This is a genomic window from Stenotrophomonas sp. YJH_SMC_122 (genome assembly GCF_059369535.1).
This window is the reverse complement of record NZ_JCAFST010000001.1, coordinates 222584-279324: the sequence shown is the minus strand read 5'-3', so window position 1 is coordinate 279324 and position 56741 is coordinate 222584. Positions and strand designations below refer to the sequence as shown.

Annotated in this window: 54 protein-coding genes, 1 tRNA gene and 1 pseudogene (2 of these 56 running past the window's edge); 26 read left to right on the top strand and 30 right to left on the bottom strand. The window is 66.1% G+C overall.

The window, feature by feature from the left end:
• Positions 1–167, bottom strand: the start of a protein-coding gene (radA, locus tag AC5P66_RS01370) for a DNA repair protein RadA (protein WP_049417334.1). 1210 nt of this gene lie to the left of the window's left edge; only the first 167 of its 1377 coding nucleotides appear in the window; the start codon lies at positions 165–167; the stop codon falls past the left edge of the window.
• A gap of 150 nt (positions 168–317) precedes the next feature.
• Here radA and AC5P66_RS01365 point away from each other — a divergent pair, with 150 nt between their 5' ends.
• Complete coding sequence (locus tag AC5P66_RS01365) at positions 318–2375, top strand: putative bifunctional diguanylate cyclase/phosphodiesterase (protein ID WP_099494776.1); 2058 nt, start codon at positions 318–320, stop codon at positions 2373–2375.
• Positions 2376–2532: 157 nt separating this feature from the next.
• Here the strand turns inward: AC5P66_RS01365 and cyoD are convergent, their stop codons facing one another.
• From cyoD to cyoA, 4 genes are read right to left on the bottom strand one after another with little or no spacing between them, the layout of a single operon-like run.
• Positions 2533–2874: a cytochrome o ubiquinol oxidase subunit IV gene (gene cyoD, locus AC5P66_RS01360; protein ID WP_099494775.1), complete on the bottom strand. Its 342-nt coding sequence runs from the start codon at positions 2872–2874 to the stop codon at positions 2533–2535.
• Positions 2874–3512 carry a cytochrome o ubiquinol oxidase subunit III gene (cyoC, locus tag AC5P66_RS01355; RefSeq protein WP_005408583.1) on the bottom strand — a complete coding sequence of 213 codons (639 nt, stop codon included), beginning with the start codon at positions 3510–3512 and terminating at the stop codon, positions 2874–2876. The genes cyoD and cyoC overlap by 1 nt, the downstream gene beginning before the upstream one ends.
• On the bottom strand, positions 3509–5506 hold the full coding sequence (gene cyoB / locus AC5P66_RS01350) for a cytochrome o ubiquinol oxidase subunit I (protein WP_099487037.1): 1998 nt from the start codon (positions 5504–5506) through the stop codon (positions 3509–3511). Before cyoB ends, cyoC begins: the two co-directional genes overlap by 4 nt.
• A gap of 2 nt (positions 5507–5508) precedes the next feature.
• The gene (gene cyoA, locus AC5P66_RS01345; protein ID WP_005415723.1) at positions 5509–6549 is read right to left on the bottom strand and encodes a ubiquinol oxidase subunit II; all 1041 of its coding nucleotides are present in this window, start codon (positions 6547–6549) and stop codon (positions 5509–5511) included.
• A gap of 353 nt (positions 6550–6902) precedes the next feature.
• Between cyoA and AC5P66_RS01340 the strand changes: the two genes are divergently transcribed.
• Positions 6903–7538, top strand: coding sequence for a GyrI-like domain-containing protein (locus AC5P66_RS01340; RefSeq protein ID WP_111096418.1), 636 nt, complete (start codon positions 6903–6905; stop codon positions 7536–7538).
• Between the two features lie 13 nt (positions 7539–7551).
• The gene (locus tag AC5P66_RS01335; protein WP_099494773.1) at positions 7552–7884 is read left to right on the top strand and encodes a hypothetical protein; all 333 of its coding nucleotides are present in this window, start codon (positions 7552–7554) and stop codon (positions 7882–7884) included.
• 461 nt (positions 7885–8345) lie between these two features.
• On the opposite strand, the gene AC5P66_RS01330 is transcribed toward AC5P66_RS01335, so the two are convergent.
• The 7 genes from AC5P66_RS01330 to AC5P66_RS01300 all read right to left on the bottom strand — a co-directional run bounded on the left by AC5P66_RS01330 (position 8346) and on the right by AC5P66_RS01300 (position 16484).
• A complete protein-coding gene (locus AC5P66_RS01330; RefSeq protein ID WP_258390896.1) occupies positions 8346–9191 on the bottom strand; it encodes an RHS repeat-associated core domain-containing protein in 846 nt (281 codons plus the stop codon).
• Between the two features lie 356 nt (positions 9192–9547).
• A tRNA-Thr gene (locus AC5P66_RS01325) sits at positions 9548–9623 on the bottom strand.
• A gap of 296 nt (positions 9624–9919) precedes the next feature.
• The gene (locus tag AC5P66_RS01320; RefSeq protein ID WP_099494772.1) at positions 9920–10261 is read right to left on the bottom strand and encodes a hypothetical protein; all 342 of its coding nucleotides are present in this window, start codon (positions 10259–10261) and stop codon (positions 9920–9922) included.
• A gap of 733 nt (positions 10262–10994) precedes the next feature.
• Complete coding sequence (locus tag AC5P66_RS01315) at positions 10995–11531, bottom strand: hypothetical protein (RefSeq protein ID WP_143566367.1); 537 nt, start codon at positions 11529–11531, stop codon at positions 10995–10997.
• Positions 11532–12302, bottom strand: a complete 771-nt coding sequence (locus AC5P66_RS01310; protein ID WP_099487044.1) for a hypothetical protein — start codon at positions 12300–12302, stop codon at positions 11532–11534. It abuts the gene before it with no gap.
• A gap of 206 nt (positions 12303–12508) precedes the next feature.
• Positions 12509–13513 (bottom strand): 2-hydroxyacid dehydrogenase, encoded by a 1005-nt coding sequence (locus tag AC5P66_RS01305; protein WP_099494771.1) that lies wholly within the window; start codon positions 13511–13513, stop codon positions 12509–12511.
• Between the two features lie 97 nt (positions 13514–13610).
• Positions 13611–16484, bottom strand: a complete 2874-nt coding sequence (locus AC5P66_RS01300) for an autotransporter domain-containing protein (RefSeq protein ID WP_111096419.1) — start codon at positions 16482–16484, stop codon at positions 13611–13613.
• Positions 16485–16717: 233 nt separating this feature from the next.
• Between AC5P66_RS01300 and AC5P66_RS01295 the strand changes: the two genes are divergently transcribed.
• Genes AC5P66_RS01295 through AC5P66_RS01275 form a run of 5 tightly spaced genes read left to right on the top strand, consistent with a single transcriptional unit; the run spans position 16718 to position 22725 of the window.
• Positions 16718–17245 (top strand): RNA polymerase sigma factor, encoded by a 528-nt coding sequence (locus AC5P66_RS01295; protein ID WP_080352916.1) that lies wholly within the window; start codon positions 16718–16720, stop codon positions 17243–17245.
• Positions 17242–18210 (top strand): FecR family protein, encoded by a 969-nt coding sequence (locus tag AC5P66_RS01290; RefSeq protein WP_263467475.1) that lies wholly within the window; start codon positions 17242–17244, stop codon positions 18208–18210. Before AC5P66_RS01295 ends, AC5P66_RS01290 begins: the two co-directional genes overlap by 4 nt.
• A gap of 11 nt (positions 18211–18221) precedes the next feature.
• A complete protein-coding gene (locus tag AC5P66_RS01285) occupies positions 18222–21020 on the top strand; it encodes a TonB-dependent receptor plug domain-containing protein (RefSeq protein ID WP_111096421.1) in 2799 nt (932 codons plus the stop codon).
• Between the two features lie 44 nt (positions 21021–21064).
• The gene (locus tag AC5P66_RS01280; RefSeq protein ID WP_053498523.1) at positions 21065–22021 is read left to right on the top strand and encodes a hypothetical protein; all 957 of its coding nucleotides are present in this window, start codon (positions 21065–21067) and stop codon (positions 22019–22021) included.
• Positions 22018–22725 carry a hypothetical protein gene (locus AC5P66_RS01275; RefSeq protein WP_111096422.1) on the top strand — a complete coding sequence of 236 codons (708 nt, stop codon included), beginning with the start codon at positions 22018–22020 and terminating at the stop codon, positions 22723–22725. The genes AC5P66_RS01280 and AC5P66_RS01275 overlap by 4 nt, the downstream gene beginning before the upstream one ends.
• A 91-nt stretch (positions 22726–22816) precedes the next feature.
• Here the strand turns inward: AC5P66_RS01275 and AC5P66_RS01270 are convergent.
• The 7 genes and pseudogenes from AC5P66_RS01270 to murJ all read right to left on the bottom strand — a co-directional run.
• Positions 22817–23059 (bottom strand): annotated as a pseudogene (locus tag AC5P66_RS01270) (lysoplasmalogenase family protein); the annotation flags it as partial.
• Positions 23056–24939 carry a M61 family metallopeptidase gene (locus tag AC5P66_RS01265; protein WP_049413759.1) on the bottom strand — a complete coding sequence of 628 codons (1884 nt, stop codon included), beginning with the start codon at positions 24937–24939 and terminating at the stop codon, positions 23056–23058. The gene AC5P66_RS01265 and the pseudogene AC5P66_RS01270, both read right to left, overlap by 4 nt.
• Positions 24940–25083: 144 nt before the next feature.
• The gene (gene ispH / locus AC5P66_RS01260) at positions 25084–26034 is read right to left on the bottom strand and encodes a 4-hydroxy-3-methylbut-2-enyl diphosphate reductase (RefSeq protein ID WP_049439172.1); all 951 of its coding nucleotides are present in this window, start codon (positions 26032–26034) and stop codon (positions 25084–25086) included.
• 27 nt (positions 26035–26061) lie between these two features.
• Positions 26062–26586, bottom strand: coding sequence for a signal peptidase II (gene lspA, locus AC5P66_RS01255; RefSeq protein ID WP_049413756.1), 525 nt, complete (start codon positions 26584–26586; stop codon positions 26062–26064).
• Entirely contained in the window at positions 26586–29417 is a 2832-nt protein-coding gene (gene ileS, locus AC5P66_RS01250; protein ID WP_100477742.1) for an isoleucine--tRNA ligase, read from the bottom strand. The genes lspA and ileS overlap by 1 nt, the downstream gene beginning before the upstream one ends.
• Positions 29414–30361, bottom strand: a complete 948-nt coding sequence (locus AC5P66_RS01245; protein WP_100477741.1) for a bifunctional riboflavin kinase/FAD synthetase — start codon at positions 30359–30361, stop codon at positions 29414–29416. Before AC5P66_RS01245 ends, ileS begins: the two co-directional genes overlap by 4 nt.
• Before the next feature lie 75 nt (positions 30362–30436).
• Positions 30437–32041, bottom strand: coding sequence for a murein biosynthesis integral membrane protein MurJ (gene murJ, locus AC5P66_RS01240; RefSeq protein ID WP_100477740.1), 1605 nt, complete (start codon positions 32039–32041; stop codon positions 30437–30439).
• A 117-nt stretch (positions 32042–32158) separates the two neighbouring features.
• On the opposite strand from murJ, the gene rpsT reads away from it, so the two are divergent.
• Positions 32159–32428, top strand: coding sequence for a 30S ribosomal protein S20 (gene rpsT, locus AC5P66_RS01235; RefSeq protein ID WP_005408560.1), 270 nt, complete (start codon positions 32159–32161; stop codon positions 32426–32428).
• A 199-nt stretch (positions 32429–32627) separates the two neighbouring features.
• Here rpsT and cgtA read toward each other — a convergent pair whose 3' ends face one another.
• The 3 genes from cgtA to rplU all read right to left on the bottom strand — a co-directional run bounded on the left by cgtA (position 32628) and on the right by rplU (position 34448).
• On the bottom strand, positions 32628–33680 hold the full coding sequence (cgtA, locus tag AC5P66_RS01230; protein ID WP_049413749.1) for an Obg family GTPase CgtA: 1053 nt from the start codon (positions 33678–33680) through the stop codon (positions 32628–32630).
• 177 nt (positions 33681–33857) lie between these two features.
• Complete coding sequence (gene rpmA / locus AC5P66_RS01225) at positions 33858–34121, bottom strand: 50S ribosomal protein L27 (RefSeq protein WP_005415704.1); 264 nt, start codon at positions 34119–34121, stop codon at positions 33858–33860.
• An 18-nt stretch (positions 34122–34139) separates the two neighbouring features.
• The gene (gene rplU / locus AC5P66_RS01220; protein ID WP_005408557.1) at positions 34140–34448 is read right to left on the bottom strand and encodes a 50S ribosomal protein L21; all 309 of its coding nucleotides are present in this window, start codon (positions 34446–34448) and stop codon (positions 34140–34142) included.
• A 339-nt stretch (positions 34449–34787) separates the two neighbouring features.
• On the opposite strand from rplU, the gene uvrA reads away from it, so the two are divergent.
• From uvrA to AC5P66_RS01205, 3 genes are all read left to right on the top strand, one after another.
• Positions 34788–37781 carry an excinuclease ABC subunit UvrA gene (gene uvrA / locus AC5P66_RS01215; RefSeq protein WP_495216047.1) on the top strand — a complete coding sequence of 998 codons (2994 nt, stop codon included), beginning with the start codon at positions 34788–34790 and terminating at the stop codon, positions 37779–37781.
• Positions 37781–38188, top strand: coding sequence for an acyl-CoA thioesterase (locus tag AC5P66_RS01210; protein ID WP_012479452.1), 408 nt, complete (start codon positions 37781–37783; stop codon positions 38186–38188). The genes uvrA and AC5P66_RS01210 overlap by 1 nt, the downstream gene beginning before the upstream one ends.
• Positions 38189–38278: 90 nt before the next feature.
• Positions 38279–39004, top strand: coding sequence for an enolase (locus AC5P66_RS01205; protein WP_495216045.1), 726 nt, complete (start codon positions 38279–38281; stop codon positions 39002–39004).
• Between the two features lie 73 nt (positions 39005–39077).
• Here AC5P66_RS01205 and AC5P66_RS01200 read toward each other — a convergent pair whose 3' ends face one another.
• Entirely contained in the window at positions 39078–39530 is a 453-nt protein-coding gene (locus AC5P66_RS01200) for a copper chaperone PCu(A)C (protein WP_478489317.1), read from the bottom strand.
• A gap of 34 nt (positions 39531–39564) precedes the next feature.
• On the opposite strand from AC5P66_RS01200, the gene AC5P66_RS01195 reads away from it, so the two are divergent.
• From AC5P66_RS01195 to AC5P66_RS01180, 4 genes are all read left to right on the top strand, one after another.
• On the top strand, positions 39565–40341 hold the full coding sequence (locus tag AC5P66_RS01195) for an enoyl-CoA hydratase/isomerase family protein (RefSeq protein WP_049439166.1): 777 nt from the start codon (positions 39565–39567) through the stop codon (positions 40339–40341).
• Between the two features lie 129 nt (positions 40342–40470).
• Positions 40471–41391, top strand: coding sequence for an acyl-CoA thioesterase II (gene tesB, locus AC5P66_RS01190; RefSeq protein ID WP_005408551.1), 921 nt, complete (start codon positions 40471–40473; stop codon positions 41389–41391).
• 3 nt (positions 41392–41394) lie between these two features.
• Positions 41395–41889: a pathogenicity-like protein gene (locus AC5P66_RS01185; RefSeq protein ID WP_262256798.1), complete on the top strand. Its 495-nt coding sequence runs from the start codon at positions 41395–41397 to the stop codon at positions 41887–41889.
• Between the two features lie 207 nt (positions 41890–42096).
• Positions 42097–43314 (top strand): RNA polymerase sigma factor, encoded by a 1218-nt coding sequence (locus AC5P66_RS01180; protein ID WP_099495266.1) that lies wholly within the window; start codon positions 42097–42099, stop codon positions 43312–43314.
• A 51-nt stretch (positions 43315–43365) separates the two neighbouring features.
• Here the strand turns inward: AC5P66_RS01180 and AC5P66_RS01175 are convergent, their stop codons facing one another.
• Entirely contained in the window at positions 43366–43926 is a 561-nt protein-coding gene (locus tag AC5P66_RS01175; RefSeq protein WP_049411750.1) for an EF-hand domain-containing protein, read from the bottom strand.
• Between the two features lie 155 nt (positions 43927–44081).
• Here AC5P66_RS01175 and AC5P66_RS01170 point away from each other — a divergent pair, with 155 nt between their 5' ends.
• Positions 44082–44837 carry an arginyltransferase gene (locus AC5P66_RS01170; RefSeq protein ID WP_049439048.1) on the top strand — a complete coding sequence of 252 codons (756 nt, stop codon included), beginning with the start codon at positions 44082–44084 and terminating at the stop codon, positions 44835–44837.
• A gap of 37 nt (positions 44838–44874) precedes the next feature.
• A complete protein-coding gene (locus AC5P66_RS01165) occupies positions 44875–46083 on the top strand; it encodes an endonuclease/exonuclease/phosphatase family protein (RefSeq protein WP_263467473.1) in 1209 nt (402 codons plus the stop codon).
• 91 nt (positions 46084–46174) lie between these two features.
• On the opposite strand, the gene AC5P66_RS01160 is transcribed toward AC5P66_RS01165, so the two are convergent.
• Both AC5P66_RS01160 and purT read right to left on the bottom strand, forming a co-directional pair.
• Complete coding sequence (locus tag AC5P66_RS01160; RefSeq protein ID WP_158229696.1) at positions 46175–46585, bottom strand: immunity protein YezG family protein; 411 nt, start codon at positions 46583–46585, stop codon at positions 46175–46177.
• A gap of 379 nt (positions 46586–46964) precedes the next feature.
• Positions 46965–48152, bottom strand: a complete 1188-nt coding sequence (purT, locus tag AC5P66_RS01155; RefSeq protein WP_099495263.1) for a formate-dependent phosphoribosylglycinamide formyltransferase — start codon at positions 48150–48152, stop codon at positions 46965–46967.
• A gap of 137 nt (positions 48153–48289) precedes the next feature.
• Between purT and AC5P66_RS01150 the strand changes: the two genes are divergently transcribed.
• The 5 genes from AC5P66_RS01150 to AC5P66_RS01130 are packed head-to-tail and all read left to right on the top strand — an operon-like array spanning position 48290 to position 50988.
• Positions 48290–49171, top strand: a complete 882-nt coding sequence (locus tag AC5P66_RS01150) for an SPFH domain-containing protein (RefSeq protein ID WP_099495262.1) — start codon at positions 48290–48292, stop codon at positions 49169–49171.
• A 45-nt stretch (positions 49172–49216) separates the two neighbouring features.
• Entirely contained in the window at positions 49217–49396 is a 180-nt protein-coding gene (locus AC5P66_RS01145; protein WP_049414918.1) for a type II toxin-antitoxin system antitoxin, read from the top strand.
• Positions 49393–49572: a DUF4177 domain-containing protein gene (locus AC5P66_RS01140; RefSeq protein ID WP_049414924.1), complete on the top strand. Its 180-nt coding sequence runs from the start codon at positions 49393–49395 to the stop codon at positions 49570–49572. The genes AC5P66_RS01145 and AC5P66_RS01140 overlap by 4 nt, the downstream gene beginning before the upstream one ends.
• A gap of 3 nt (positions 49573–49575) precedes the next feature.
• On the top strand, positions 49576–50169 hold the full coding sequence (locus AC5P66_RS01135; RefSeq protein WP_111096427.1) for a PH domain-containing protein: 594 nt from the start codon (positions 49576–49578) through the stop codon (positions 50167–50169).
• 9 nt (positions 50170–50178) lie between these two features.
• Positions 50179–50988, top strand: coding sequence for a M15 family metallopeptidase (locus tag AC5P66_RS01130; protein ID WP_447906509.1), 810 nt, complete (start codon positions 50179–50181; stop codon positions 50986–50988).
• A 394-nt stretch (positions 50989–51382) separates the two neighbouring features.
• On the opposite strand, the gene AC5P66_RS01125 is transcribed toward AC5P66_RS01130, so the two are convergent.
• From AC5P66_RS01125 to AC5P66_RS01110, 4 genes are all read right to left on the bottom strand, one after another.
• On the bottom strand, positions 51383–51754 hold the full coding sequence (locus tag AC5P66_RS01125; protein ID WP_019659313.1) for a DUF423 domain-containing protein: 372 nt from the start codon (positions 51752–51754) through the stop codon (positions 51383–51385).
• A 105-nt stretch (positions 51755–51859) separates the two neighbouring features.
• Positions 51860–52933 (bottom strand): polyketide cyclase, encoded by a 1074-nt coding sequence (locus AC5P66_RS01120; protein ID WP_005415686.1) that lies wholly within the window; start codon positions 52931–52933, stop codon positions 51860–51862.
• Between the two features lie 235 nt (positions 52934–53168).
• Positions 53169–53810, bottom strand: coding sequence for a response regulator (locus AC5P66_RS01115; protein ID WP_006424175.1), 642 nt, complete (start codon positions 53808–53810; stop codon positions 53169–53171).
• Positions 53810–55006 (bottom strand): sensor histidine kinase, encoded by a 1197-nt coding sequence (locus AC5P66_RS01110; RefSeq protein ID WP_049413252.1) that lies wholly within the window; start codon positions 55004–55006, stop codon positions 53810–53812. The genes AC5P66_RS01115 and AC5P66_RS01110 overlap by 1 nt, the downstream gene beginning before the upstream one ends.
• A 151-nt stretch (positions 55007–55157) precedes the next feature.
• On the opposite strand from AC5P66_RS01110, the gene AC5P66_RS01105 reads away from it, so the two are divergent.
• The 3 genes in view from AC5P66_RS01105 to minD are tightly spaced (at most 35 nt apart) and all read left to right on the top strand, a layout consistent with a single transcriptional unit that may run on beyond the window.
• Positions 55158–55754, top strand: coding sequence for a GNAT family N-acetyltransferase (locus AC5P66_RS01105; protein ID WP_005415684.1), 597 nt, complete (start codon positions 55158–55160; stop codon positions 55752–55754).
• Positions 55700–56545: a septum site-determining protein MinC gene (gene minC / locus AC5P66_RS01100; RefSeq protein ID WP_049413254.1), complete on the top strand. Its 846-nt coding sequence runs from the start codon at positions 55700–55702 to the stop codon at positions 56543–56545. Before AC5P66_RS01105 ends, minC begins: the two co-directional genes overlap by 55 nt.
• Before the next feature lie 35 nt (positions 56546–56580).
• On the top strand, positions 56581–56741 hold the 5' portion of the coding sequence (minD, locus tag AC5P66_RS01095) for a septum site-determining protein MinD (RefSeq protein ID WP_006424120.1). Its footprint extends 649 nt past the window's final position; 161 of the gene's 810 nt are visible here — the first part of the coding sequence; its start codon is at positions 56581–56583; its stop codon lies off the right edge, out of view.

Below are 56741 nucleotides of genomic sequence, written 5' to 3'. Positions count from 1 at the left end.
CCGGCCCAGCCCGCCCGCCGCGAAGCCGGTGCCTTGGCAGCCGCCGCGCTCTCCAGCACGATTTCCGACAGCGAGTTCCAGGCGTTGCACTCGGTGCACTGGCCCTGCCATTTGCTGAATTCGGCGCCGCATTCATTGCAGACGTAGGCGGTGCGGGCTTTGGCCATCGGATGATTTCCAGCAACGGGAACAGGCGTGGCAGGATAGCCGAGCCGGGTCGCAGCTGCTGCGACCGCTCAAGTCCTGCCCACCCGCGCCGATAGGGGTCGCGGGCGTGCGCCTTGCGGGCGCTCCCTTCCTCCCCCACTGGATTCAACATGACTGGCAGTTACAGTCAGAGCCTGGTCACCATCTCCCTGCTGGTGGCCATTCTTGCTTCGTACACGGCGCTGGACATGGCCGGCCGCCTGGCCACCGCCGAGGGCCGCGTGGCCCGCTGGTGGCTGGCCGGCGGCGCGGCGGCCATGGGCCTGGGCATCTGGTCGATGCACTTCATCGGCATGCTCGCCTTCGACCTGCCGATCCCGGTGGGCTATGACCTCGGCATCACCCTGTACTCGCTGGCGGTCTCGATCGGTGTGTCCGCCTATGCGCTGTGGCTGGTATCGCGCCCCAGCCTGCCATGGCGCCGGCTGCTGGCCGGGGCCGTGCTGATGGGCCTGGGCATCGCCACCATGCACTACCTGGGCATGGCTGCGATGCGCATGCAGCCCGGTATCGACTACCACCCGGGCTGGTTTGCCGCCTCCATCGCGGTGGCCATCGGCGCCGCTGGCGCCGCCCTGTGGATCGCCTTCCGCCTGCGCGCCGAGCAGCGCCACACCCTCCTCCTGCGCGCGCTCGCATCGCTGGTGATGGGCCTGGCCATCGTCGGCATGCATTACACCGGCATGGCCGCGGCGCGCTTCCCCGAAGGCAGCATCTGTGGCGCCGTTGGCAGTGGCGGCATCGACACGCGCTGGCTGGCGGTGCTGGTGATCGTCACCACCGTGGCCACGCTGGGCATCGCCCTGGTGGCCTCGCTGTTCGACCGGCAGATGCGCGTGCGCACCGGGCTGCTGGCCGATTCGCTGGCGCACGCCAACGACAAGCTGATCCAGGCGGCACTGCACGACCCGTTGACCCAGCTGCCCAACCGCATGCTGCTGCAGGACCGCATCGAGCAGGCCATCGAGAAGGCGCGGCGCCGCAATCATGCGGTGGCGGTGATGTTCTGCGACCTGGATGGCTTCAAGGCGGTCAATGATGCCTATGGCCACCAGCTTGGCGACCGGCTGCTGGTGGCGGTGGCGCAGCGCATCGGCGGCCTGCTGCGGCCGCAGGACACGTTCGCCCGCCTCGGCGGCGACGAGTTCGTGATCGTGCTGGCCATCGATATTCCCGACGATGCGGTGGTGGTAGCCGAGCGCATCATTGCCGCCGCCGGTGAGCCGTTCACGCTGGATGCGGCCGAACTGCAGGTCAGCGCCAGCCTGGGCATCGCCCTGTACCCGGACGACGCCAGCAATGAGCGCGAACTGATGGCGCACGCCGATGCGGCGATGTACCACACCAAGGAAACCGGGCGGAACGGCTATACCTTCTTCACTCCCTCGATGCAGCTCAGTGCCAATCGCCAGCTGCGCCTGCTGCAGGACCTGCGCAAGGCCATCGCCCGCAACGAACTGATCCTGCATTACCAGCCCAAATTTCCGGCCGCGGGCGCACCGGCCACCGGCGCCGAGGCGCTGCTGCGCTGGCAGCACCCGGAGCTGGGGCTGCTGGCGCCGGATGTGTTCATTCCGATCGCCGAACGCAGCGGCCTGATCCTGCCGATCGGTGACTGGGTACTGGACCAGGCCTGCGCGCAGCTGCGGGCATGGCACGATGCCGGGCACGCGGAATGGACAATGGCGGTGAACCTGTCGCCGCTGCAGTTCGCCTCGCCGGCACTGCTGCACAGCGTGCGCGAGGTGCTGGAGCGGCACCGGATCGAACCGGCACGGCTGACCCTGGAGATCACCGAGACCACGGCGATGAAGGACGTCGATGCCAGCTTGGCGATCCTCAGCGACCTGACCGCCATGGGCGTGCACATCGCCATCGATGATTTCGGTACCGGCTATTCCAGCCTGCTGTACCTCAAGCGGATGCCGGCCACCGAACTGAAGATCGACCGTGCGTTCGTGCACGACCTGGAGCGCAATGACGAGGACGCCGCCATCGTCTCGTCGATCATCGCGCTGGGCCGCACCCTGCAGCTGCAGGTGGTGGCCGAAGGCGTGGAGACCCAGGCGCAGCGCGAGTACCTGAGCGAGCTCGGCTGCGACCAGCTGCAGGGCTACCATCTGGGCCGGCCGATGGAGGCCGAAGAGTTCCTGCGCCGCGTAGGGTGAGGCGCGCGGCTCATCCACGCACGAGGTGGAACCACGGGTAGAGCCGGCCGCTGGCCGGCTTCCCGCGATTGCCGGCCAGCGGCCGGCACCACCGGACAACGGGAAACAGAAAGGCCGCCCGAGGGCGGCCTTTCTGCGTGGCAACGTCGCGAGGACGTCAGTGCATCATGTGCACGTTCATGTTGTGCATGACCCACAGGGTGCCGATCACGATGATGCCGATCACCACGACGGTGAAGGCCGCAGCGTTGACGTTCCAGCGGCTTTCCGAAGAGCGGTCCAGGTGCAGGAAGAACACCAGGTGGACCAGCATCTGCAGTACCGCGGCGACCGCGATCACCACACCGTTGACGGTGCGCGAGAAATCGCCCGACATCACCATCCAGAACGGGATGACGGTCAGCACCACCGCCAGCACGAAGCCGATCAGGTACGACTTCACGCTGCCGTGGCTTTCGCCGCCGGTGCCGTGGTCGTGTGCATGGTTGTCATGTGCCATTACAGCGCTCCATTGAGGTAGACGACGGAGAACACGCCGATCCAGATCAGGTCCAGGAAGTGCCAGAACAGGCTCAGGCACGCCATGCGGGTCTTGTTGGTCGGGGTCAGGCCGTACTTCTTCAGCTGCACGAACATCACCAGCAGCCACAACAGGCCGGCGCTGACGTGCAGGCCGTGGGTACCGACCAGGGCGAAGAACGCCGACAGGAAGGCACTGCGGTCCGGACCGTAGCCCTGATGGATCAGGTGCTGGAACTCCCACACTTCCATGCACATGAAGCCGAAGCCCAGCAGCCAGGTGATGCCCAGCCACAGGTACATCTGGCCCATCTGCTTGCGGTGCATGGCAATCATGCCCAGGCCGAAGGTCAGCGACGAGGTCAGCAGCAGCGCGGTTTCCCACGCCACGAACGGCAGCTCGAACAGGTCCTTCGCGGTAGGACCGCCATCGGTACCGCCTGCCAGCACCACGTAGGTGGCGAACAGCGAGGCGAAGATGAGGCAGTCGCTCATCAGGTACACCCAGAAACCGAAGACGGTGTTGCCGCCGGTGTCGTGGTGCTCGTGGTCGTCATGGCCATGGGCCGCCGCGTGTGCGGCGTGCCCGTGGCTCAGGGTCGAGGTATTGGTGCTCATGCCTTCAGCTCCGACTTCACCAGGCCCTGGGCTTCCAGGTGCTTGCGGTGTGCGTTCTCGATGCGTTCCACCTCGGCGGCCGGGACCCAGTAGTCCACGTCCTGGTCGAAGGTGCGGTAGATGAACGTGGCGATCATGCCGACGAAGCCGACGATGGCCAGCCACCAGATGTGCCAGATCATCGCGAAGCCGAACACCAGGCTGAAGGCACCGATGACAACGCCCGTGCCGGTGTTGCGCGGCATGTGGATGTCGGTGTACTTGGCCGGCTTCGGCCAGGCTTCACCCCGCTGCTTGCGCTCCCAGAAATCGTCCAGCTCGGTGACGTCCGGCAGCGTCGCGAAGTTGTAGAAGGCCGGCGGCGAGGAGGTTTCCCACTCCAGCGTACGGGCATCCCACGGGTCGCCGGTCAGGTCGACGGTCTTCTTGCGGTCGCGGATCGACACGGCCACCTGGATGATCTGGCACAGGATGCCGGCGCCGACGATGAACGCGCCGCAGGCGGCAACCAGCAGCAGCGGCTCGTAGGCCGGGTTGACGGTGCTCTGCAGGCGGCGGGTCATGCCCATGAAGCCCAGCACGTACATCGGCATGAAGGTCACGTAGAAGCCGATGAACCAGCACCAGAACGCGCACTTGCCCCAGAACTCGTTGAGGCGGAAGCCAAACATCTTCGGCCACCAGTAGGTGATGCCGGCGAACATGCCGAACACCACGCCGCCGATGATGACGTTGTGGAAGTGGGCGATCAGGAACAGGCTGTTGTGCAGCACGAAGTCGATGGCCGGGATCGCCAGCATCACGCCGGTCATGCCGCCGATGACGAAGGTGACCATGAAGCCGATCGTCCACAGCACCGGGGTGGTGAAGTGCACGCGACCGCGGAACATGGTGAACAACCAGTTGAAGATCTTCACGCCGGTCGGAATCGAGATGATCATCGTCGTGATGCCGAAGAAGGCATTGACGTTGGCACCCGAACCCATGGTGAAGAAGTGGTGCAGCCACACGATGAACGACAGCACGCCGATGCAGGCGGTGGCGTAGACCATGCCCTTGTAGCCGAACAGCGCCTTGCGCGAGAAGGTCGCGATGACTTCGGAGAACACACCGAACGCCGGCAGGACCAGGATGTACACCTCCGGGTGACCCCAGATCCAGATCAGGTTGATGTACAGCATGGCGTTGCCGCCACCGTCATTGGTGAAGAAGTGCGTACCCAGGTAACGGTCCAGGGTCAGCAGCACCAGGGTGATGGTCAGCACCGGGAAGGCCGCGACGATCAGCACGTTGGTCACCAGGGCGGTCCAGGTGAACACCGGCATCTGCATCAGCTTCATGCTCGGGGTGCGCATCTTGAGGATGGTGATGAAGAAGTTGATACCACTGAGCGTGGTACCCAAACCCGCCACCTGTAGGCCCCAGATGTAATAGTCCATGCCGACGCTTGGACTGTATTCGATGCCCGACAACGGCGGGAACGCCAGCCAGCCGGTGGCAGCGAACTCACCGATCCACAGCGACAGCATGATCAGCACCGCGCCCGCCACGAACAGCCAGAAGCTGAGCGAGTTGACGAACGGGAACGCAACGTCACGCGCACCGATCTGCAGCGGCACGGCCAGGTTCATCAGGCCGGTGATCAGCGGCATCGCCACGAAGAAGATCATGATCACGCCGTGGGCGGTGAAGATCTGGTCGTAGTGGTGCGGCGGCAGGTAACCCTCGGAACCACCGACGGCGATGGCCTGCTGGGTACGCATCATGATGGCGTCGGAGAAACCGCGCAGCAGCATGACGAAGGCGACGATGAGGTACATCACGCCGATCTTCTTGTGATCCACCGAAGTGAACCACTCCTTCCACAGATAGCCCCACAGCTTGAACTTGGTGATCAGGGCGACGACGCCCAGGCCACCAAGAACCGCGCCGACCAGGGTGGTCAGCACGATCGGATCGTGGGGGATCGACTCAAGAGAGAGTTTTCCCAACATGTTCATTCTCCCGAACCCGCGTGGCCGGCATGGCCTGCGTGTTCGTGTTCGGTGGCATCCAGGTTTTCACCCGATTCCTTGGAATCATGCGCGTCACTCGGGGCGTGGCCCTCGTGCGCTTCATGGGTGGCGGCATCGGCAGCGGCGGCACCGGCATGCGAGTGCTTCATGCCGTAATGCTTGTTGTCGCCCATGTGCTTGGCGATGACCCAGTCGAACAGGCCTTCTTCGGTCTTGCCGAAGTAAGTGACCGGATACCACTCGGCGTTGCGTGCTTCACCCAGGGCCTTGAACGAGGCCTTGTCCAGGGTCTGCTCGCCGGCGCGGACCTGGTCCAGCCACTGGCGGTATTCGGCATCGGTGACCGAGTAGGCGGTGAAGTGCATCTTGGCGAAGCCCGCGCCGCTGTAGTGCGAGGACATGCCCGGGAATTCACCGGTCTCGTTGGCGATCAGGTGGAGCTTGGTCTCCATCGCAGCCATCGAGTAGATCATGCTGCCCAGGTGCGGGATGAAGAATGCATTCATCACCGAATCGGACGTGATCTTGAAGTTCAGCGGCGTGTTGACCGGGAACTTGATTTCGTTGACGACCGCCACCTTCTCTTCCGGATAGATGAACAGCCACTTCCAGTCCAGCGAGATCGCCTCGATGGTGACCGGCTTGACGTCCGAATCCAGCGGACGGTACGGGTCCAGTGCGTGCGACGAGCGCCAGGTCAGGACCGCCAGCACCAGCACGATCATGCACGGGATCGACCACACCACCACCTCGATCGCCGTCGAGTGGGACCACTTCGGCTCGTAGCGGGCCTTGGTGTTGGAGGCGCGATACTTCCACGCGAACGTCAGGGTCATGATGATGACCGGGATGACGACCAGCAGCATGAGCACGGTGGCCGTGATCAGCAGGGTCTTCTCATCCTGGCCGATCTGGCCCTTCGGACTGAGGATGGCCACCGCATCGCAGCCGGTGAGCATCACCAGCAACGACAGCAGCAGGCCCGGGCGCAACCAGCGCCCAAGGGTTTTCAACGGAATCATCGGTCGATCCAATTGCGAGGGAATGCCGTTCCCCGTCCCTGCCTGTTCCGGCCAAAGCCGGTCCCACCGGTCCGGAAGACAGGCAGGGAGGTGGGGTCGAGTCAGCCTTTCAATTTTAGGCCGTCACCCACCATTTAAGAAAGACATTGACAATGATCGAGCGCAGGAAAGGCCCGATTCTGGCTGCGACACGTTGTCGCACCGCGCAGGCGCGGCGGGCAGAACAGCCGGGGGCGGCATCCTAGCATCGGGCGGTGGCCGGCGCTTCGCCCTCGTTCGGCAAAGTCATCTGAACCTGTTCAGGCGTGCTGGCGGGTGCCTGGCGTGGGATGCTCGGCGCAGGAGGAAGGCCCGTGGACAAGATCGACTTCAAGAAGCGCGACCGGGCGCTCTATCAACCACCCGCCGGCAAGTTCGTACGGGTCGATGTACCGCCCCTGCCCTACGTGATGGTCGATGGTCGCGGCGCCCCGAACACCGCCCCCGACTACCTGCAGGCCGTGCAGTGGCTGTATTCGGTGAGCTATGCACTGAAGTTCGCGCTGAAGGCCGAAGGGCGCGACTACGTGGTGCCACCGCTGGAAGCGCTTTGGAGCGCCGAGGACCCGGCCAGCTTCGTCGCACGGCGCAAGGATGAGTGGGCCTGGACCGTAATGATCCGCACACCCGAGGGCATCGGCCCTGCGCAGTGGCAAGCGGCGATCAGCAAGGCGCGCGCGAAGCTGGGAGAGGCTCCGCCCAGCCTTCGCCATGAACTCCTTGCCGAGGGCCCCAGCCTGCAGACCTTGCACGTGGGCGCCTACGACGACGAAGGCCCCATCCTGGCGCAGCTGCATGACGAAGTGATGCCCGCATTGGGATACACCTTTGCCGGGCCCCATCATGAGATCTACCTCAGCGACCCACGCAGGACCGAGGCGGCGCGGTTGAAGACCGTGCTGCGGCAGCCGGTGCGGCCGATCGGGCCTGATGAGGATTCCCGCAGATGACACAAGGAATGCCATGCGCCTGATCAACCGACTGCTGCACTGGACCACCCTGCCCGCCGGGCGCCGCCTGATGGCCGTGCTGGGTGCTGCGCTGGTGATCGTGCTGGCCTGCAATCCGGCGCTGTCGCCGTTGCTGCCGGTCGTGGATGCGCTGGGGCTGGATGTACTGATGCTGTTGTTGGGTGCACAGGTGGTGGCGGTACTGCCTTGGGTGCGGGAGCGGGCCGCGCGCGGGGCCAGAGTGCTTGCACGCCTGCTGATCGGTGCATTGGCGGGAGCTGCAGGTGGTTATCTCCGGCAGCTGGTGTGGTGGCTGGCGAAGGATGCGGGGATGGCGCGGCGTTGATAGCGTCGCGCGGCTAATCGGCCAAACAAAAAAGCCCCGACCAAAGGCCGGGGCTTTTTTACAACTGGTGCCGGAAACAGGAGTCGAACCTACATTTCATCTCAGTCCCGGGTCTGTCGGTCCAGCGATATTTCCGGTTCCGACCATCCTGTCCAGACTCTCCTCAAATACCTCACCATCTTCAATGTAGAGCTGGACTTCGTAGTCGGATGATAGCCGGATGTCCAGTACCCATACTTGCGGCGCGCCGGCAAGCGCATCGCACAGATCACCCGTAGACACCTCTAACGGCCTGTTCACCATCCGCTCTCGAAGATGACCCAAGGTCGCTTTTGACTCCGCTCCCGAAGGGACATCCAAATGCGATAGCAGCCAAATATCATTCGTGCTGAAGTTATCTCTTAACGCCTCAACTACCCTGTCTCCCGTGATTGGGAAGTCCCAAGCGTTTACCGTCATGACTATCCGCCTCCGTTAAGCGGCCGCGCGGGTCCGCGTGAAGGAGTGCCCCCGGTAGCACTCGGCTCATAAGGATGTTCGTGCGGGTTCGTATGACTGCCCGGCCGGCCGTGGTCAGTAAAATCAATAGTCTTTACCGGCCTCCCGTGACCGTCGAATTCTCTCGCCTGGTCGTACTTTCCATTTCTACCATCTCGCTGCCCCAGTTGCGTATGCGGGCCAGCCGCATCCGGTTCTGGCGCAGGCTCACCATTGGGCTTCGTGGGTAGTGGTCGGTCGGGGAAACGATTGGGTATTGGCTGCCCGTCTCGCCCCCGCCGAACTGTATCCCGACCTGCGGGACGTTCAGTGGGTCTCGAAGTTGGCCTTCCACTTGGCCCGCTCTCGCGATTCCCCCCGGATGTATCCTCACTGCGCTGGATGTTTCCACCAGGATTGGGAACCGGGATGGGAAGGAGGCAAGGAGCCGGCACCGGGATCGCTTGCCGCCCATCAGGATCAGTGAACTTGTACGGATTCCCGTTGGCATACCTGTACCGATTGAACTGCCCAACCGGTTTCAGATACGCCGTCACCGGATCCACTGACAGGAACACCCCCAACTGGGGATCCATATACAGCTGCCGCATGTAGCTCAGCCCGGTGGCCGAGTCGCTCACCTGCCCGGTATAGCCAGGCCCGTCCGTGACCTGTCCGCCAACGACAGGCCCATAAGGCTCGTAGTCATAGCGCTTGATCACGTTGCCATTGGCATCGCTCTCGGCAACAACCCAACCGAGGGCATCGGTATGGATGTACGTGACCGTCGTCTGGGCAATTGCGGCTGGCGACAAGCCAACGCCGATCATCGGAACGCAGCACAGCCAGGCGCCGAATGCCCCCAGCTTCCAAAATCGATCTTCCAATCCCTTGAAGCGGGTAAACACACCGCCTGCGGTTCCCCGAACCTGCGCATCCTTCCAATCCCTGAAAGAGCCTTGAAGCAAGGCTCGGTATTCATGGCACAGGAATGACCGGCTGCGGTTGCCAGGTCAGGAACAGGGCGCGGCGCTAAGCACCTGCGAAGCCGGCGGGCGAGTAGGCCGCGAGGCTCGGAAATTGGGGGCTGCCAGCCATGGGCTGGCACTACGGGTCGCCGGCCAGCGGCCGGCACTACCGGAGCACAAAAAAAGCCCCGACCAGGGCCGGGGCTTTCCATCAAACATGGTGCCGGAAACAGGAGTCGAACCTGCGACCTACGCATTACGAATGCGCCGCTCTACCAACTGAGCTATTCCGGCTTAGCTGGCTATTCTAGTGGCTGTCAGGCGCCAAGGTCAATTGCCTTGAGGGCACAGCCAAGACGATCTGCTACACCCTCGGGATTTCCGCTGCGAGCGGGTCGTCTGCCGCATCCTCCTCAATTCTTCAGCTGGCGCGGTGTCACATCGGGCGTGTTCCAGAAGTACCTGAGCATTGGCGCGACGGGAGTCTTCTAGGGCAGACAGCAGCCAGGCAGCACCATGCTCTTCCAACCCATCGCTCTACCTTTAACAGATCTTGGCCGCCCTCTCACATCCACTTGCTTTCCCCCCATCTACTGGATCCTGAACGCGCATCCATCCTTGCCCACGACAACGACCAATGTCTGACGAGCACCGGCAGCAACATAAACATCCCCGCCGCAATGGATCTCCTCCGACTGAGGTGATCGCCGATACACAACTTCCGCCGCCGAATCCGTGACAACGTCCAGACTGCCAGACGCCTTCTCACCCGCCGGCAACTGGTCGATGCCAAACATGCTTCCTCCGGCCTGCAATCTGACCTGATAGATCGCCTCACCAGATTCATTGCCCAAACTTACCCCGAGACCCGGTGGCGAACTGCAGCCAATGAGGGACAACAGCTCCGCCCCCAGCAAGATCGAACCTCTCATTTTCCCCACTCCTCTACGTCGGTGCTGAGCGACCCGTCTCCAACTCCTGCGCGCACGCCCGCCACCGCTGACCACGCTCCGCAACCGGCGACATTGCAGCGACGCACTGGTAGTCCCAGTGCCCCGGCCAGCGGCCGCGAGCAGGAATCGACCCGACGGGCTGCAGCGCAGATCCGGTTCAGCGATCAGCTGCTCCCGCCGGGCCAGCGCTCCCTTTTCATTGGTGGTTAACCCGGCGCGGCCCGCGCGCTCAGCGCGGCCGCCAACACCGACTAAGCTGCCGGAATCCGATTGGGCCTTGGAGCACCGCCCCCAGGCCGAATTGGAAGAAGCACTGGAGCTCATCGCCGAGCTTGTCGGCGCCGTACCCGACAAGGGGTACGGTGGGGCGCGGCGGCGAACTCTTACCCGTCGATTACCCACTTTGTTGGCGTGGGTGACAAGCCGGCTCTACGGTAAGTGCGCCCTCATGTCACCAAGAGGCCCCCTGATGGTGTACTCGCCCAAGGGAATCATTACCTTGGAAGGGCTCGAACCTGGTCATCAGCGCATGATCTATCTGGAGCGCTGCCCTCGGGTGACACGAAGAACCTTGAAGGACCGGGTCGTACTCCTGACTTGCACGATATCTGCTTGCCGACCAAGGCTATCCGGCAGGCTCGCTTAATAAGCTGTGCCAACCCACTAGCGGGTTATCAATTTACGCAGGGATAGGGGGCGCTGCTCCGACTCGCTATACGGCGTTCAATATTTCTGACAAGGCCAAGATCGTCTTCCTTCTCTTTTCTTCGATCGGAGATATCAACTTAGCATGCATATCATCTGTCTTTAGCACTTCAAAAATGGCCGCGATATTGGAGTGCCGTTCAATAAAGGGGATCAACCACTCGTCGCAAGCAGCCACTATTTCAGATGCGACCCGACCAACGTCGTCATGGGATGAAACGATCCATCGCCGTTGCCCTTCTTCAGTCAAATTGCCAAGCTCGCACCCGATGGTTGCAGAGTTCTTTCGATCTTTATCAGTTATCAATCTGTCGCTCTTATCTTGGATCATGTCTTGCACAGCATCGATTCGGATTGCCGCACTGACCACAACATCAAAGTCGACTTGCGCATGACGCACAAAAGCAAGATGAATAGATGCCCATCCGAAGGATCTAGCCAGACGGAACGACTGGCCTACCGGCCTTGAGCCGAAGCCGCGTTTATTGAGCAAGGATCCAACTTCAGCAAGAAGTTCCTTCTCAAGAGCAATGAGATTATTCATTTATTGGGATACCTCCGGGTCTTCGACCCGGCTTGCCATCAGCAACACCCGCACCATTCCGAAGCTCGAACCACCGAAGTCCATCGGCCCGACCCAACGCTCGATTCCCACGTCGAAGAAGTACCGGTTGCCCTCGCCATCCACCCCAAGAAATCCCTCACCTGGATAGCCGTTGGCGGTGGCTGGGAGGCAGGAGAAACGGAGATTACCCCGCGTTCCCCAGTTGTAGATGGCGCCATCGGTCGGCCGCGGATTGACCGTGCCGGCTGCGCCGATGTAGAGGAGCTCCTGGTCGGAACCACCGGGGATGTGTGCCTTGTTGCCGGTCCAAACCTCGTACAGATTCGCGATGGTCGGAACCTTCGGGTAGAAGGGCTGAGCACAGCGTTGCGTCGCCCCGTTGCCCCCGATGTTCCATTTGTTTGTGGCTTCGAACGTCCCGTCGATGAAGGGGACATCGATGTCCCAGCTACCGAATCCGCCCAGTGGCTGGCGGTCCTTGAATGAGCCTATCGACAAGCGGCGCTGCAGCCGCACCGGCAAGGCAGAGTTGCCAGGGAGTTCAACGTCGGTAACCACGAACTCGGTCGCACCGGAGCTTGGATTGATCTTCTCGCCGAACAGTTCCGATGTCAGCGGCGAGAGCATCTCACCTGTCCGGATCCGCTTGTTGTATTCGGTATGCGGGGTCAACGGGCTGCTAGCGACAGCCGACCAGGCCATACCCGCCAATACAGTCGCCAACATCCCCCGCAACGGCCAATTGCGCATGGAACATCCCTCTTTCCAGATGCGTCGGCAAACGGGCTACGCACGTCCGCCGACCTGTCCTGGCGTCATGTTCCGGCCAACCTGCAACTGCGCCGTCCATTGCGCCCCCCTACGATTCAGAGAGGCGCAAGCCCCCCTTCACCCCAGCTTCATATGATATTCATCCAAAGTAAAGGCCCTACCCGTCTACAAGTGCGCCGCGACGCCTACTCATCCCCCACCCGGTTCGTACACGCCCGCCCCTCGGCGAAATCCCGCAGGTTCCCCAGCGTGATCGCCGAGATCTCCTGCAGCGCCTCTACGGTGAAGAAGCCCTGGTGGCCGGTCACCAGCACGTTGGGGAAGGTCATCAGGCGCTGGAAGGCCTCGTCGTCGATGATCTCGCCGGACAGGTCCTGGAAGAACAGCGCGCTTTCCTGCTCGTAGACGTCGATGGCCAGATGACCCAGCCGCCGCGACTTCAGCGCGCGGATCACCGCATGGGTATCCACCAGCCCGCCGCGCGAGGTGTTGACCAGCATCGCGCCGGTCTTCATCCGCGCCAGCGATGCGTCGTTGATCAGGTGCTGGGTATCGGGCGTCAGCGGGCAATGCAGCGACACGATATCGGCGCGCGCCAGCAGCTCCTCCAGTCCAACCCCTTCGCCCACGGCGGCGAAGGCCGGCGATGGGTACGGGTCGTACCCCAGCACGGTGCAGCCCATGCCGTGGAAGACGCGCGCGGTGGCCAGGCCGATCTTGCCGGTGCCGACGATGCCGACCGTGCGCCCATGCAGGGTGCGCCCGAGCAGGCCATCGAGCATGAAGTTGCCCTCGCGCACGCGGTTGTAGGCGCGATGGGTCTGCCGGTTGAGCGTCATCACCAGCGCCAGCGCGTGCTCGGCCACGGCTTCGGGGGAATAGGCCGGCACCCGTGCGACGAACAGGTCCAGCGCTTTCGCGGCGGCCAGGTCCACATTGTTGAAGCCGGCGCAGCGCAGCAGAATGGCGCGTACGCCCAGCGCATGCAACGCGTGCAGTACCGGCGCGTCGAGGCGGTCATTGACGAACACGCATACCGCGGCGCAGTCCTGTGCCAACGCAGCGGTATGCACGTCCAGCGCGGCATCGAAGTACACGAATGCAAAGCCCTGCCCGGCTGCATCGCGCTGGTTGGCCTCGTCGAGGAAACGACGATCGTAGGGGCGGGCACTGAAAACGGCGATCTGCATGAACGGGCCTGGCGGGAGTTCCCTGCCGACCATACCGCAGCACCTGCCCTGATGGGATGGCCCCGGCGATACGGATATCGCCGGGGCCAGGTACCCCTTAGAACCGGTAGCCCAGGCCCAGCATCACGCCGTTGTGGATCTGGCCATCGCGGCGCTCGCCCACGTAGTCGGCCATGATCGACAGGCGTTCGCTGGCACGGCTGGTCACGCCCAGGTTCCAGGCCAGCACCTGCTCGCCCACGGCCTGGCTGCTGGCACCGAACAGCAGGTCCGGAGCTGCGGCGAAGCCGGTGCTGTAGCGGGCCTGGGTGTCACCCAGTTCCTTCTGCCAGACCACGCGCGCGCGCGGGGTGATGCGCTCGCCGTTGTTGCCTTCGAAGGTCTTGAACAGCTGCAGGCCGGCACCCACACGAACGCTCTCCAGGCTGCCGCTGCGGCCCACCAGCGCACCGGCGCCCTGCCCTTCATTGAAACGGGTGGCCGAGGTCCGTGCGTAGTCCACCACCGGCAACAGCGGCTGGATCACCAGACCCTTTCCAGTGGTGAAGGAGAACGCATGCTCCACCCGTGCCGAGATGGCATCGTTGCTGTACTTCGCGCGCAGAGGCTGCTGCAGCCCATCAATGCCGCCGACACTGCGGCGGGTGTCATGCCGCAGGTCGGTGTAGCGCACGGCTGCCGACAGGTAGCCCCGCGAATAGGTCGCGTCCAGATAGCCCCCCACGTCCAGCGCGCGCACGTCACCGCTGAAGCCGGAGCCATCGCTGGCCTTGGTCGACATGTCGGCCGCGGCCACGCTCACGCCGAGGGTCACGCGGTCATCGGCGACGCGGGTATCGGCACCGATCAGGATGCCGCCGACATTGTGGCTCAGGCCGGCCACGCCGCCGTCGGCATCGATGCGGCCATGGCTGGCGAAACCGCGCGCCCACAGGCCACGGCTGCCACTCGCCGTGCGGCTGTCGCCAGCACCCTCGCCGGCCGGCTCGACCAGATGCATGGCCAACTGGTTGAACAGGCTGCCGTGGCGCATGCCCGGCTGCGACGAGACCGACTGCGCAGCCTGCGAAGCCAACCCGTCTGCATCACCACCACTGCGCATCGCTGCCTGGTGCTGCTGCACGACGTTGCCGATGCTGCCGATCAGTGCATTGTCGGCCAGTCGCAGGCTGGCGTGCGCGTCACCGCGCAGGGCGCCGGCCTGCTGTGCGATCACATCACGGTCAGCGAACTGCAGCGCACCCAGCAGCGACTTCAGGCCGCTGTCCTGGCGGTCCGATGCAGCGGCCAGCGCGCGCCCCAGGCCGTCACCGGAGGTGCCGTTGGTGAACAGGCCCAGCTGGTCGAAGCCTGGATTGGCGGTCAGCCACAGGCCGTCGGCGGTCTGGTTGACGTTGAAGCTGAGCAGCGAATTGTGGCGCGGGCGGAACACTTCACCGGCAGCGATGCTGGCGCTGTAGCCGGTGTCGCCCAGTCGCACGGCATCCTGGAAGCCCCCCTGGTAGATCGGTCCTTCCACCAGGTCGCGACGGTAGGTGCCGGCATAGAAGCCCTGGGCGACGTTCAACGCCAGGTGTGCGCCCTGCGCGATCACCAGCGCGCCCTCCTCGGAGCCGCCATCGTAGAAGCTGCCGACGCGCAGGCGGCCACTGCCGGTACCACCCGTTTCGGTAACGTCGAACAGCACCTGCCCGCCGGGCATGATGTTGACGTAGCCGTGGGTCACCAGATCACCGCCACGCGGCATCAGCGTGCCGAACACACGCAGGCGGTTGAAGCCGTCTTCGCGGTAGGACGGGCCGGTGCCATCCAGCAACGCATCGCTGTCGGTGCCGACCGATGCGATGTCGCCATGGCCAACCACCACGCTGCCCGGCATCACCCGCAGCTCGGGGGTACGCAGCGCGCCGCCCTCCAGCGCGATGGTGCCGTTGTCGACCAGCATGAAATCGGCGCCGGTGGTTTCGGCGGTGCGCCAGGTGGCGCCGTTGCTGACACGGATCACGCCCGCCGAACTTGCCAGGGTGGACGCATCCAGATCGGCCAGCCGCAACTGGCCGCGCAGCTCATCCTGGAGGTCGGGATCGGCGAGCATCTGTTGCAGCGACGGCGTGCCGATGCCGTTCGGCCCCCGCGTGGAGACGTTGTACAGGCTCACCGCGTAGTTGATGTAGGTGCTGGCCCAGTCGGTGTTCCAGCGCGCGAAATCGTCGTCGACGAAGGCCTGCAGCTGGCGCGCGGTGCGCAGGTAGCCCGGGTTGATGTCGCCGCTGACGTTGCTGGTGACACGGAGGGTGTCGCCCGGATCGCGATAGCCTGCCGTGTTGATGATGTTGTTGCCGCGGATGTCCTGGCCCGGGAACGTCTCCAGCTTGCTGCCGCTGCCATCCGGGTCGAAGGTGACCGACGTACCCGTGGTGCGCGCCGGGTCGCGGAATACCAGCAGGCCATTGGGCTGCACCACCTCATACATGGCCTTGTGCAGCAGGCCCGCATCCATGCCGCCACCGTAATTGCCGGTGTAGATCTGGGTCATGCGCGGCGATGGCGCGTAGGTGATCCTGCCGCCGCTGCTGGCGGCATGGATCTGCACCGAATCGACCAGCGGCAGATCGCCGCCGAGGTAACGGTTGACGCCACCGGACTGCATGATCGAGCAGGACGAGATGCAGTGGCCGGACACGATGGTGTCCAGCCCCTGGGTGCGGATCACGGCCTGCAGCCACTCGCCGGCGATCAGCGCGCCGCCATTGGATGTGCGCAGCACGACTTCGCGGATCGGACGGCCTTCAGCCTGCGCCTTGGCCAGCAGTGCGGGCAGCGCCACCACGTCGGCGACGGTGACGCCGCCGCTGAGGAAGACGCGATCGTCCCGCACGTGATAATTCATTGCCATGACGTCATCAACCGCCGCCATGGCGGTGACGCCCATCAACCCGGCCAGGGCCAGGCTCAACTTCGAATGCTTCATGTGTTCTCTCTCCACCCGCAACACACGGGTCAGGAGTTCAACGTCCGGGCGGCGAAAACTCCCCCAGCGCACCAGCCCCCGAAACATGAATGCATTCACAATGGAATCAGGGGCCATGCGCACTCTTCCCCATCCGGTCATCGTCGCGTAAAACTCGAAGACGCACCCGCCACCGACGCCCGAGGCCAGCCCTGTCCACCCCCTCTCCGATCCATCGCGCGCCGGACCTGTCCGTGCCGACGGACGCGTTCATTGCGTTCGTGCGGGAGGAACGCGCGCCGTTGTGCGCTTTCCTGCGCACGCGCGGCGTTGGGCCGGAGGATGCCGAGGACATCGCGCAGGACTGCATGGAGCGGCTGATCCGCTATCGCGCGCACAGTGCCGACGAGCTGCGGTTGCTGCTGTATCGTATCGCCCGCAACCGCCTGGCAGACCGCGGCCGCTCGTCGCAGTCGCGGCCACACCTGTCCCTCGCCGAACACGATGGCGGCGACGAGCCCTCCAGCACGTCGCCCGATCCATTGCGCCAGGCCGAGTCCGGTCAGATGCTGTCCCTGCTGCGGCAGGCCCTGTTCAAGCTGCCCGAGCGCGCGCGCGAGGTGTACCTGCTCAACCGGATCACCGGCATGAGCTATACGCAGATCGCGCGGCACTGTGGAATCACCGCCAAGACCGTGGAAAAACATATCGCCCGCGCCCTGCAGGGCCTGCGCCAGGAACTCGGATCGGATCCGCTGCACAACGACAGGGACAACGGATGAGTCACGCCAGACCCAGGGAAGACACCCTGCTGTTTGAACGCGCCAGCGCCTGGGTGGCGCGGCTGGAGGCGCCGGACTGCACGCCGGGCGAGCGAGAGAGGTTCGAGGACTGGCTGGCCGAGGACCCGGCCCATGTCAGCGCCTGGATCCAGGCCGAGACCCTGTTCCAGCGGGGCGAAGAACTGGCCACCGACCCGTGGCTGCGCACCGCCGCGGCACGTGCGGCACGGCCGGCGCAGCGTCGCTGGCTGCCGGCCTTGGCCGCCGCCGCGGGCGTCTGCCTGGCCATCGGGATCGGCTGGATGGTCGCCGTAGACGGCAACCCCACGCCGCTGCGCTATGCCAACGATTCCCACCAGCCCCGGCAGCAGACGCTGGCCGATGGCAGCGTGGCCACGCTGGATGCGGGCACCACGCTGCACGCCCGATTCGGTTGGCGCCATCGCAACCTGGTGCTGGAACGTGGCCGCCTGCAGCTGCAGGTCGCACCGTCGAGCAAGGCGCTGCAGCTGCGCGCCGGCGACAGCACCATCCGCGACATCGGCACCACCTTCCAGGTGGAGCGCCTGAACGACGGCCTGGTCGAAGTCGCACTGCTGGAAGGTGCGGTGGAAGTCAGCAATGGGGGGACCCGGCACACCCTGGCACCCGGCCAGCAGCTGCAGGTGCTGCCCTCGGGCCGCTTCCAGCCCGGCCCGGCGCTGTCATCCAACGCCGCTGCCGAAGGCTGGCTGCAGGGACAGCTGGTGTTCGATGCCACGCCCCTGTCGATCGTGGTCGAGCGCATGAACCGCTACGGCCGCACGCCGCTGGTGATCGCCGATCCTGAGATCGCCAGCCTGGCCGTGAGCGGTACCTTCCGCGCCGGCGATGCGCAGGAACTGCTGTCGGCACTGCAACTGGGCTGGTCGGTGGCTGGCCAGACCCGACCGGATGGCGCGCTGGAACTGCGCCGCACGTACTGAGGAGGCCTGCAGTGAAGGCAGTACCGGGCGCGCTGCGGGAGGGGGTGCTCCGCACCCTGTTCTGCTTCGCGCTGAGCATCGCCGCGCAGCCCTCTGCCGATGCCGCCGAACAGGCCGGCACCCTGGAGGTCCATGTGGGTTCAGGCCCGCTCGCACCTGCCCTGCAGCAATGGGCGCGCCAGAGTGGCATCGCCCTGCTGTTCGATGCGCGTGAACTGGACGGCCTGCGCACGGCCGGCACCCATGGCCATAGCGATGCGGCCGCAGCCCTGAAGGAACTGGTCGCCGGCATGCCGGTGACCATCCTGCGCACGCCTGCCGGCGGATTCGTCGTCCGCCGCACCCGGCCGGCACCGCCATCGCCACCGCCGGTCGCGGCGCGCGCGATGCCCGCGGCACCGTCGCCGGGCAGGATGCCCGAGACGCCGCCGCAGGTGGAGCTGGCGCCGATCCATGTCACCGGCAGCCGGCTGCCGCGCACCTCTGTGCAGACCACGCTGCCGGTGACCATCATCGACCGCGATGACATCCTGCGCAGCGGCTACGGCAGCCTGTTCGACCTGCTGCGGCACTTGCCGGGCATGAACGGCCACCCGGCGATGAGCACCTCGCGCAGTGGCGATTCGCAGTACCTGCCGGTGGGTGCGGCCACCACCACCAGCCTGGACGGCATGGGCCCGCGTGCGACCTTGTTCCTGGTCAATGGCCGGCGCCTGCCACGCTATCCGATGGTGTCGCTGGAACAGGGCGGGCTGACCGACCTGGGGGGCATCCCGCTCAGCTTCGTCGAGCGCATCGAACTGGTGCGTGGCGGTGCGTCGGCCATCTATGGTGCCGACGCGATGTCCGGCGTGGTCAACATCATCCTGCGTGACCAGGCCGATGGCCCTGAAGCCATGCTGCAGACCGGCCTGAGCGGGCGCGGCGACGCCGGCCAGTATCGCCTGCAGGCGGCCACCGGCGGCGTGCGCGACGGAGGGGACCGCTGGTTCGCTGGCGTCGACCTGCACCGCATCGACCACGTGGCCGGCGATCGCCGCGAATGGCATGCGGAAACCTCGCAGTACCTGATCGGTGCGTTCCGCGATGGGCGCTACTGGCCGGCAAAGCGCTGCGAAGGGCCATTGAAACGGCGCGATGGTGCCTGCTGGTTCGACAGCGCACGCCCGCGTTCGCTGCAACCGGCCTCGGACACCGCCTCGGCCTACCTGCGCTATCGGCATGAGCGCGGCGAAGGTCGCTATGCCTACGCCGAGGCGCGAGCCAGCCACAACCGGCAGCGCTTCGACCTCGGCCCGACCGCCGTAGCCATCGGACTTTATGGGTTCACCTTCAACAGCGTGCTGCGCGAAGCCGGCAACGTGCGTCCGCATGTACGTGCCACCGATGCCGACGTCACCTTCGGCATCGGCCGCGACCAGGGCCGCCGCAGCTGGGATGCCGGCATCAGCGCGCAGCGCAGCGATGTCACCCTCACCACGTCGGGTACGGTGCGTGCCGAACCGCTGCTGCGCGCGGCGGAGACGCTGGATTTCCTGCCCGGCTTCACCTCGTTGCCGGCAGAGACCGCCGCGCAGTTGTTCCCGTCGATCCGCAACCGCGGGCGCACCGAGCAGTGGCAGGGCTGGTGGGGCATGCAGCGCGAGTTGATGCCATTGGCCGGCGGTGCTGCACAAGTGGCCACCGGCATCGACCTGCGCCAGGAACGCTGGACGTCGCATCCCGACGCGCTGCTGAGCCAGGGCGACCTGGCACTGGGCCTGCCGCAGGAACAACGCCACCTGTCACGCCGCAGTGGCGGTGCCTACGCCGAACTCGGCCTGCCATTGGCGCGCACGCTGCGCATGGACCTGGCGGCACGCTGGGACCGCGATGGCGATTACCAGGCTTTCTCGCCACGCGTAGGCGTACGCTGGAGCCCGACACCGCAGTGGTCATTCCTGCTTGCCACCGGGCGCGGCTACCGGGCCCCCAGCCTGTTCGAGCAACGGAGGCCGCCGGGCTATTTCGGCGCGATCGAACTGCCCGCCTCCAGCGCGCTGCCCGACTGCGCGCAGAGCAGCGGCAACGGACGCTGCAGCGTAACCGTGGACGTGGTGGAGAACGATGCGCTGAAAGCGGAGCGGTCGCGCAGCCATTCCCTGGGTGCGACCTGGACACCGACCGATGCGTTTTCGCTGTCGCTGACCCACAACATCGTCGAGCTGCGCAATGAAATCCTGGCCCTGCAACCGGCCGACGCAGTGTGGAACTCAAGCACGTGGGAGCTGGACGAGGATGGACGCCTGTACAACCTGCGCCTGTCGTTCGACAACATCGGGCGCACCACGTCGCGCAACCTTGTTCTGCGCGGGGAGTACCACATCGACACCCGCAGCACCGGCCAGTGGCTGTTCTCCGTCGATGCACTGAAACAGCAGGAACTGCGCCGCGAGCGTGGCCACGAAGCGACGGTGGACCTGCGTGGCCATGTCACGCCAGCGATGGCCGCCGTGCTCAATGTGCAGTGGCAGAACAGCAACTGGGACATCGCCCTGCGCGGCAACCAGGTGGGACGCACGCGTGCCTGGCTGCCCGGTGCGGAATGCCCGGAGGAACAGCGCGAGCAGAACCATTGCATGAATCCGCGGCAGCTGCGCTGGAACCTGCATCTGGCAAGGCGGCTGGGGCCGCGCGTGGTCGCCGCGCTGGACGTGCACAACGTGCTCGACACGCAACCGGTGAACTACCTGGTCGGCAATGGCGGCCAGATGCCGGGGCTGGACGATCCACTCGGCCGCTACTTCCTGCTGACCCTGCAGATCCGCTGAGCGTAGTACCCTACGCGCCCTGTTCCATCGGTCCCCACCACCCCATGAAGGCCTATCTCTGGTTCTGGGGCGCGTTCCTGCTGTTCTTCGCGTTGCCCTTCCCCTGCATCCTCTACTTCGGCACGTCGTGGCCGGTGCCACTGGCCGACCGCAGCGCGCCATGGCTGGCCCTGCTGCTGCTCGCGCTGTCGCTGATCCTGTGGCTGGCCCTGCTGCTCGCCTTCCTGCACTACCTGCTGCTTGGCCCGCCGCGTGCCCTGCACCGCGTGCGCTCGATCCTGGCCGACGGTGAAGCGCGCGACGCATTGATCGAACAGGCCGAGCAGACCGGCGTGCACGTGCGCGGCTTCGCGCAGTGGAAGCTGCAGCTGGGCTTCCAGAACCTGTCCGGCACGCCCATCAACGAACAGATGCTGGTGGTGGACAGCAAGCCGCAACTGCAGCGTTTCGTGGCCGGCAAGCGTATCGAGGTACGCCTGAGCCGCGAACCGGGCGCGTTCCCCAACGTGGTGCTGGAGGGCGCCCAGCCCGAACTGGATGTCGCCAGCCTCTGGCGCCGCGGCGCCGGCGCGGTCATCGGCATCGTCGTGGTTGCCAGCGCCTACGTGCTCGCCTATCGGCTGCAGAGCGAGGGCCTGGGCTGGACGTTCCTGTCCTTCGGCCACCCACTGCTGGTGTGCCCGCTGGTGTTGTGCGGCTACGCCCTGGGCCTGCGCGTCCTGGGGCGCCTGCTGCAGGCCGATGCACGCGGAGACGCGCTGAAGTACCGCGGCATCGGCGTGGATGCGAAGGTGCTGAAGCTGCGCCAGACCGGCACCTACCTCAACGAGCAGCCGCAGGTGGAGTTCCAGCTGGAGTACATCGACCGCGAAGGTGGCGTACAGCAGGTGAGCGTGCGTCGCTTCATCCCGTTGATCGAGCTGGCCAACCTTCCGCGCGAGCAGGTCACGCTGCTTTACGACCCGGAAGATCGCGGCAACGTTCGCCTGGAGGGTGTATGAAGCAGCCCCCCTCGACGCGACTGGTATTTTCGATGGTGCTGCTGTTGCTGGCCGGCGTCGCCGTTGCCGGCGGGGCACTGCAGACCCTTGCCGAAACGATGGGCCATTCGGTGCAGGATGACCGCGCAACCACGCCGAACACCGCGACTCCACCGCGCGAGAGGCCTGCTTCGCTCGCACCGATTCCCGAACCGCGGTCGATGCCGGTTCCCGAACGCAGCAACCGCTTGTTCGATGCGGACTACCTGCTGGCCGCCCGCCAGGCACTGGAACAGATGCCAGCCCTGGCCGGGCACCGGTTGACGGTGTTCCACAGCATCCACTTCTACGACGACGGCCGCATCAATCTGGACCTGGTCGATCCGCAGCAGCCGACTCACGTCGACAGCTACCACTTCGAACGCGGCCAGTGGCGCAAGGGCGATCCGGTCGATCCGCAGCGCTTCGCGCCCACCATCACCCTGCGCCGCAGCAGCACGGCGCTGGCCAACATCGATTTCGAGGCGGTGCCACGCGTCGCCCAGGCGCTCCAGGCGCAGCGCAACGCGTTGATGGCCACGCCGGGTGACGTCGGCCACGTCTATGTGATCGTGCGCAAGGGCGGCAAGCTGGTGTGGCTGCCGGACGAGGTCGCCGGCGATCGCCAGTCCGCCCGCCTCTCGTTCGACGCACAGGGCCGTTCCGGCAAGGCGAACCGACGATAGTCAACGCAAAAAGGGGACGGAGGGGATTAAGTCGCAGACCGCACCAAGGCACATACGACTTAATCCCCTCCGTCCCCTTTTTCTATTTCAACGCGTCCATCGGCAGCATCAGCGCGATGTCACCCACGCACGACAGCAGCATGCCGGCCAGCACCGCGCGCCGGTAGGACGGCTGCGCAGGATCACGCACCCGCCAGGCAATGGCCGCGATCAGCAACGTGGTCGCCGGCTTCGCCAGCCAATGCAGCCAGCGCCCGTCACCGGGCAGGAACGCGCCGATGATGGCGAGGATTGCCATCGACAGGATCACACCGTCGCCGGCGCGCTGTTTCATCGCCGCTTCCACAGCTCCGCCAGGCGGTCAGGCTTGCCGGCAATGCGCTCCAGCACCGGATACTGCAGGCCACCGTGGTAGTCGATGTTCATCGTGTCGATCCGATCGAACTGCTTCACCAGCAGCACGATCGGCGCCTTGTCCTTGGCCGCCGTCGCCACCGCGTCCTTCAAGCGCTGGCTGCTGTACTCGCGGCCGCCGACCGCGATCACCCTCATGCCGGGCGCCAGGCCGGCGTTGAACGCCGGGCTGTCCCAGATCACGTCGCCAACCGTACCGTTGTCGAGCACCGTCGCACCCAGCGAGTACGCCAGCAATGCGGCCTTGGCGCGCTTCTCCTGCGCCTTGTAGGCGTCGTTCGGGGTATCGCGGTAGACCAGCTTCCAGCCCGCCAGCTCCAGCCCCCCGGTCAACGCGCCGTGGCCGTCCAGGCGCCCGCGCAGGAACGTCGCCCAGTCGTAGGGCGCGATGCCGTTCAAGGTCGCCACCACGTCCTCGAAGGTATAGGGATTGACGTCCCAGTCACCGTTGCCGACGCCGAAGAACGCACGCGCGAAGTCATCCAGGCTGCGCCGGTTGCCGCTCAGTTCGCGCAGCTTGCCTTCCACTTCCAGCCACAGCATCTGGCCGCCGGAGTAGTAGTCTTCGCTCATCTGGTAGTTGCGGTACGGCAACGTGCGGCGCTGGGCGATGGTCGGGTCGTTGGTGGTGTCCTGCAACGGCCGCCACGCCAGGCCTGGGCGACCACGGTCATAGGTCGCGGCCACGTTGGCCAGCATGTCGCGTGCCTGCGCGACCGACCACAGCCCCGAGCGCGCCGCCAGCACCTGCCCCCAGAACTGGGTCTGGCCTTCGTACACCCACAGCAGGCTGTCGCCCATCGGCGTGTTGAAGTTGGCGGTGGCAAGATCCGCGCCGCGACGGTACTTGCCGTTCCAGGAATGGGTGTACTCATGCGGCAGCAGATCGCGCATCCAAGCGTTGCTGTCCCACTCGGTGAAGTAACCCGGTTCGGCGCTGTTCTCGCTGGAACGGTGGTGCTCCAGGCCGATGCCACCAAGACGGTCGGTCAACGCCAGCAGGAATTCATAGTGGTTGTAGTGACGCGCACCGTAGAGCTTGTCGGCCTGCTGCACCAGCGCGCGGTGCAGGGTGATCTGTGCCTCGCTCGGCTTCAGCGACTTGGCTTCGTCGGCAAACACATTGAGGTGCACCGGCACCTTCGCGCCCGGATCGAGATCGATGCGCTGGTAATGCTCGCCGGCAAACAGCGGCGAATCGACCAGGTGGTCATAGGAGATCGGCTTGAACACCACGGTGTCGCCGTCGTGGCGTGCGGTTTCCAGCGCAGTGGCGAACGACCAGCCCTTGGGCAGGGTCACGCTGGCCTGCGTCTGCAGCTGCCGTGCATCGATGCCGGCCGGATACAGCGAGTTGGCATTCCACTGCAGGTTGAGCATCTCCGGGGTCATCACCACACGCCCCTGGCTGCCACCCTGCGAGGACAGGAAATCGAAGTGGGCGACGATCTCGCTGACGCCCTCGGGCACGTCCACCTTGAACGCATAGACGTTGTACTGGTCGCGCTGCCAGGCCAGCGGCTTGCCGTTGGCGGTGATACGCAGGCCGGCCAGTTTGTCGATCGGGCCAGTGGGTGAATGGTTGCCGGGAATCCACTGCGGGTACAGCAGGGTCATCGGGCCGGGCTTGGCCGGCACGGTGGCAGTCACCTTGAAGATGCGCCGGGCCAGGTCACGCGCGTCTACATCGATGCGCAGCAGTCCTGGGGCTGCGGCATCACCCGATGGCGAGGCCTGCGCCAGCGCGGGCGTGGCGGCCAGCGCGAACAGCAACGACATCGCCAGGGCTCGGGTCTTCATCGGCAACTTCCAGCAGCGGAGAATCCTCCGATGCTAGGCCTGTGCGGTGCCCTGCCCCATGGCCAAAGGTCATGGGCGGTGCGCCCAGCAGTGCATGCCAAAGGTGTGCGAACCAAGGTTCGCACCCACCAGCGCCAGGCCCGGTCAGTCAACCAACCGCAGACGCAGTTCCTTCGGCAGCGCGAACACCATCGATTCCGGTTCGCCTTCCAGCTCGCCCACGCCGGTGGCACCCAGCTCGGCCAGGCGCGCCAGCACGCCATCGACCAGTACCTGCGGTGCCGAGGCGCCGGCGGTCACGCCGATGTGCTGCTTGCCCGCCACCCACGCCGGGTCGATCTCGTGCGCACCGTCGATCAGGTACGACTCCACGCCTTCGCGGCGGGCCAGTTCGCTCAGACGGTTGGAATTGGAGCTGTTCGGCGAGCCGACCACAAGCACCAAGTCGCAGCGCTTGGCCAGGTCGCGCACAGCGTCCTGGCGGTTCTGCGTGGCATAGCAGATGTCGTCGTTCTTCGGCCCCTGCATCGCCGGGAAACGCTCGCGCAGCGCATCGATGATGCCGCGCGTATCGTCCACCGACAGCGTGGTCTGGGTGGTGTAGGCGAAGTTTTCCGGCTGGTTGATCTGCAGCGTCGCGACCTGCTCGACATCCTCGACCAGGTAGATCTGGCCGGTACCGGCTTCGCGGTTCCACTGGCCCATGGTGCCTTCCACTTCCGGGTGACCGGCATGGCCGATCAGCACCACGTCACGGCCGGCACGGCAGTGGCGCGCGACTTCGAAGTGGACCTTGGTCACCAGCGGGCAGGTGGCATCGAACACCTTCAGGCCACGGCGCTCGGCTTCCTGGCGCACGGCCTGCGAGACGCCATGTGCGCTGAAGATCACCGTGTTGTTGTCCGGAACCTCGTCGAGTTCTTCGACGAAGATCGCGCCGCGCTGCTTCAGGTCGTCGACCACGAAGCGGTTGTGCACCACTTCATGGCGGACGTAGATGGGCGCGCCCAGCGTTTCGATCGCGCGCTTGACGATCTCGATCGCACGATCGACACCGGCACAGAAACCACGCGGGTTGGCGAGCAGCACATCCATCAGTTCAATCTCCCGGCAGCGGCCGGCTTACGGTTTCGGGTTGGCATTATCCGCCTTTTTGGCGGACTTGCCGTCGAACAGGCCAAACAGGGCGATGCCGATGGCACCCACCACGATGGCCGAATCGGCGATGTTGAACGAGGGCCAGGTGTAGCTGCCCACGTACCACTGGATGAAATCGACCACGTGGCCGTGCACCTGGCGGTCGATCACATTGCCGATGGCGCCACCGATGATCAGTGCATACGGCACCGCGGCCTTCCAGTTGCCACGGGCGGTGCCGCGCAGCCACCAGGCCATCAGCCCGCTGATGGCGATCGCCAGTGCAGTGAAGAAGTACTTCTGCCAGCCACCGGCGTCGCTCAGGAAACTGAATGCCGCGCCGGTGTTGTAGGTGCGGTACCAGTTCCAGAAGCCGTCGATGACCACCACCGGCTGGAACTCCGGCAGGCTCGACAGCACCCAGGCCTTGGACCACTGGTCCAGGCCGATGACGGCCGCCGACAGCAGCAGCCAGACCAGGGCGTTCGGATGCGGACGGGGCGCGGCCATCAGAACCAGCTCCGCACTTCGCCGGCGCCGGTCACGTTGCTCACGCAGCGGCCGCACAGTTCCGGGTGGTCGGCGTTGCTGCCGACGTCGGCGCGGTGGTGCCAGCAGCGCACGCACTTGGCCTTGCTGGTCGGCTGGGCGCTGACGAACACCTCGTCGGTGGTCGCCGGGCGCACCTGCACGTCGCCACTGATGAACAGGAAACGCAGTTCATCGGCCAGCGGCTGCCAGCGCGCGGCCTGCTCCTCGCTGGCGGCGATGGTGATCTCCGCTTCCAGCGCGGCACCGATCGCACCGTTGGCACGCATCGGTTCGAGCACCTTGGCCACCTGTTCGCGCACGGCCAGCAGCTGGTCGAAGTCGGCGGCGTTGAGCTGGGCATCAGCCGGCAGCGGCGCCAGGCCGTCGTACCAGGTGGTGAACAGCACGTGGCCGGCGCGTTCGCCCGGCAGGTAGCCCCACAGCTCGTCGGCAGTGAAGGTCAGGATCGGCGCCACCCAGCGGGTGAACGCCTCGGCAATGTGGTACATCGCGCTCTGCGCCGAACGGCGACCGTGTGAATCGGTCGGCATCGTGTACAGGCGGTCCTTGGTCACGTCCAGGTACAGCGAGCCCAGGTCCACGCTGCAGAAGTTCAGCAGCAGCTGCACGATCTCGGCCATGTTGTAGCCGTCGTAGGCTGCCTTGATCTTCTCCTGCAGCTCCCACGCGCGATGCACGATCCAGCGGTCCAGCGCGACCATCTGCTCGAGCGGCTGCAGGTGCAGCGCCGGGTCGAAACCGTCCAGGTTGCCGAGCAGGAAGCGCGCGGTGTTGCGCAGGCGGCGGTAGGCGTCGGCGTTGCGCTTGAGGATCTCCTGCGACAGCGACATCTCGTTGCTGTAGTCGGCCGAGGCGATCCACAGGCGCAGGATGTCCGCGCCCAGCTTGTTCATGATGTCCTGCGGCTCGATGCCGTTGCCCAGCGACTTGGACATCTTGCGGCCATGCTCGTCCACGGTGAAACCATGGGTGAGGCACTGCTTGTACGGGGCGCGCTTGTCGATCGCCACGCCGGTCAGCAGCGAGGACTGGAACCAGCCACGATGCTGGTCGGAGCCTTCCAGGTACAGGTCGGCCGGCTTGCCGAAACCACGCGCGGCGAGCACGCCTTCATGGGTCACCCCCGAGTCGAACCAGACGTCGAGGATGTCGGTGACCTTCTCGTAGTCGGCCGCTTCGGCGCCGAGCAGCTCGGCGGCGTCCAGCGAGTACCACACATCGATGCCCTCGGCTTCGACGCGGTCGGCAACCTGCTGCATCAGCTCCACCGAGCGCGGGTGGATCTCGCCGGTCTGGCGATGGGTGAACAGTGCGATCGGCACGCCCCAGGTGCGCTGGCGCGAGATGGTCCAGTCCGGGCGACCGTCGACCATGCTCTGGATGCGCGCCTTGCCCCAGGTCGGGAACCAGCCGACAGTGTCGATCGCGGCCAGCGCATCGCTGCGCAGGTTGGCCTTGTCCATCGAGATGAACCACTGCGGGGTGGCGCGGAACACCACTGGCGTCTTGTGGCGCCAGCAGTGCGGGTAGCTGTGGCGGATCGGGTGGAACGCCAGCAGCGAACCGTTGTCGCGCAGCACGCCGACGATGGCCTCCTGCGCCTTCCACAGGTGCTGGCCGGCCAGCACCACCTCGCCGGCCGGCGGGGTCGATTCCAGGTACACGCCACGGCCGTCGATCGGGGTCACCTGCCCGGCGTTGTACTTGTCCAGCAGGCCGTACTTCTGGCTGACCACGAAGTCTTCCTGGCCGTGACCAGGGGCGGTGTGCACCGCACCGGTACCGTCCTCATCGGAGACGTGGTCGCCGTTGAGCACCAGGATCTCGCGGTCCGGGTAGAACGGGTGCGCCAGCAGCTGGTTCTCCAGCGCCGCGCCGGTGGTTTCACCGTGCAGCACCACGTTCTCGACGCCATAGCGCTGCAGCGCGCGCTCTGCCAGCGCGGCGGCCAGTACCAGCCAACGGCGCTTGCCGTTGTGGGCCGGGCCCTCGGCCAGCACGTAGTTGATCTCCGCACCCAGCGACACCGCCAGCGAGGCCGGCAGCGTCCACGGCGTGGTGGTCCAGATCGGCACCGCCACTTCCACGTCGGCCGGCACGCTCACGCCGAACGCCTGGCCGATGGCCTGCGCGTCACGCGCGGCGTAGGCGACGTCGATCGCCGGCGATTCCTTTTCCTGGTACTCGATCTCGGCCTCGGCCAGCGCCGAGCCACAGTCGAAGCACCAGTACACCGGCTTGGCGCCACGCACCAGGTGTCCGTTGGCCACGACCTTGGACAGCGCACGGATCTCGTTGGCTTCGAAGTCGAAGCTCAGGGTCTTGTACGGGTTGTCCCAGTCACCGGTCACGCCCAGGCGCTTGAAGTCCACGCGCTGGATGTTGATCTGCTCTTCGGCGAACTCGCGGCACTTCTGGCGGAATTCGACGGCGTCGAGCTTGGTGCCGACCTTGCCCCACTTCTTCTCGACCGCGATCTCGATCGGCAGGCCATGGCAGTCCCAGCCCGGCACATAGGGCGCATCGAAGCCGGCCAGGTAGCGCGACTTGACGATGATGTCCTTCAGGATCTTGTTGACCGCGTGGCCCAGGTGGATGCGGCCGTTGGCGTATGGCGGGCCGTCATGCAGCACGAACAGCGGACGGCCGGCGGCGTTGTCGCGCAGCTGCTGGTAGAGCCCCTGCGCTTCCCACCGCGCCAGAATGCCCGGCTCGCGCTTGGGCAGGTCGCCGCGCATCGGGAATTCGGTGGCTGGCAGGTTCAGGGTGGTCTTGTAGTCCTGGCTCACGCAGTAGCTCGCAATCTATGTTCGGAAAGGATGGCGCGCGCCTGTTCGGCGTCGCGGTGCATCTGGTCGGTCAGCGCCGCCAGATCATTGAATTTCTCTTCGTCGCGCAGCTTGGTGACGAACTCCACGTCGATGTGGCGACCGTACAGATCGCCCTGGAAATCGAACAGGTGGGCTTCCAGCAGCGGCTCCACGCCCTCCACCGTCGGCCGGGTGCCGAAGCTGGACACCGACGGCCACGGCTGGTCGAACACACCATGCACCCAGGTTGCGTAGATGCCCGACAGCGCCGGGGTCTTCGGGAAGCGCAGGTTGGCGGTGGGGAAGCCCAGCGTACGGCCAAGCTGGCGACCGCGCACCACCCGGCCGCTGATCGCGTAGGGGCGGCCGAGCAGGTCGTTGGCGCGGGCAAAATCGCCGTCCTGCAGTAGCTGGCGGATGCGGGTGCTGGAAATGCGCTCGCCATGCAGGTCGACCGCTTCGATCTCGCCGGCGCTGAAGCCCAGCTCGGCGCCCATCTGCTGCAGAAGGGCCAGATCGCCGCGGCGGCGGTTGCCGAAGCAGAACTCCGGCCCGATCCACACCTCGCGCGCGCTCAGGCGCTGCACCAGCAACTGGTGCACGAAGGCCTCGGCCGGCATCGCCGCCATCGCCGCGTCGAAACGCAGCAGACCGATCGCATCGACGCCGAGCTCGCGCAGGATCTCGACCTTGCTGCGCGCCAGGGTCAGCCGCGGCGGCGGCGTGCCCTGGGAAAAGAATTCACGCGGCAGCGGCTCGAACGCCACGGCCACTGCGGCCACGCCCAAGGCGCGCGCGCGGGCGACCGCGTGGCGGACCAGCGCACGATGGCCCAGGTGGAGGCCGTCGAATGCACCGATACAGACCACGCTTCCGTTGGGGAACAGCTCCCCGCCCTCGACGCTTCTGAACAGCCTGCTCATCAACTCTCGTTCCGGCCCGACCGGGGCCGCCGCTTCAATGGTGTAACCCTGAAGTATAGCCGTCACTGGCCGCGATCAATGCCCACGCAGGTCGCGTGGGCGGAAGCCCATCGCCAGCATGGCCACTGCGTAGGTCGCGCCGCCGCCGCCGACCAGCAACGCCAGGGCACCGATCCGCTCCCACACGTTCATCGCCGGGAAGCCCGGCAGCCAGTGCAGCAGGGCCAGCAGCACGCCAACCATCGCCGCGCAGGCCAACAGCAGGCGCAGCAGATAGCCGCCCCAGCCCGGCCGGCGCTGGTAGACGTCGGTCTTGCCGAGCCAGTACCAGAGCAGGCCCAGGTTCAGGTAACTGGACAGCGCGCTGGCGATGCCCAGTGCCAGGTGCAGGCCCGGCTGCTTGCCGATGGCCGCCATCACGCCCTGCGCCTTCAGCTCGTCGGGCACCATCACCTGGTACAGCACGGCCAGCAGGGCGAAGTTGAACACCATGTTGGCCACCAGTGCCGCCACACCGGCGCGCACCGGGGTCTTGGTGTCCTGGCGGGCGTAGAAGGCCGGCAGCACCACCTTCAGCAGGGCGAATGCCGGAAGGCCGAAGCTCAGGCCGTACACCGACAGCGCGGTCATGCGGGTGTCGAAGGCGCTGAACTGGCCGTGCTGGAAGATGGTCGCGATCAGCGGCTCGGCCAGCAGCAGCAGGCCCAGCATGGCCGGCACCGAGATCAGCAGGGTCATGCGCAGGCCCCAGTCCAGCGAGCGCGAGAAGCCTTCGCGGTCGGTGCTGACGTGGTGACGGGCCAGCGCCGGCAGGATCACCGTGCCCAGCGCCACGCCGAACACGCCCAGCGGCAGCTCGAGGAAGCGGTCGGCCAGCGACAGCCAGGACTGCGAGCCATCGGTCAGCTTGGCCGCGATGACGGTGTCCAGCAGCAGGTTGATCTGCGCCACCGAGGAGCCGAACAGGGTCGGCACCATCAGCGTCATCACCTTGCGCACGCCCGGATGGCGCCAGCCCCAGCGCGGCAGGGTCAGCAGGTTGATGCCCTTCAGCGAGGGCAGCTGGAACAGCAGCTGCAGGATGCCGGCCGCCAGCACCGCCCAGCCCAGCGCCAGGATCTGCTTTTCCGGCGTGCCGCCCAGCCGCGGCGCCAGCCATAGCGCGCCGGCGATCATGCACAGGTTGAGAATGACCGGGGTCAGCGCTGGCATCGCGAAGCGCTGGAAGCTGTTCAGCGCACCGCCGGCCAGTGCGGTCAGCGAGACGAACAGCAGGAACGGGAAGGTCAGGCGGAACAGGTCGACCAGCAGGCCCTGCTTGACCGGGTCGGTATCAACGCCACTGGAGAAGACCGAGGCCAGCTGCGGCGCGAAGATCAGGGCCAGTGCGGTGACCAGCATCAGCACCCCGCCCAGGGTGCCGGCGGTGCGGGCCATCAGTTCGCGCAGCTCGGCATGGCTGCGGGTTTCCTTCACTTCCGTGAACACCGGCACGAAAGCGGTGGCAAAAGACCCTTCGGCGAACAACCGGCGCAGGAAATTGGGTACCCTGAAGGCGACCCAGAAAGCATCAGTGATGGCGTTGGTGCCGAACGTGGTGGTCACCACGAAGTCCCGGACAAGTCCGAGAACGCGCGAGACCATGGTCATGCTGCTGAACGACAGCAGGCCCCGCAACAACTTGGGTGAACTCACTCAGCGTCCCTCTTGACAATCGACTTGACGTGCATTTCTTACGCCATCATACTAGCTAGCTTGCTGTTCCCATAACACCGATTTTTTCAGGAAACCACCACCGTGGCCAATATCAAGTCCGCCAAGAAGCGCGCCAAGCAGACCGTCGTGCGCAACGCGCGCAACGTGGCTCAGCGCTCGATGCTGCGCACCGCTGTCAAGAAAGTGATCAAGGCGCTGGACGCCAACGATGCCGCCGGCGCCGAAGCCGCCTTCGCCGTTGCCCAGCCGATCCTGGATCGCTTCAGCGCGCGTGGCCTGATCCACAAGAACAAGGCTGCTCGCCACAAGAGCCGCCTGAACGACCGCATCAAGGCCCTCAAGGCCGCCTGATCCGGCGTTGCCGCCCTGCCCTCCGGGGTTGGGCTGCAGACAAAAGCCCGGCCTCGGCCGGGTTTTTTGTTGCCTGCGATCCGGTAGTGCCGGCCGCTGGCCGGCGGTTCACCGGATTGCCGGCCAGCGGCCGGCACTACCAAGCAAAAACCCGGCCGAAGCCGGGTTTTTATCAACGCCAGTCGACCAGCGGTCGACTCTACTGCGCGTCGCGGGCTTCCTGCTCTTCTTCCTTCTGGCGATCGAAGAAGGCCATGATCCGGCTCATGATCGGGAAGGTGCCCTCGCGACCCAGTGCGGAGACCAGGAACCACGGCTCCTTCCAGCCCAACTCGGCAACGATCTGCTCGGCCGCGGCCTGCGCCTCGTCTTCGAACATCAGGTCAGCCTTGTTCAGCACCAGCCAGCGCGGCTTTTTAAGCAGTTCCGGATCGTGCTTCTCCAGCTCGCGCTCGATCGCACGCACCTGCTCCACCGGCGAGATGCCGTCCACGCCACCTTCCATCGGCGAGATGTCCACCAGGTGCAGCAGCAGGCGGGTGCGCTGCAGGTGGCGCAGGAACTGCGCGCCCAGGCCGGCACCATCGGCCGCGCCTTCGATCAGGCCCGGAATGTCGGCGATCACGAAGCTGCGGTAGTTCTCCACCTTCACCACGCCCAGGTTCGGGTACAGCGTGGTGAACGGGTAATCAGCCACCTTCGGCGTCGCCGCCGAAACGGCGCGGATCAGGGTGCTCTTGCCGGCGTTGGGGAAGCCCAGCAGGCCGACATCGGCCAGCAGCTTCAGCTCCAGCTTCAGCGTGCGCTCCTCGCCCGGCTCGCCCGGCAACGCCTGGCGCGGCGAGCGGTTGGTCGAGCTCTTGAAGTGCATGTTGCCCAGGCCGCCACGACCGCCCTTGGCCACCAGCAGGCGATCGCCGTGCTGGGTCAGGTCGCCGATGACTTCATCGGTGGCCACGTTGATCACCACGGTACCGACCGGCACGGTGATGGTCAGGTCTTCGCCACCCTTGCCATAGGCCTGGCGGCCCATGCCGTTCTCGCCGCGCTGCGCCTTGAAGATGCGGTCATGGCGGAAGTCGACCAGGGTGTTCAGGTTTTCATCGGCGCGGATATACACGCTGCCGCCCGCACCGCCGTCGCCGCCGTCCGGGCCGCCGAGCGGAATGAACTTCTCGCGACGGAAGCCAATGCAGCCGTTGCCGCCGTTGCCGGCGAACACTTCGATTTCTGCTTCGTCTACCAGTTTCATTGTTTCGATGCCTGCGATGGGCGTGGCCTGCCGGCCGCCGCCTTGAATGTTATGCCTGCCGATGGCCGGCAGCCCGGCCTGGCCGGTCTTGCGTCCACTCTAACGAAAAGCCCCGCCGAAGCGGGGCTCTTCATGCAGCACTCCCATGCCGGGGCACGGGTGCCGGCGATGCCTGGATCAGGCGTCGGCCGAGACGATGCTGACGGTGCGACGCTTCTTGGCGCCCTTGACCGAGAACTCCACCTTGCCGTCCACGAGGGCGAACAGGGTGTGGTCACGGCCCAGGCCAACGCCCGAACCCGGGTGGAACTGGGTGCCGCGCTGACGCACGATGATGTTGCCGGCTTCGATGGCCTGGCCGCCGAAGATCTTGACGCCCAGGTACTTCGGGTTGGAGTCGCGACCGTTGCGCGAGGAGCCTACGCCCTTTTTATGTGCCATGACTGCTTCTCCTGATGCTTAGCCGGCGATGCCGGTGATCTCGATTTCGGTGTAGTACTGACGGTGACCCTGACGCTTCATGTGGTGCTTGCGGCGACGGAACTTGATGATCCGGACCTTGTCAGCACGACCCTGGGACAGGACCTTGGCGGTGACGGCAGCGCCCTTCAGCGCATCGCCCAGCTTCACGCCGTCGCTGTCACCCAGCATCAGGATGTTGTCAAACTTGATCTCGCTGCCGACTTCGACTTCGAGCTTTTCAATGCGGAGCTTTTCGCCCTGCGCCACGCGGTATTGCTTACCGCCGGTGACCAGTACTGCGTACATGACCAGGCCTTCCTCTGTAGTTATTGTGGTCTGAGCTGCCGCCATCGAGGGCGGACAGGAGCGGGATTGTACGCAGATCATCGGGCGCGGGTCAAGTCAACCCCTGGACGGCCTGGAGGCCGGGCCCTGCCGGGCCGCGCCATGCCCGGCTGAACGGGCCGGGGTCCAGGCAGCCGAGCATGGCTCGGCTCTACACAAAGCTGTCGGCCTGTCTCACAAGGTGAGACACCGGGCTGGCATTGTGGCCCATTGCCCCCATCTGGTCACCTCGGTAGGCTGACCGATTGCCGTTCCCTGCTGGCCCGGCACCCAGCCAACGCCCCCACAACCGGATCCCCCATGGCGATGGATTTCATCCGCATCCGCGGCGCGCGGACGCACAACCTGAAGAACCTCGACCTCGACCTGCCCCGCGACAAGCTGATCGTGATCACCGGCCTGTCCGGCTCGGGCAAGTCCTCGCTGGCGTTCGACACCATCTATGCAGAAGGCCAGCGCCGCTACGTCGAGTCGCTGTCGGCCTATGCGCGCCAGTTCCTGAGCGTGATGGAAAAGCCGGACCTGGACCACATCGAAGGCCTGTCCCCGGCGATCTCGATCGAGCAGAAGTCGACCTCGCACAACCCGCGCTCGACGGTCGGCACGATCACCGAGATCTACGACTACCTGCGCCTGCTGTACGCCCGCGTCGGCACCCCGCGCTGCCCGGACCACGGCTATCCCCTGGAAGCGCAGACGGTCAGCCAGATGGTCGACCAGGTGCTGACCCTGGACCCGGAACAGCGCTACATGCTGTTGGCCCCGGTCATCCGCGACCGCAAGGGCGAGCATGCGCAGGTATTCGACCAGCTGCGTGCGCAGGGTTTCGTGCGCGTGCGCGTGGACGGCGAGCTGCATGAAATCGATGCGGTGCCGCCACTGGCGCTGCGCCAGAAGCACACCATCGAGGCGGTGATCGACCGCTTCCGCCCGCGCGAGGACATCAAGCAGCGCCTGGCCGAGAGCTTCGAGACCGCGCTGAAGCTGGGCGACGGCATGGCCTCGGTACAGAGCCTGGACAACACGGAATCCGCGCCGACCCTGTTCTCCTCCAAATACTCCTGCCCGGTCTGCGATTACTCGCTGCCGGAACTGGAGCCGCGCCTGTTCTCGTTCAACGCACCGATGGGCGCCTGCCCCGGCTGCGATGGCCTGGGCATGGCCGAGTTCTTCGATCCTTCGCGCGTGGTGGTGCACCCCGAGCTGTCGCTGGCCGCCGGCGCGGTGCGCGGCTGGGACCGCCGCAATGCCTACTACTTCCAGCTGATCGCCTCGCTGGCCAAGCACTACCGGTTCGACGTCGACGCGGCCTGGAACTCGCTGCCGGACAAGGTGCAGCAGGCCGTGCTGTACGGCAGCGGCGACGAAGCAATCACCTTCACCTACTTCACCGAAGCCGGTGGCCGCACCCAGCGCAAGCATCGCTTCGAGGGCATCATTCCCAACCTCGAGCGCCGCTACAAGGAAACCGAATCGCCGGCGGTGCGCGAAGAGCTGTCCAAGTACATCAGCGAACAGCCCTGCCCGGAATGCCATGGCGCGCGCCTGAACAAGGCCGCACGCAATGTGTTCGTGGCCGACCGCCCGCTGCCGGAGCTGGTGGTGCTGCCGATCGACGAGGCGCTGAAGTTCTTCAGCGAGCTGAGCCTGCCGGGCTGGCGTGGCGAGATTGCCGCGAAGATCGTCAAGGAAATCGGCGAACGCCTCGGCTTCCTCGTCGATGTCGGCCTGGATTACCTGACCCTGGAACGCAAGGCCGACACGCTGTCCGGTGGCGAGGCGCAGCGCATCCGCCTGGCCAGCCAGATCGGCGCCGGCCTGGTCGGCGTGATGTACGTGCTCGACGAACCGTCGATCGGCCTGCACCAGCGCGACAACGAACGCCTGCTGGGCACCCTCACCCGCCTGCGCGACCTCGGCAACACGGTGATCGTGGTCGAGCATGACGAGGACGCGATCCGCCTGGCCGACTACGTGCTGGACATCGGCCCGGGCGCGGGCGTGCATGGCGGCGAGATCGTCGGCCAGGGCACCCTGCAGGACATCCTGGAGGCACCGCGCTCGCTGACCGGCCAGTACCTGTCGGGCAAGCGCGCGATCGAGATCCCGGCGCGCCGGCACAAGCCGAACCCGAAGATGACCCTGCACCTGCGTGGGGCCAGCGGCAACAACCTCAAGGGCGTGGACCTGGCGATTCCGTCGGGCCTGCTGACCTGCGTGACCGGTGTGTCCGGCTCCGGCAAGTCGACCCTGATCAACGACACCCTGTTCTCGCTGGCCGCCAACGAGATCAACGGTTCCTCGCACCCGATCGCCCCGTACAGGGAGATCGATGGCCTGGACCTGTTCGACAAGGTGGTGGACATCGACCAGTCGCCGATCGGCCGCACCCCGCGTTCGAACCCGGCCACCTACACCGGCCTGTTCACTCCCCTGCGCGAACTGTTCGCACAGGTGCCGGAAGCGCGCGCGCGCGGCTACTCACCGGGCCGCTTCAGCTTCAACGTGCGCGGTGGCCGCTGCGAGGCCTGCCAGGGCGATGGCCTGATCAAGGTCGAGATGCACTTCCTGCCGGACGTATACGTGCCGTGCGATGTCTGTCACGGCAAGCGCTACAACCGCGAGACGCTGGAGATCCTGTACAAGGGCTTCAACATCAACGACGTGCTGGAAATGACCGTCGAGGATGCGCTGAAGCTGTTCGAGCCGGTGCCGTCGATCGCACGCAAGCTGGAAACACTGGTCGACGTCGGCCTGAGCTACATCAAGCTGGGCCAGAGCGCGACCACGCTGTCCGGTGGTGAAGCACAGCGCGTGAAGCTGTCCAAGGAGCTGTCGCGCCGCGATACCGGCCGCACCCTGTACATCCTCGACGAGCCGACCACCGGCCTGCACTTCCACGACATCGAAGCGCTGCTGGGCGTGCTGCACAAGCTGCGCGACGAAGGCAACACGGTGGTGGTGATCGAGCACAACCTGGACGTGATCAAGACCGCCGACTGGATCGTCGATCTGGGTCCGGAGGGTGGCCACCGCGGCGGCACCATCCTGGTCACCGGCACGCCGGAAGACGTGGCGGCCTGCCCGCAGTCGTACACCGGCCAGTTCCTGGCCCGCATGCTGCCGTCCACCAGCGCGCGCCCCGAGCAGCCGGCCGCCGTGGCCAACAAGCCCGATGCGCGTCCGCCGCGCAAGGTGAAGCCCGAGAAGCCGGCCAAGGTGGCGAAGAAGGCCGTGGCCGCCAAGAGCACCGGCAAGGCCAGCAAGAGCATGACGAAGAAGAAGGACGCCTGATGAGCAGCGAACACAAGATCCTGGCCCGCATCCCGATCAGCGTGCGCTGGCGTGACATGGACAGCATGGGCCACGTCAACAACGCCAAGTACATTTCCTACCTGGAGGAAGCGCGCGTGCGCTGGATGCTGGGCGTGGACGGCGTGTCGATGACCGACCGCATCGCCCCGGTGGTGGCCGCGACCAACGTCAACTACCGGCTGCCGATCGTGTGGCCCAACGACATCGTGGTCGAATTGTTCGTCGAGCGCCTGGGCAACAGCAGCGTGACCATCGGCCACCGCATCGTCGACCAGCAGGACGACTCGAAGCTGTATTCCGACGGCAACGTGGTGGTGGTCTGGATGGATACGCAGACCGGCAGGAGCGCGCCGCTGCCGGAGGCGATCCGCAGCGCTTCCACCTGAAGGTAGTGCCGGCCGCTGGCCGGCAACCTCCAGACGCTTCGCGCATGCCGGCCAGCGGCCGGCACTACCGATCCGATTCAAAGGACTGAGATGATCCACCAGACTGAACTGAGCGACCTGCTGCCCGGCATGGTCCCCTTCCCCACCGACGTCTTCCCCGCCGACCAGGCCTGGCTCGGCCAGCACCTGCTGCCGCTGCTGAAGATCGACCTCGGTGTGCTGCGCCCGGAACTGGCCGGCCAGGTGGCGACGATGCTGTGCCCGATCGAGCCGTACGACGGCTGCATCGGCGAAACCACCGAAGTACACCACAACGATTTCACCGGCACCAACTGGATCGCCTTCGAGCTGACCGCCGGCAACCAGATGCGCTTCCTTGGCAACGAGGGCTATTTCATCGGCGACGCAGTACAGGACAAGGACGCGCAGGAACACATTGCGCAGATGCGCGACAGCTACGCCAAGGCCCGCCACTACCACGCCACGCATGGCCGCCTCGCCTGCTACTCGCGCTACGGCAAGGGTGAGGCCAGCGAGCGCGATTATCTGGATTCGCTGGGGGGACAGATTTCCTGTGGCAACTGGATCGAAACGGCCGATATTCCGGCCGCCTTCACCCTGGAATTCACCGACGCCGCCCACGACCGGCATGCTCCAGATGATGCCGAAATGGCGATCATCCGCCGCAATGGCCACAAGTTCTTCGCCGTCGCCGAAGTCGCTGGCTACAACTGGTGCGCCACCGGCGCCGACGCGATCGTGATGCTGTATGAGCCGGTGAGCCGCACGGTACTGTTCTCGTACGACTGGTCGTAAGACCTTGCGGCAGTGCCGGCCGCTGGCCGGCATTTCCTGTTTTTGCCGGCCAGCGGCCGGCACCACCATCCCTCTACGGCGCGGCCTTGCGGACGGTCAACGTCGCGTTCGCTTCGCCACCGCCTTCCAGCTGCAGCCGCAACGGCAGCGCCTGGCCTTCCTTCAGCGCGCCCTTGCCCTGCATCAGCATCAGGTGCAGGCCACCGGGCTTGAGCTCGGCGCGCGCGCCCGGCGCCAGCGGCATGCGCTCGATCGCACGCATGCGGCTGACCCCATCGACAATCGTGGTCTCGTGCAGCGACACGTCGCCGAAGCTACTGCTGGCCGCGCCGGTGATCACCACCGCCCTGCTGCAGCCGTTGTGGATCACGCCATAGCCGGCAGTCATCGGCATCGCCGGATTCGGTGGCAGCCGCGCCCAGCCCTGCTCCACCGTGACGCAGCGTGATTCCGCAGCCGAAGCCGAAGCCGATGCTGCGGCCGCACACAGCACCCACAGTACGCCAACGAATGGTTTGGTTATCATCGCCCAGGTTCCTTCTTCGCAACGAGACCGCAGCATGACGACGCTCATCGAGGTGATCAACCACGGCCCCATCCGCGAACTGCGCCTGGCGCGGCCGCCGGTCAATGCACTGGACACCGACCTGTGCCGGCAGTTGATCCATGCCATCGAGCTGGCCATGGCCGAAGATGCGCACGGCATCGTGCTGTCGGGCAGCGAGCGCGTCTTCACCGGAGGCATGGACGTGCCGCACCTGCTCTCGCATGGCGATGACAAGCACAAGCTGCTGGATACCTGGAACGCCTTCTTTGGCGCCGTACGCACACTGGCCGAGAGCCGCATTCCGGTGGTCGCGGCGATCACCGGCCACGCCCCGGCCGGCGGTTGCGTGCTGGCGCTGTGCTGCGATTACCGGGTGATGGCGCGCAGCGCCGATCCGTCGCGGCCGTATGCCATCGGCCTGAACGAAGTCCAGGTGGGCCTGATTGCACCGGAGGGCATCCAGCGCCTGCTGCGCCGTGCGGTGGGCGTGCACCGTGCCGGCGTGCTGCTGACCACCGGCGCGCTGGTGCCGGCCGAACAGGCGCTGCAGATCGGCCTGGTCGATGAGCTGGCCGAGGGTGACCAGGTGGTGGCACGCGCCGTGGCCTGGCTGCAGAACCTGCTCAAGCAGCCTCGGCAGCCGATGCTGCTGACCCGCGCCATCGCCCGCGCCGACCTGCACGAAGCGCTTCACCCGGACCTGATCCAGCTCGACCGTTTCGTCGAGGCCTGGTTCGCCCCGGACGCACAGAACGCCCTGCAGGCACTGGTGGCGCGCCTCGGCAAGTGAACGGTAGTGCCGGCCGCTGGCCGGCAACCGCCCCCCCCAAGAGGATCATGAGGTTGCCGGCCAGCGGCCGGCACTACCGAAGATGGGGCAGCCGCCCTGACCGGTATAATCAGGCCCTCTTTCACTGCTGTGGCCGCCCCCTTGAACGACACGCCCGAACCCGTCGTCTCCGAGCTGATCGACCTGCTCACGCTGGAGCGGCTGGAGGACAACCTGTTCCGCGGGCAGAGCCGCGACATCGGCACCAAGTACGTGTTCGGCGGGCAGGTGCTGGGCCAGGCACTGGCTGCGGCGCAGGCCACGGTCGACAATGGCCGCCACGTGCACTCGCTGCACGCCTACTTCCTGCGCGCCGGCAACATCGACCACCCGATCGTCTACGACGTGGACCGCACCCGCGACGGCGGCAGCTTCTCGGTGCGACGGGTCACCGCGATCCAGCACGGCAAGGTGATCTTCTTCTGCGCGGCCTCGTTCCAGCAGGCCGAGACCGGCGCCGAGCACCAGCACAAGATGCCCGAAGTGCCGCAGCCGGAAGACATCGAACCGAACCGGCCGCTGCCGGCCGAAGTGCTGGAACGCCTGCCGATCAAGGTGCAGCGCTGGCTGTCGCGTGGCGGCCCGTTCGAGTTCCGCCACGTCTACCCGCGCGACGAACTGAACCCGCCCAAGCGCCCGCCCTACCACCAGGTGTGGCTGCGCCTGAGCGAGCCGGTCGGCGATGCCCCGGAGCTGCACCAGGCCCTGCTGGCCTATGCCTCCGACTTCCACCTCCTGGGCACGGCAACCTTCCCGCACGGCATCAGCTATTACCACCCGCACGTACAGATGGCCTCGCTCGACCACGCAATCTGGTTCCACCGCCCGTTCCGCGCCGACGACTGGCTGCTGTACTCGCTGGACAGCCCCAGCGCGCAGGATTCGCGCGGCCTGGCCCGCGGCCAGTTCTTCACCCGCAACGGCGTGCTGGTGGCCAGCACCGCGCAGGAAGGCCTGATCCGCGTGGTTCCCGACCAGGCTGCGGCCGCCGCCGTGCCGGCCAAGGAGTAACCCATGCGCCAGATCTTCAGCAGCCAGCGCGTGGAAACCGTCGAAGGCGTGGCCGAGCTACTGCGCGGGCATGGCATCGACGTCAAGGTGACCAACGGGCGCTCGTACAAGACCCGCCGCCGCGGCCAGTTCAGTTATACCGACCTGGGCAATGCCAACGCCTACCCGGCGGTGTGGATCGTGCGTGCCGACGACCAGCCGCGCGCGCGCGAAATCCTGCGCGAGGCGCGCCTGCTCGACACCACCCGCCGCGACCACCCCACCGCCGAATTCGCCTTCCGCGACGCGCCGGAATCGGGCAGCGGCGGCCGCAGCTGGGCCTGGCGCATCCGCATCGCCCTGCTGGTGGTGATCGCTGGGGTGGCGCTGGTGATCGGCCTGCGCCATCGCGGCGCCCCGGCGCCCGCCCCGCAGGCCCAGCTGCAGCAGGCGCAACCGGCCCCGCAGGCAGCGCCGGAAGAGGAAGAAGTCCGGGTCCGCATCCAGCCATCGAAATAACCCACGGGTCGGCCGGCCGCTGCCCGGCAACCGCAAAAAGGGGACGGAGGGGATTAAGTCGTTTGTGGCACAAACGACTTAATCCCCTCCGTCCCCTTTTTTGTCATGAGGTTGCCGGCCGGGGGCCGGCACGACCGTGCAGAAAGCCGGTCACACTTCGCGCGCGGCCCCGTCATGGGACACAATCCCAGCAGGAGAGCCGCCGCCATGACGACGTTCGCCGCATCGATCGACCAGACCCTGGAACGCGAACTGCCCGCCGCCGCCAGCGGTTGCCAGCACGCCTACGGCCGCATCGTGCTGGCCTGCCAGAACACGGTCACCGCCATCGCGCTGGCCATCACCCGCGACCGCCAGGCCAGCGAGGACATTGCCCAGGAAGCCTTTGTGAAGGGCTGGCAGCAGCTGCACCAGCTGCGCAGCGCGACCAGCTTCCTGCCCTGGCTGCGGCAGATCACCCGCAACCTGGCCCGCGACTGGCTGCGCGCCCAGCGCGGGCGCCCGCTGACTGGCGAGGCGGCCGAGGTGGCGATGGGCATGGCCGCCGACCCCGCCCCGGGTGCTGCCGACCGCCTGCAGCGGGTGGAAGAGGAGATCGCCGCCGAGGAGATCATCTCTGCCCTGCCCGCAGACAGCCGCGAAGTGCTGCTGCTGTACTACCGAGAGGGCCAGCGCTCGCAACAGGTGGCCGACCTGCTCGGGCTCAGCGACGCGGCGGTGCGCAAGCGCCTGTCGCGCGCCCGCGCGCTGGTGCGCGACGGCCTGCTGCAGCGCTTCGGTGAGTTCGCGCGCAGCAGCGCACCCAGTGCCGCGTTCGCTACGGCGGTGGTTTCGATGGTACTGGTGGCCGCGCCCGGCACGGCCAGCGCAGCGATCCTGCTCGGCACCGGTGTCGGCGTGGGCGGCAGCAAGCTGGGCCTGGGCGGCGTCAGTGCCGCAGGCGGGGCAGCCATGGGTTCACTGACGGCCGCCGCCAGCCAGCTGCACCTGATTCCCGCCAGCGACTGGGCCACCGTTGCCGGTGGCGTCGTCGGCGGCATCATCGGCAGCTATCTGGGTGGCCGCTTCCTGCTGCGCTTCGCAGACACCCAGCAGGAACGAACAGCAGTGCGACGCTTCGTGCACCTCAATACGTTTACCGCGATGGTCGTCTGCACCAGCCTGCTGATCTCGCTGATGCTGCAGGTGCCAATCTGGCTGCAACTTGCGATTCTCGTCATCGGCCTGGGTACGGTGAACTACCAGTGCCTGGTGCCGCTGCAGCGCGTGATGGCACCCATGATCGCGCGCGATTCAGCGCGGCGCGGCCGCAGCGGAACCAACTGGAAATACGAATCCGTGTACGGGCGCACCGGCATCATCGGGGCGAACGTATTCGTGATCGGCCTGGTGGTATATGCGCTGATGCGCAACGGAAACGTGTAACGGACAACGCCGGCAGTCTGCCGGCGTTGTCGTCATTCACTGCATTGAACCTCAGCGCTGCGGCTTCGGCGCGCCGCCGTCGCGCGGACCGCCTTGGCGCGGGCCGCCGTGCATCGGGCCCTTGGCCGCGTCGAACTCGGCCTTGCTCAGCTGGCCATCCTTGTTGGTGTCGGCGGCAGCAAACCAGGCATCACGATGCTGCTTCATGCGCAGCTCGCGGTCGGCCTTGTCCAGGTAACCGTCCCTGTTGAGGTCGAGCTGGTCGAAGCGCGCAGCCAGGCGCGGATCGGCCTTGGCCTCGTCGCGGCTGATGCGGCCGTCCTTGTTCACGTCCAGCTTGGCCCAGCGCTCACCGCCGTGGCCACGGCGGCCATGCTGCCAGCGCGGCATCTCATCGCGCGAAAGCTTGCCGTCCTTGTTCCTGTCCAGTTCGTCGAACTTCGCGGCCAGGCGCGGGTTGGCGGCGGCCTCGCTGCGATCGATGACGCCGTCACCGTTGGTGTCCAGCTTGGCCGGGTGCTGTGCCGGCGCGGTCGGGGTGTCGGCCGCCAGCGCGATGCCGGAGGCGGAAGTGCCGAGCAGCAGGGCCAGCAGCAGGGGGGTACGGATCATGGGGTCACTCCTGGGAATGGGTTTGCGTCGGGGTGATCACTTCACCCTCGGGGGACAACAACGCCCGGGCGCGACATCGGTTGACGCTGCTGCCAGATCCGTTCATCCGGCGGACAGTCGCCGCCACTGCGACGGGCTGGGGCTATGCTGTGCCCATGGCACTACACGGCGATAGAGACGACGAACTGCGGCTTTTCCAGACCGGCGAGCACCCCTGCGGGTACTGGTCCGACCGGGTGGCGCGCGACCTGGTGCTGGACCCGAACGACCGCCGCCTCGGTGCGCTCTATCCGCTGGCACTGAGCTGGGGCTTCCGCCGCAGCGGCGACCTGGTCTACCGGCCCCATTGCGCGCACTGCCAGGCCTGCGTGGCGGTGCGCATCCCGGTGGCCCGCTTCGCTCCGGACCGCAGCCAGCGCCGCTGCGCCGCCCGCAATGCCGACCTGGAGGTACGGATCACCGCCGCCACCGCCCGCGACGACCTGTTCGCGCTGTATCACCGCTACCTCACCCACCGCCACGCCAATGGCGGCATGGACGACCACGGCCCGCACGAATTCGAGCAGTTCCTGATCGGCAGTTGGTCGCACACCCGCTTCATGGAGATGCGCCTGCCCGGCCACGACGGCCAGCCCAGCCAGTTGCTGGGGGTGGCGGTGACCGACGTCACCGAGCATGGCCTGTCGGCGGTCTACACGTTCTTCGACCCGGACCACGCCGCGCGCGGGCTGGGTACCTTCGCAATCCTCCAACAGATCGAGTGGGCGCGCCGCGAGGGGCTGCCGCACGTGTACCTGGGCTACTGGATCCGGGGGCACCAGAAGATGGACTACAAGCGCCGCTTCCATCCCCTTGAGGCCTACGACGGCCGCCGCTGGCACGATTTCGACAACGAACTGGACGGGCGCTGACAAACCGCTGACACCGGGCCGGGTGCAGAATAGGGGCATGAACGCCAAACCCTTGATCCTCGCCCTGGCCCTGCTCTGCGGCGCCACCGCCCCCGCCTTTGCCACGTCCCCCGCGATGACTGAGAAGCCGTCCACTGCGCTGCGCCTGGCCACCTACAACACCTCGCTGTACTCCGACGACACCGGTGGCCTGATCAAGGAACTGGAGGGCGACAGCGAGCACGCACGCAAGATCGCCGCCGTGCTGCAGCAGGTGCGCCCGGACCTGGTGCTGCTGAACGAATTTGATTTCGACGATGCCCATCGCGCCGCCGACCTGTTCCAGAAGCGCTACCTGGAAGTCGCCCAGCCCGGCGGCGGCAAGCCGCTGCACTTTGCCTACCGTTACCTGGCGCCGGTCAATACCGGTGTGCCCAGCGGCCTGGACCTGGACAACAACGGCGTGGTCGGCGGCGAAGGCCGCAGCCGTGGCAATGACGCGTGGGGCTACGGCCTGCACCCGGGCCAGTACGGCATGCTGGTGCTGTCGCGCTACCCGATCGATGAAACCAAGGTGCGCAGCTTCCAGCTGCTGAAGTGGAGTGCGATGCCCGGTGCCATTCGCCCGGTCGATCCGCGTACCGGCCAGAGCTTCTACAACGACCACGTGTGGTCTCAGCTGCGCCTGTCCTCGAAGTCGCATTGGGACGTGCCGGTGAAGACGCCGGGCGGCGTGGTCCACGCGCTGGTCTCGCATCCGACGCCGCCGGTGTTCGACGGTCCGGAAAAGCGCAACGCGGCGCGCAACCACGACGAACTGCGCCTGTGGCAGGAATATCTGTCCAAGGGTGAGAAGCCGTGGCTGTGCGACGACAAGGGCCAGTGCGGCGGCCTGGCACAGGACGCGCGCTTCGTGATCCTCGGCGATCTGAACAACGACCCGGTTGATGGCGATGGCCGCCATGAAGCAATCGTCGAGCTGATCGAGAACACGCGCGTGCTGCGCTACCCCACCCCGCGCAGCGTCGGCGGCGAGCAGACCAGCCTGGCCTATGCGGCCAAGGGCATCGAACGCAAGGGCGCACCGTTCCACGCCACCGGCGATTTCGGCCCGAAGTCCGGCACCATGCGCCTGGACTACGTGCTGCCCTCGACCGGTTTCGAGTACGTGGGCAGCGGCGTCTTCTGGCCAGCCAATGAGAGCCCGGAAGCGAAGATCGCCGACGGCAGCGACCACCACCTGGTGTGGGTGGACGTGAAGCCGTAACCGGCGCAGCCGCCGGGCATCGCCCGGCGCCACCGGTTGCTGAAGATGTTGTAGAGCCGAGCCCATGCTCGGCTACTGCAACCAACCAAGCTTAGTAGCTCTGCCAGTCAATCTGAGCGTCAGCCCCGAGATAGCGGTCCTGCCAAGCCTGCTCCCGACCCAGGGAATCGATGAACTCATCCTCGGAAAGCTGCTCATATCCGAGCTCGATTTCCATCTTGTTCTCTGGATCCAGATGAAACGTCAAACTCGTCCAGAGTGCATGGTGCCATTGCGCAAAGAGCTGATGCATCTCCAGAAGCGCTGCTTCCGCATCCTCTGGAATTTCTAGATAGCCGTATGAGCCTGACGGCCTGCGGTAGAACGCCCAACCCGACCAGGCATTCTTGATGATCTCGAAGTTCAGCCAGATCCCGCATTGGTCGGTAGGCACGGCATCAATCAGTGATTGGCCAATTCGGTGATACAAGGCAGGTAGCGCTGATGTAAGCCGCTCGTCCAAGCCTTCTCCTGAGGTGTCTTTGGCATTCATCCGTCAGAAGATAAAACACGCAGGATTTTGACGCTCAACCAGATGTCGCTTTCAGCTCGCAATTGCGGCCTAGCGCTCTACGTCTTTGCAGCAACCCTCTAAGGGCAGCATCTGGCGCTCAATAGCCCCAGTAGGCCGTCGCGCATGACTGAAGATGTGAATCCATTGTCGGGCTGAAAGCGTCACATGGAAAAGCAGCCGAGCGTGGGCTCGGCTCTACAGAAGACTTACACAGTTCATGGCAAGCCGTCGGGTGCAGCCTGGCGCTACCGCACAGAAATCTGTACCGACCAACGGTCGGTACCCACCGGGTTTCGGTAGGCGACGACCGTTGGTCGTCGCTCCTTTTTTACGGGCGCAGCTCGACGCCGATGACTTCGGCGGCATCACGCGCGATGGCGCGTGCTTCTTCGACGGTTTCCGCGCGCGCCAGGGTCACGCCGACGCGGCGGTGGCCATGCACGCTCGGCTTGCCGAACAGGCGCACGGCAGTATCCGGCACCTGCAGCGCGGCGGCGACATTGTTGAAGTACGGCACGCCCTCGCCGTGTGCCAACAGCGCACACGACGCCGACGGGCCGCTCTGGCGGATCACCGGAATCGGCAGGCCAAGGATCGCGCGCGCGTGCAGCGCGAACTCGCTCAGTTCCTGCGAAACCAGGGTCACCAGGCCGGTATCGTGCGGGCGCGGCGACACTTCGCTGAACCACACCTCGTCGCCCTTCACGAACAGCTCGACGCCGAACAGGCCCCAGCCGCCGAGGTCGTCGGTGATCGCGCGCGAAATCTCTTCGGCACGCGCCAGTGCCGCGCTCGACATCGGCTGCGGCTGCCAGCTTTCGCGGTAATCGCCATCCTTCTGCAGGTGGCCGATCGGCGCGCAGAACGAGGTGCCGCCGGCATGGCGCACGGTCAGCAGGGTGATCTCGTAGTCGAAATCGATGAAGCCCTCGACGATGCAGCGACCGGCACCGGCGCGGCCACCGGTCTGCGCGTAGTCCCAGGCCGGGGCGATGTCCGCTTCGCTGCGCAGGGTGCTCTGGCCCTTGCCGGAGGACGACATCACCGGCTTGACTACGCACGGCAGGCCGATGGCGGCCACGGCAGCACGGTACTCGGCCTCGGTATCGACGAAGCGGTACGGCGAGGTCGGCAGGCCCAGGGTTTCGGCGGCCAGGCGGCGGATGCCTTCGCGATCCATGGTCAGGCGTGCGGCGCGCGCAGTCGGGATCACCCGCAGGCCCTGCTCCTGCTCCAGCTGGACCAGGGTCTCGGTGTGGATGGCCTCGATCTCCGGCACCACCAGGTGCGGCTGCTCCTGCGCGATCAGCGCGCGCAGCGCCATCGCATCGAGCATGTCGATCACATGCGAGCGGTGCGCGACCTGCATGGCCGGGGCATCGGCATAGCGGTCGGCGGCAATCACCTCTACGCCCAGCCGCTGCAGCTCGATGGCCACCTCCTTGCCGAGTTCGCCCGAGCCCAGCAGCAGCACGCGGGTGGCGGAGGGGGACAGCGGGGTTCCAAGCTTGGCCATGGCGGTTCCAGCAGCGATGTGAAGGCGGGTGGGCATTCTAGCTGCCCGCGCACCCTGGCCATGGCATCCGACGAACGGTCGTCGGAAAGTGATATCACTTTGATATCTTCAATTCGACCCCTCAAGGACGTACCGCCATGAAAGAGAAGTCGCTTGCCTCCCTCAACGGCCTCGGCACGCTGGCCGGTGCCCTGCTCGTCGCCCTCGCCGGCGCTGCCCTGTTCGTACTGGGCGTGGCCGCCAAGGCCAGCACCGGCTCGCCCAACCTGCTGCTTATGCTGCTGGGTGCGCTGCTGGGGGGCCTGGGCGTGTTCATCCTGGCCGGCCTGTACACCATCCAGCCCAACCAGGCGGCGGTGCTGAGCCTGTTCGGCAAGTACGTCGGCACCGTCAAGGACAACGGCCTGCGCTGGAACAACCCCTTCTATGCCAAGCGCCGCGTCAGCCAGCGCGTGCGCAACTTCGAGAGCGGCAAGCTGAAGGTCAACGAGCTGGACGGCAGCCCGATCGAGATCGCCGCGGTCATCGTCTGGCAGGTGGTCGATGCCTCCGAGGCCGTCTACAACGTGGACGACTACGAAAGCTTCGTGCACATCCAGTCCGAATCGGCGTTGCGCGCGATGGCTACCAGCTATCCCTACGACCAGCACGAGGACGGCCAGCTGGCGCTGCGCAGCCATGCCAGCGAGATCTCCCAGCACCTGAAGAACGAGCTGGCCGAACGCCTGGCCGATGCTGGCGTGCAGGTGATCGATGCACGCATCAGCCACCTCGCCTACGCCGCCGAAATCGCCCAGGCGATGCTGCAGCGGCAGCAGGCCAACGCAGTGATCGCCGCACGTACGCGCATCGTGGCCGGTGCGGTCGGCATGGTTGAAATGGCCCTGGCCGAACTGCAGAAGAACGGCGTGGTGCAGCTGGATGAGGAACGCAAGGCGCACATGGTCAGCAACCTGCTGACCGTGCTGTGCTCGGACCGCGGCACCCAGCCGATCGTCAACGCCGGTTCGCTGTACTGAACCACCCTCGCGACGGGGCGCCCCACCGCCCCGCCAGGAGCTCGCATGAGTGAGAAGAAAGCCTACCCGCTGCGCATCAATGCCGACGTCCTGGCCGCCGCGCAGCGCTGGGCTGACGACGAGCTGCGCAGCCTCAACGCGCAGATCGAGTACGTGCTGCGCGACGCCCTGCGCAAGGCAGGCCGCCTGCCGAAACCTGCGCCATCGCCGGAGGACAAGGAATGAGCAAGCGTTGGAGCTACCAGACGATCGAGGTCAAGACGTCCATGATGGGCCTGCTCAAGGCCGAGGACATCCAGAGCGAACTGAGCCGCCAGGGCCAACTGGGCTGGGAGCTGGTCAACATCATCATCCCCGCACCGATGTGCCCGGCGATGCTGGTGTTCAAGAAGGAGGCCTGAGCCATGGGCGCCAGCGATCCGAAACAGTACAAGGTGACCGAGAGCTCGCCGTTGCGCGTGCTGTGGATCGTGCTGCCGCTGCTGGCTGCCTTCGTGGCCTGCCTGTATGCGCAGCTGTACAAGGCACCGGCGAGCGCACCCTGGATCGAAGTAACGCTGTCGCCGCCCTGGTTCCGGATGGGCGGCAGCGCCGCCTGGAGCCTGCTGCTGATCGCCGCGCTCGGCGTCGGTCTGGGCGCGGCGTTCTTCCGCCGCCGGGTGGAGTTGGCCGACGGCGTGCTGGACGTTCGCTCGACGATGTACCGCCGCCGCGTGCCGGTGGCGCAGTTGCGGCTGGACCAGGCCGAGGTGGTCGACCTGCAGCGTGACCCCCGCTATGGCATCCGCTTCAAGACCAACGGCTATGCAATGCCGGGCTTCTATTCCGGCCACTTTCGCCTGCAGGGCGGCGGCAGGGGTTTCGCCCTGGTCACCGACCGCATGCGCGTTCTCGCCCTGCCGGTCAACGACGGCAGCACCCTGCTGCTCAGCCTGGACCGGCCACAGGTGCTGCTGGACGCACTGCGCAAGGTGGCCGCGCCGGCGCCACGGCAGTAAGCTGCGCCGATGCAACGACGCCCGCCCCTGCTGATCAATACCGAAGCCATCGAGTTGTGGCCGGCCGGCCTGCTGCGTGCACGCAGCAACCTGGATGCACGCCTGTTGTCGCAGGCGCGCTGGGTGCTGCGGCGCAAGCACGATGGCCGCTACCTGGCCGCGGTGACATCGCATGGCGTGCATTCGCTGGTGCCGCACCTGCCGCGCGAGCCCGGGGTCGAGGACGCACTGGCGCTGCTGGATGCAACGACGGCACGTCCGTTCGGCGCTGCACTGCAGGAACAGTGGCTGCCGCTGGCCGGGCTGCAGCAGCGCCTGCGGCAGCTCGGCCTGGATGCGCAGCGCTATGCCGACGACAGTGGCCTGCCGCTGGAACCGGAACCGTACCTGCTGCACTTCGCTGGCCGCGACCGCTTCGGCCGCCCGTTGTGGCTGCGCCGTGGCGCCGCGCAGGGCTGGCGACGGATGCGCCTGCACGCCGCGCAGGATGGCATCGCACTGGATGCAATCTCCGGCTTCCGCAGCCATGCCTACCAGTTGGGCATCTTCGAACGGAAGCTGGCACGCGGGCTGAGCGTGACGGAGATCCTGAAGGTGAATGCCGCGCCGGGGTTCAGTGAACACCACAGCGGCCACGCGCTGGACATCGGCACGCCGGGCGATGCCCCGGCCGAGGAATCATTTGAAGCCACCGACGCGTTCGCCTGGCTGCAGGCCCATGCCGCTGGGCACGGCTTCCGGTTGAGCTACCCGCGCGACAACCCGCACGGCATCGTCTACGAACCGTGGCACTGGTGCTGGAAACCGGCCAACGGCTGAGCCCCTCGTGACGGCCGCAGGGTGAAATTCATGGAGCTGTCCGGGCGGATTCCGCGCGCGCCCACCACGAGATGGAACAAGAAGGCAAAGACAGAAGCCGGTCGCTTCGCTCGAAGCCTCTATAAGGGATCAGCGCGCGGCTGTTGGGTCCGCCTTCAAGCGAGCCGAGCACCGCAGGTCCGGCGAGGGCGAAGAGGTGCGGGTGTCTGAGCGCAGCGAGTTCCCGCACCGCCCCTCGACGGGCCGAGGAGCGCAGGGGACCGGTGCACAGCACCGGCTCGCGGCCGGCGGCGCGTTTCTTTTGGTTACTTTTCTTTTCGCGCGAAAAGAAAAGTAACGCCCATGAACCATCACGATCGCATCGGCATGGATCGGAGCGACAGCCCTACGACCGTCACCGCCTCAACGCATTGATCGCCAGCAACACCCATCCGGCCATCATGCTGGTGCCACCGATCGGCGCCATCCGCGTCGGCCACTGCCACAACGCCCCACCCACCAGGCTGCCGGAAAACAGCAGGACACCCAGCAGCAGTACGTACAGCGCCAGGTGTGCGATCGCCCCCTGCGCGCGCGGCCCAAGCGCCACCAGCACCGCGCCATGCGCGAACGCATACAGCGCCGCCATGTTCAGATGCTGCTGCGCCAACGGGTCGGCCACGCCATGCGATGCATAGGCAGACAGGCCGATCGACGCGGCGGCCAACAGCGCTCCCAGGCAGGCCAGCAGGGATGGCTTACGTGCGCGACGTTCCAGATTGAACATGAGGGCTCCTTGCGCAGCGCCCCTTGCCGGGCGCCGGATGAAAAAAAAACGCGCCGCAATGAGCGGCGCGTTTTCGTGTCCAACACTACATGGGTCAGCCGGGGATTACTTGACGGCCCAGTAGATGTCGTAGGTACCTTCCGGGGTGAACGACTTGTCGATGCCGTCCTTCCAGGTTTCGTACGGACGGTCGATGACTTCGTTGCCCGAGGTCACGGCCCAGGCACGCAGGCCGTTGCGCGCCACGTCCAGACCCGCCATGTGGCCGGTGTAGGCCGCATGCGCCGAACGGTGCGGAGCAACGTGCACGTACTTGACCGGAGCGCCGCCGTCGATCTTGACGGTCAGCTCGTCGGCAGCAGCACCTTCAGCACCCTTCTTCTTCACCGGCTGGGCGATGTCGAAGGCGTACTTCTCCTGGCCGAAGTCGGTGGTGATGATGCGGAACGGACCGGCAGCTTCAAGGCCATTGGCCTCCATCACGCGCTTGATCCACTCCTGGTTGTCCTTGATGGACTTGGTGATGGTGTCCTGACCGCGGTCCACGTTGCCGGCGTTGACCACCAGCAGGTTCTCGGCCGGCACTTCAACGATGGCCAGGTCGGTCAGCGGGGCTTCCGGCGTGCGGTAGTCCACGTTCGGCACGGTGGCGAGCATGTTGGCCATGCGCGACAGACCCATCTTGATGTCGTCGCCGATCTGGCGGCTGACATACAGGCCGGCGTAACGGCCGAACAGGTCGAAGCCGTACTTCACCGAGTAGTCCTGGGTGATCTTGACGTTGCGACCGCCCTTGCCGGTCGGCTCCAGGTTGAAGGTGGTGACCTTGTCGTGACCCTTGGTGGCGTCCTCGATGGCGATCACAACACGCTTGTTCTCTTCGGCTTCGGTGATCTTCCAGGAACCGGTACCCAGGTCCTTGGAGGTGAAGTCGAGGGTGGCACCGACACCCGAGGCCGGGCCGGACAGCTTCAGGTCAACGGCGGGATCGCGCAGTACCAGCGGGTTCCAGTCCTTGAAGCGGCGCAGGCTGCTGACCGTGTCGTACACGATCGTCATCTTGCGGTTGGTCTCGATGCTTTCGGTGATGTGACGCTCGCCCGGCAGACATACGCCAATGATGACGAACAGGCCAGCCACGATCCCCAAGGCGATCAGGAACTCGATAATACGGGTCATTCAGAGAGTCTCCGGGGCCGATCCCACGGCCGGGTTGATTGAAGCGAAGCGCCAATCCTAGCAGGCTTCGCGGGCATTGTTTATCGGGATTGGCGCACCGGTTTCCCTGCCGGCTGCGTATTTGTATGGACAAAGGATTCGAAGGGTAACGCATACCGCTACCCGGCAAGTAGGGGGCTACCTTGGCGGAATCCCCCGACTACGACCCAAGTCTTTGTACTTGAAAGATTTTTTCTCAGACCAACTGGAGTTCGAACGCCTTCAATACGGCACGCGTACGGTCGCGCACACCCAGCTTGGAAAGGATGTTGGACACGTGGTTCTTGATGGTGCCCTCGGCGACGCCCAGCGAATTGGCGATCTCCTTGTTGGAGAAGCCACTGGCCATCAGCCGCAGGATCTCGGTCTCGCGGTCGGTCAGCGGGTCCGGGCGGTCGAGGCTGACGAATTCATTGCGCATGTGCTCCAGGCCGGACAGCAGGCGCTGGGTGACCGCCGGCTGCACCAGCGATCCCCCGTCGGCCACGGTGCGGATGGCACCGACCAGCTGTGCCAGGGTGACGTCCTTGAGCAGGTAGCCCTTGGCACCGGCCTTGAGCCCGGCCAGCACCAGCTGGTCGTCGTCGAAGGTGGTGAGGATGATGGTCGGCGGCAGCTGTTCCTGCCGCGACAGCACCTGCAGGGCCTCCAGCCCCGACATCACCGGCATGCGCATGTCCATCAGCACCACGTCGGGGCGTACCTGGGGAATCAGCTCGACCGCCTGCCGGCCGTCGCCGGCCTCGGCCACCACCTCGATGCCGTCGTCGAGCGCCAGCAGGGAGCGGATTCCCTGCCGCACCAGGGTTTGGTCGTCGACCAGGCAGACGCGAATCATCAACGCACTCCTTCAGGAACCTTGGTAAGGGCCGCCACCAGCACCGTTGCCGGCACCGTCGCCCGCAGCCGGAAACCCTCACCGGGGCGGGTTTCGATCTGCAGCTGGCCACCACATTGTTGCAGGCGCTCGCGCATGCCGCGCAAGCCATTGCCCACATTGACCATATCCGCACCGACGCCGTCGTCGCGGGCCTCGACCACCACCCGGTCGGGGGCTTCACGGTACACCTTGATCCACAGGTGGCGGGCACTGGCATGGCGCACCGCATTGGTGATGATCTCCTGGGTGCAGCGCAGCAGTACGTGGGCCCGCTGCGGGTCCTCCACGTTCAGCGGATCCTCGATCTCCAGCTGGATGTCCAGCGAGGGCACGTTCTCGGTCAGCGGGCGCAGCGCTGCGGCCAGATCGATCGCGCCGGTCTCGCGCAGCTGGCTCACCACCTCGCGCACGTTGCCCAGCAGCAGCTTGGCCAGCGCGTGCGAGCGCTTCACGTGATCCAGGGCCTGGCCCTCGGCCAGGTGCCCGGCGACCTCCAGGTTCAGGGTCAGCGCGGTCAGCTGGTGGCCCAGCAGGTCATGCAGTTCGCGTGAAATGCGGGTGCGCTCGTTGACCCGCGCGCTCTCGGCCAGCAGGGCGCGGGTGGCGCGCAGCTCTGAATTGAGCCGGCGCTGCTCGTCGCGGGCCTCGGTCTGCTGACGCGCAACCAGGCTGGTCACGAAGATGAACATGGAGAAGCCGCCGTACAGCAGCGACTGCATCACCGCTTCGAACAGCGGGAAGCGCAGCAGCAGGTAATAGACCGGAGCCACGGCCAGCTGGCTGACCAGCAGCCACAGCACCCCCAGCCGTACCGACAGCATCCACGGAATGACCCCCGCGGCCACCATCATCAGGATGCTGCCCAGGCCCGACCCGCTGAGGAAGCTGACCGCCAGCGCCGAGACCGTCAGCAACAGCAGCAGGCCGCGGTCCAGCCAGCTGGTGTGGCTGTCGCTGCGCAGGATGCGGGTCAACCAGTAGTAGGCCGTGCCGAAGGACAGGTAGGCGACGAACAGCAGGATCGCCCAGCCGCCCATGTCAGCACGGCTGTGCAGGTTCTCGAACTGCGAGTACGCCAGCGGCAGGCCGACCATGACCCAGGTGAACAGGCCGGCCAGGCGGAGGACGCGGGTATGGCTGAGGACTCCCAACATGCCAGCACTCTACGGGCCCGGCCTGCGTCGCGCACTCCCACGGAAGTCATGCCTCTGCGGTCGCCTGTTCATGCCGCAGCCCACCCCGGGCATGCAATAATCGTGCGCAGGGTCCCTTGATGGACCAACCGCGTTACCCCACGGAGTCACAATGTCGATTGTCATCCGCGACGTGCGCGAGCACGAGCTCGATTCCGTCCTGGCTTTGAACAACAATGCTGGCCTGGCCATCCTTCCCCTGGATGCGGCCCGCCTGCGCCTGTTCTATGAAACCGCTGAATACTTCCGCGTCGCCGAGCGCGACGGCAACCTGGCCGGCTTCCTGATCGGCTTTGGCAGCGACAGCCAGCACGACAGCAGCAATTTCGCCTGGTTCAAGCAGCAGCTGGACACCCCGTTCTTCTATATCGACCGCATCGTGGTCGCCAGCCGCCGTCGTGGCGGCGGCGTCGGCCGTGCGTTCTATGCCGACGCACAGAGCTTCGCCGAGCTGCGCTACCCGCAGATGACCTGCGAAGTCTTCCTCGACCATGGCGCCGATGCCGCCCTGCTCTTCCACGGCAGCTTCGGCTTCCGCGAGCTGGGCCAGAACACGATGCCGCAGGTCGATGTGCGCGCCAGCATGCTGGCCAAGGAACTGTGCAGCTACCCCTGGGTCAAGGAGACCTACGGCGGCAAGCTGCCGGATGTGGCATGGACACGCGCACGGCAGCTGCCGGCGCAGGCACAGCGGCCGACGGGGACCTGAGCGTGGCGGTGAATTTCGATTACGAACAGGCCGGTGAACTGAAGATCGGCCAGGTGGGCATCGCCAACCTGCGCATCCGTACCCTTGATGTCGAACGCCTCGTGCAGGAAATGCGCGAGCGCGTGACCCGCGCCCCGAAGCTGTTCGGCCGCGCCGCAGTGATCCTCGACTTCGGCGGCCTGAGCCAGGTGCCGGATGTGGCCACCGCGCAGGCGCTGGTCGATGGCCTGCGCAGCGCCGGCGTGCTGCCGGTGGCGCTGGCCTATGGCACCAGCGCGATCGACCTGCTCTCGCAGCAGCTCGGCCTGCCGTTGCTGGCCAAGTTCCGCGCGCAGTACGAGCGTGCCGAGGCCGAGCCGGCCCCGCCACCGCCCGCACCGGAGCCGCGCCGCGCAGCCCGTGCCGAACCGAAGCCGGCCCCGGCAACGCCGGTGGCCAAGGTGGCCGACGCGGCTGCACCAAAGCCGGGCCGCATGCAGCTGGGCAACGTCCGTTCGGGCCAGCAGCTGTACGCGGAAAACTGCGACCTGACCGTGATGGCCACCGTCGGCGCCGGCGCCGAGGTCATCGCCGATGGCAGCATCCATATCTACGGGACCCTGCGCGGCCGCGCGCTGGCAGGGGCCCAGGGCAACACTGCGGCACGTATTTTCTGCCGTGATTTCCATGCGGAACTGGTCGCCATTGCAGGCCACTACAAGGTACTGGACGATGTCCCGGACAACCTGCGCGGCAAGGCCGTGCAGGTGTGGCTGGAACAGGACCAGATCAAGATCGCTGCGCTGGACTGACGCAGCCCCCAAACAGAATCATCAGGAGAAGTCCTTTGGCTGAAATCATCGTAGTCACCTCCGGCAAGGGCGGCGTCGGCAAGACCACTTCCAGCGCGAGCCTGGCCTGCGGCCTGGCGCGGCGCGGCAAGAAGGTGGCGGTGATCGACTTCGACGTCGGCCTGCGCAACCTTGACCTGATCATGGGCTGCGAACG

Bases quoted from the DNA above. Each gene is read 5' to 3' on its own strand.
- AC5P66_RS01365 (WP_099494776.1), top strand. From the start codon at position 318: ATGACTGGCAGTTACAGTCAGAGCCTGGTCACCATCTCCCTGCTGGTG.
- cyoD (WP_099494775.1), bottom strand. From the start codon at position 2,874: ATGGCACATGACAACCATGCACACGACCACGGCACCGGCGGCGAAAGC.
- cyoC (WP_005408583.1), bottom strand. From the start codon at position 3,512: ATGAGCACCAATACCTCGACCCTGAGCCACGGGCACGCCGCACACGCG.
- cyoB (WP_099487037.1), bottom strand. From the start codon at position 5,506: ATGTTGGGAAAACTCTCTCTTGAGTCGATCCCCCACGATCCGATCGTG.
- cyoA (WP_005415723.1), bottom strand. From the start codon at position 6,549: ATGATTCCGTTGAAAACCCTTGGGCGCTGGTTGCGCCCGGGCCTGCTG.
- AC5P66_RS01335 (WP_099494773.1), top strand. From the start codon at position 7,552: ATGCGCCTGATCAACCGACTGCTGCACTGGACCACCCTGCCCGCCGGG.
- AC5P66_RS01330 (WP_258390896.1), bottom strand. From the start codon at position 9,191: ATGATCGGCGTTGGCTTGTCGCCAGCCGCAATTGCCCAGACGACGGTC.
- AC5P66_RS01320 (WP_099494772.1), bottom strand. From the start codon at position 10,261: ATGAGAGGTTCGATCTTGCTGGGGGCGGAGCTGTTGTCCCTCATTGGC.
- AC5P66_RS01315 (WP_143566367.1), bottom strand. From the start codon at position 11,531: ATGAATAATCTCATTGCTCTTGAGAAGGAACTTCTTGCTGAAGTTGGA.
- AC5P66_RS01310 (WP_099487044.1), bottom strand. From the start codon at position 12,302: ATGCGCAATTGGCCGTTGCGGGGGATGTTGGCGACTGTATTGGCGGGT.
- AC5P66_RS01305 (WP_099494771.1), bottom strand. From the start codon at position 13,513: ATGCAGATCGCCGTTTTCAGTGCCCGCCCCTACGATCGTCGTTTCCTC.
- AC5P66_RS01300 (WP_111096419.1), bottom strand. From the start codon at position 16,484: ATGAAGCATTCGAAGTTGAGCCTGGCCCTGGCCGGGTTGATGGGCGTC.
- AC5P66_RS01290 (WP_263467475.1), top strand. From the start codon at position 17,242: ATGAGTCACGCCAGACCCAGGGAAGACACCCTGCTGTTTGAACGCGCC.
- AC5P66_RS01280 (WP_053498523.1), top strand. From the start codon at position 21,065: ATGAAGGCCTATCTCTGGTTCTGGGGCGCGTTCCTGCTGTTCTTCGCG.
- AC5P66_RS01275 (WP_111096422.1), top strand. From the start codon at position 22,018: ATGAAGCAGCCCCCCTCGACGCGACTGGTATTTTCGATGGTGCTGCTG.
- AC5P66_RS01265 (WP_049413759.1), bottom strand. From the start codon at position 24,939: ATGAAGACCCGAGCCCTGGCGATGTCGTTGCTGTTCGCGCTGGCCGCC.
- ispH (WP_049439172.1), bottom strand. From the start codon at position 26,034: ATGGATGTGCTGCTCGCCAACCCGCGTGGTTTCTGTGCCGGTGTCGAT.
- lspA (WP_049413756.1), bottom strand. From the start codon at position 26,586: ATGGCCGCGCCCCGTCCGCATCCGAACGCCCTGGTCTGGCTGCTGCTG.
- AC5P66_RS01245 (WP_100477741.1), bottom strand. From the start codon at position 30,361: ATGAGCAGGCTGTTCAGAAGCGTCGAGGGCGGGGAGCTGTTCCCCAAC.
- cgtA (WP_049413749.1), bottom strand. From the start codon at position 33,680: ATGAAACTGGTAGACGAAGCAGAAATCGAAGTGTTCGCCGGCAACGGC.
- rpmA (WP_005415704.1), bottom strand. From the start codon at position 34,121: ATGGCACATAAAAAGGGCGTAGGCTCCTCGCGCAACGGTCGCGACTCC.
- rplU (WP_005408557.1), bottom strand. From the start codon at position 34,448: ATGTACGCAGTACTGGTCACCGGCGGTAAGCAATACCGCGTGGCGCAG.
- uvrA (WP_495216047.1), top strand. From the start codon at position 34,788: ATGGCGATGGATTTCATCCGCATCCGCGGCGCGCGGACGCACAACCTG.
- AC5P66_RS01210 (WP_012479452.1), top strand. From the start codon at position 37,781: ATGAGCAGCGAACACAAGATCCTGGCCCGCATCCCGATCAGCGTGCGC.
- AC5P66_RS01205 (WP_495216045.1), top strand. From the start codon at position 38,279: ATGATCCACCAGACTGAACTGAGCGACCTGCTGCCCGGCATGGTCCCC.
- AC5P66_RS01200 (WP_478489317.1), bottom strand. From the start codon at position 39,530: ATGATAACCAAACCATTCGTTGGCGTACTGTGGGTGCTGTGTGCGGCC.
- AC5P66_RS01195 (WP_049439166.1), top strand. From the start codon at position 39,565: ATGACGACGCTCATCGAGGTGATCAACCACGGCCCCATCCGCGAACTG.
- AC5P66_RS01185 (WP_262256798.1), top strand. From the start codon at position 41,395: ATGCGCCAGATCTTCAGCAGCCAGCGCGTGGAAACCGTCGAAGGCGTG.
- AC5P66_RS01180 (WP_099495266.1), top strand. From the start codon at position 42,097: ATGACGACGTTCGCCGCATCGATCGACCAGACCCTGGAACGCGAACTG.
- AC5P66_RS01175 (WP_049411750.1), bottom strand. From the start codon at position 43,926: ATGATCCGTACCCCCCTGCTGCTGGCCCTGCTGCTCGGCACTTCCGCC.
- AC5P66_RS01170 (WP_049439048.1), top strand. From the start codon at position 44,082: ATGGCACTACACGGCGATAGAGACGACGAACTGCGGCTTTTCCAGACC.
- AC5P66_RS01165 (WP_263467473.1), top strand. From the start codon at position 44,875: ATGAACGCCAAACCCTTGATCCTCGCCCTGGCCCTGCTCTGCGGCGCC.
- purT (WP_099495263.1), bottom strand. From the start codon at position 48,152: ATGGCCAAGCTTGGAACCCCGCTGTCCCCCTCCGCCACCCGCGTGCTG.
- AC5P66_RS01150 (WP_099495262.1), top strand. From the start codon at position 48,290: ATGAAAGAGAAGTCGCTTGCCTCCCTCAACGGCCTCGGCACGCTGGCC.
- AC5P66_RS01145 (WP_049414918.1), top strand. From the start codon at position 49,217: ATGAGTGAGAAGAAAGCCTACCCGCTGCGCATCAATGCCGACGTCCTG.
- AC5P66_RS01140 (WP_049414924.1), top strand. From the start codon at position 49,393: ATGAGCAAGCGTTGGAGCTACCAGACGATCGAGGTCAAGACGTCCATG.
- AC5P66_RS01135 (WP_111096427.1), top strand. From the start codon at position 49,576: ATGGGCGCCAGCGATCCGAAACAGTACAAGGTGACCGAGAGCTCGCCG.
- AC5P66_RS01130 (WP_447906509.1), top strand. From the start codon at position 50,179: ATGCAACGACGCCCGCCCCTGCTGATCAATACCGAAGCCATCGAGTTG.
- AC5P66_RS01125 (WP_019659313.1), bottom strand. From the start codon at position 51,754: ATGTTCAATCTGGAACGTCGCGCACGTAAGCCATCCCTGCTGGCCTGC.
- AC5P66_RS01120 (WP_005415686.1), bottom strand. From the start codon at position 52,933: ATGACCCGTATTATCGAGTTCCTGATCGCCTTGGGGATCGTGGCTGGC.
- AC5P66_RS01115 (WP_006424175.1), bottom strand. From the start codon at position 53,810: ATGATTCGCGTCTGCCTGGTCGACGACCAAACCCTGGTGCGGCAGGGA.
- AC5P66_RS01110 (WP_049413252.1), bottom strand. From the start codon at position 55,006: ATGTTGGGAGTCCTCAGCCATACCCGCGTCCTCCGCCTGGCCGGCCTG.
- AC5P66_RS01105 (WP_005415684.1), top strand. From the start codon at position 55,158: ATGTCGATTGTCATCCGCGACGTGCGCGAGCACGAGCTCGATTCCGTC.
- minC (WP_049413254.1), top strand. From the start codon at position 55,700: ATGGACACGCGCACGGCAGCTGCCGGCGCAGGCACAGCGGCCGACGGG.